The 57671-nt window shown below is 62.3% G+C and carries 47 protein-coding genes and 2 pseudogenes (2 of these 49 running past the window's edge); 17 read left to right on the top strand and 32 right to left on the bottom strand.

Annotation, left to right across the window (positions count from 1 at the left end):
• Positions 1-613, bottom strand: the 5' portion of a protein-coding gene (locus tag NKH70_RS10140) for a BMP family ABC transporter substrate-binding protein (RefSeq protein WP_353025190.1). It extends 515 nt beyond the left edge of the window; the window shows 613 of its 1128 coding nt (coding positions 1-613); it begins with the start codon at positions 611-613; its stop codon lies beyond the left edge, outside the window.
• A gap of 322 nt (positions 614-935) precedes the next feature.
• Here NKH70_RS10140 and NKH70_RS10135 point away from each other — a divergent pair, with 322 nt between their 5' ends.
• Positions 936-1595, top strand: coding sequence for a GntR family transcriptional regulator (locus tag NKH70_RS10135; protein ID WP_352977362.1), 660 nt, complete (start codon positions 936-938; stop codon positions 1593-1595).
• 3 nt (positions 1596-1598) lie between these two features.
• On the opposite strand, the gene doeB is transcribed toward NKH70_RS10135, so the two are convergent.
• The 10 genes from doeB to ehuR all read right to left on the bottom strand — a co-directional run bounded on the left by doeB (position 1599) and on the right by ehuR (position 11318).
• A complete protein-coding gene (doeB, locus tag NKH70_RS10130; protein ID WP_352977315.1) occupies positions 1599-2600 on the bottom strand; it encodes a N(2)-acetyl-L-2,4-diaminobutanoate deacetylase DoeB in 1002 nt (333 codons plus the stop codon).
• Positions 2601-2605: 5 nt separating this feature from the next.
• A complete protein-coding gene (gene doeA, locus NKH70_RS10125; protein ID WP_352977314.1) occupies positions 2606-3784 on the bottom strand; it encodes an ectoine hydrolase DoeA in 1179 nt (392 codons plus the stop codon).
• Positions 3785-3822: 38 nt separating this feature from the next.
• Positions 3823-4815, bottom strand: coding sequence for a cyclodeaminase (locus tag NKH70_RS10120; RefSeq protein WP_352913835.1), 993 nt, complete (start codon positions 4813-4815; stop codon positions 3823-3825).
• Positions 4812-5804 carry a hydroxyectoine utilization dehydratase EutB gene (gene eutB, locus NKH70_RS10115; RefSeq protein WP_352977313.1) on the bottom strand — a complete coding sequence of 331 codons (993 nt, stop codon included), beginning with the start codon at positions 5802-5804 and terminating at the stop codon, positions 4812-4814. The genes NKH70_RS10120 and eutB overlap by 4 nt, the downstream gene beginning before the upstream one ends.
• Before the next feature lie 10 nt (positions 5805-5814).
• A complete protein-coding gene (gene eutA / locus NKH70_RS10110; RefSeq protein WP_352977312.1) occupies positions 5815-6588 on the bottom strand; it encodes an ectoine utilization protein EutA in 774 nt (257 codons plus the stop codon).
• The gene (gene ehuD, locus NKH70_RS10105) at positions 6585-7244 is read right to left on the bottom strand and encodes an ectoine/hydroxyectoine ABC transporter permease subunit EhuD (protein WP_352467665.1); all 660 of its coding nucleotides are present in this window, start codon (positions 7242-7244) and stop codon (positions 6585-6587) included. Before ehuD ends, eutA begins: the two co-directional genes overlap by 4 nt.
• A gap of 16 nt (positions 7245-7260) precedes the next feature.
• Complete coding sequence (gene ehuC, locus NKH70_RS10100) at positions 7261-7920, bottom strand: ectoine/hydroxyectoine ABC transporter permease subunit EhuC (protein ID WP_292659914.1); 660 nt, start codon at positions 7918-7920, stop codon at positions 7261-7263.
• A 187-nt stretch (positions 7921-8107) separates the two neighbouring features.
• On the bottom strand, positions 8108-8959 hold the full coding sequence (gene ehuB / locus NKH70_RS10095) for an ectoine/hydroxyectoine ABC transporter substrate-binding protein EhuB (protein ID WP_352587308.1): 852 nt from the start codon (positions 8957-8959) through the stop codon (positions 8108-8110).
• A gap of 65 nt (positions 8960-9024) precedes the next feature.
• Complete coding sequence (gene ehuA, locus NKH70_RS10090) at positions 9025-9810, bottom strand: ectoine/hydroxyectoine ABC transporter ATP-binding protein EhuA (protein WP_023677199.1); 786 nt, start codon at positions 9808-9810, stop codon at positions 9025-9027.
• A 122-nt stretch (positions 9811-9932) separates the two neighbouring features.
• Positions 9933-11318, bottom strand: coding sequence for a MocR-like ectoine utilization transcription factor EhuR (gene ehuR, locus NKH70_RS10085; RefSeq protein ID WP_352977311.1), 1386 nt, complete (start codon positions 11316-11318; stop codon positions 9933-9935).
• An 82-nt stretch (positions 11319-11400) separates the two neighbouring features.
• Between ehuR and NKH70_RS10080 the strand changes: the two genes are divergently transcribed.
• From NKH70_RS10080 to NKH70_RS10065, 4 genes are all read left to right on the top strand, one after another.
• Positions 11401-11892, top strand: coding sequence for an Lrp/AsnC family transcriptional regulator (locus tag NKH70_RS10080; protein ID WP_352467670.1), 492 nt, complete (start codon positions 11401-11403; stop codon positions 11890-11892).
• A gap of 127 nt (positions 11893-12019) precedes the next feature.
• A complete protein-coding gene (locus NKH70_RS10075; protein WP_352977361.1) occupies positions 12020-13513 on the top strand; it encodes an NAD-dependent succinate-semialdehyde dehydrogenase in 1494 nt (497 codons plus the stop codon).
• Positions 13514-13547: 34 nt separating this feature from the next.
• The gene (locus NKH70_RS10070) at positions 13548-14927 is read left to right on the top strand and encodes an aspartate aminotransferase family protein (protein ID WP_353025187.1); all 1380 of its coding nucleotides are present in this window, start codon (positions 13548-13550) and stop codon (positions 14925-14927) included.
• A 9-nt stretch (positions 14928-14936) separates the two neighbouring features.
• On the top strand, positions 14937-16037 hold the full coding sequence (locus tag NKH70_RS10065; RefSeq protein WP_352913818.1) for an alcohol dehydrogenase family protein: 1101 nt from the start codon (positions 14937-14939) through the stop codon (positions 16035-16037).
• Positions 16038-16042: 5 nt separating this feature from the next.
• Here the strand turns inward: NKH70_RS10065 and NKH70_RS10060 are convergent, their stop codons facing one another.
• Positions 16043-17419 (bottom strand): aspartate aminotransferase family protein, encoded by a 1377-nt coding sequence (locus NKH70_RS10060; protein ID WP_352913816.1) that lies wholly within the window; start codon positions 17417-17419, stop codon positions 16043-16045.
• A gap of 167 nt (positions 17420-17586) precedes the next feature.
• On the opposite strand from NKH70_RS10060, the gene NKH70_RS10055 reads away from it, so the two are divergent.
• Positions 17587-18705, top strand: a complete 1119-nt coding sequence (locus NKH70_RS10055) for an NAD(P)/FAD-dependent oxidoreductase (protein WP_352977309.1) — start codon at positions 17587-17589, stop codon at positions 18703-18705.
• 220 nt (positions 18706-18925) lie between these two features.
• Positions 18926-19933 carry a cell division protein FtsZ gene (gene ftsZ, locus NKH70_RS10050; protein WP_352977308.1) on the top strand — a complete coding sequence of 336 codons (1008 nt, stop codon included), beginning with the start codon at positions 18926-18928 and terminating at the stop codon, positions 19931-19933.
• 44 nt (positions 19934-19977) lie between these two features.
• Here ftsZ and NKH70_RS10045 read toward each other — a convergent pair whose 3' ends face one another.
• From NKH70_RS10045 to NKH70_RS10015, 7 genes and pseudogenes are all read right to left on the bottom strand, one after another.
• Entirely contained in the window at positions 19978-20994 is a 1017-nt protein-coding gene (locus tag NKH70_RS10045; protein WP_352977307.1) for a phosphotransferase family protein, read from the bottom strand.
• Between the two features lie 7 nt (positions 20995-21001).
• Positions 21002-22243 (bottom strand): acyl-CoA dehydrogenase family protein, encoded by a 1242-nt coding sequence (locus NKH70_RS10040; protein WP_352977360.1) that lies wholly within the window; start codon positions 22241-22243, stop codon positions 21002-21004.
• Positions 22244-22466: 223 nt separating this feature from the next.
• Positions 22467-24608, bottom strand: coding sequence for a beta-galactosidase (locus NKH70_RS10035; RefSeq protein WP_352977306.1), 2142 nt, complete (start codon positions 24606-24608; stop codon positions 22467-22469).
• 18 nt (positions 24609-24626) lie between these two features.
• A pseudogene (locus NKH70_RS10030) lies at positions 24627-25765 on the bottom strand (ABC transporter ATP-binding protein).
• Between the two features lie 61 nt (positions 25766-25826).
• A complete protein-coding gene (locus NKH70_RS10025; protein WP_353025186.1) occupies positions 25827-26678 on the bottom strand; it encodes a carbohydrate ABC transporter permease in 852 nt (283 codons plus the stop codon).
• Positions 26678-27493, bottom strand: coding sequence for a carbohydrate ABC transporter permease (locus NKH70_RS10020; protein WP_353025250.1), 816 nt, complete (start codon positions 27491-27493; stop codon positions 26678-26680). Before NKH70_RS10020 ends, NKH70_RS10025 begins: the two co-directional genes overlap by 1 nt.
• A gap of 139 nt (positions 27494-27632) precedes the next feature.
• On the bottom strand, positions 27633-28904 hold the full coding sequence (locus tag NKH70_RS10015; protein WP_353025185.1) for an ABC transporter substrate-binding protein: 1272 nt from the start codon (positions 28902-28904) through the stop codon (positions 27633-27635).
• Positions 28905-29155: 251 nt separating this feature from the next.
• On the opposite strand from NKH70_RS10015, the gene NKH70_RS10010 reads away from it, so the two are divergent.
• On the top strand, positions 29156-30358 hold the full coding sequence (locus NKH70_RS10010; protein ID WP_353025183.1) for an ROK family transcriptional regulator: 1203 nt from the start codon (positions 29156-29158) through the stop codon (positions 30356-30358).
• Positions 30359-30384: 26 nt separating this feature from the next.
• Here the strand turns inward: NKH70_RS10010 and NKH70_RS10005 are convergent, their stop codons facing one another.
• From NKH70_RS10005 to NKH70_RS09980, 6 genes are all read right to left on the bottom strand, one after another.
• Positions 30385-31755: an alpha-glucosidase/alpha-galactosidase gene (locus NKH70_RS10005; RefSeq protein WP_352977301.1), complete on the bottom strand. Its 1371-nt coding sequence runs from the start codon at positions 31753-31755 to the stop codon at positions 30385-30387.
• 21 nt (positions 31756-31776) lie between these two features.
• Entirely contained in the window at positions 31777-33444 is a 1668-nt protein-coding gene (locus NKH70_RS10000; protein WP_352977359.1) for an ABC transporter ATP-binding protein, read from the bottom strand.
• 9 nt (positions 33445-33453) lie between these two features.
• Complete coding sequence (locus NKH70_RS09995; RefSeq protein WP_352718088.1) at positions 33454-34587, bottom strand: ABC transporter permease; 1134 nt, start codon at positions 34585-34587, stop codon at positions 33454-33456.
• Position 34588: 1 nt separating this feature from the next.
• Positions 34589-35596, bottom strand: a complete 1008-nt coding sequence (locus NKH70_RS09990; protein ID WP_352661884.1) for an ABC transporter permease — start codon at positions 35594-35596, stop codon at positions 34589-34591.
• A 105-nt stretch (positions 35597-35701) separates the two neighbouring features.
• Positions 35702-37786: an ABC transporter substrate-binding protein gene (locus NKH70_RS09985; protein WP_352913801.1), complete on the bottom strand. Its 2085-nt coding sequence runs from the start codon at positions 37784-37786 to the stop codon at positions 35702-35704.
• Positions 37787-37908: 122 nt separating this feature from the next.
• On the bottom strand, positions 37909-39375 hold the full coding sequence (locus tag NKH70_RS09980; protein ID WP_352718085.1) for an alpha-glucosidase/alpha-galactosidase: 1467 nt from the start codon (positions 39373-39375) through the stop codon (positions 37909-37911).
• 199 nt (positions 39376-39574) lie between these two features.
• On the opposite strand from NKH70_RS09980, the gene NKH70_RS09975 reads away from it, so the two are divergent.
• The 6 genes and pseudogenes from NKH70_RS09975 to NKH70_RS09950 all read left to right on the top strand — a co-directional run bounded on the left by NKH70_RS09975 (position 39575) and on the right by NKH70_RS09950 (position 44793).
• Entirely contained in the window at positions 39575-40456 is an 882-nt protein-coding gene (locus NKH70_RS09975) for an AraC family ligand binding domain-containing protein (protein WP_502908339.1), read from the top strand.
• Positions 40457-40823: 367 nt separating this feature from the next.
• Positions 40824-40958 (top strand): hypothetical protein, encoded by a 135-nt coding sequence (locus NKH70_RS09970; RefSeq protein WP_352718083.1) that lies wholly within the window; start codon positions 40824-40826, stop codon positions 40956-40958.
• The gene (locus NKH70_RS09965; RefSeq protein ID WP_353025182.1) at positions 40955-41392 is read left to right on the top strand and encodes a CBS domain-containing protein; all 438 of its coding nucleotides are present in this window, start codon (positions 40955-40957) and stop codon (positions 41390-41392) included. The genes NKH70_RS09970 and NKH70_RS09965 overlap by 4 nt, the downstream gene beginning before the upstream one ends.
• 114 nt (positions 41393-41506) lie before the next feature.
• A complete protein-coding gene (locus tag NKH70_RS09960; protein WP_352977300.1) occupies positions 41507-42433 on the top strand; it encodes an NADP-dependent oxidoreductase in 927 nt (308 codons plus the stop codon).
• A gap of 361 nt (positions 42434-42794) precedes the next feature.
• A pseudogene (locus NKH70_RS09955) lies at positions 42795-44485 on the top strand (FAD-dependent oxidoreductase).
• Positions 44482-44793 carry a UBP-type zinc finger domain-containing protein gene (locus NKH70_RS09950; protein WP_036238601.1) on the top strand — a complete coding sequence of 104 codons (312 nt, stop codon included), beginning with the start codon at positions 44482-44484 and terminating at the stop codon, positions 44791-44793. Before NKH70_RS09955 ends, NKH70_RS09950 begins: the two are co-directional and overlap by 4 nt.
• A gap of 219 nt (positions 44794-45012) precedes the next feature.
• Here NKH70_RS09950 and NKH70_RS09945 read toward each other — a convergent pair whose 3' ends face one another.
• From NKH70_RS09945 to NKH70_RS09935, 3 genes are all read right to left on the bottom strand, one after another.
• Positions 45013-45846 carry a GNAT family N-acetyltransferase gene (locus NKH70_RS09945; RefSeq protein ID WP_353025180.1) on the bottom strand — a complete coding sequence of 278 codons (834 nt, stop codon included), beginning with the start codon at positions 45844-45846 and terminating at the stop codon, positions 45013-45015.
• 332 nt (positions 45847-46178) lie between these two features.
• A complete protein-coding gene (locus tag NKH70_RS09940) occupies positions 46179-47174 on the bottom strand; it encodes a sterol desaturase family protein (RefSeq protein ID WP_353025178.1) in 996 nt (331 codons plus the stop codon).
• Between the two features lie 237 nt (positions 47175-47411).
• Positions 47412-49340, bottom strand: a complete 1929-nt coding sequence (locus NKH70_RS09935; protein WP_352718075.1) for a heparinase II/III family protein — start codon at positions 49338-49340, stop codon at positions 47412-47414.
• 116 nt (positions 49341-49456) lie between these two features.
• On the opposite strand from NKH70_RS09935, the gene NKH70_RS09930 reads away from it, so the two are divergent.
• Both NKH70_RS09930 and asnB read left to right on the top strand, forming a co-directional pair.
• The gene (locus NKH70_RS09930; protein WP_352977296.1) at positions 49457-50698 is read left to right on the top strand and encodes a glycoside hydrolase family 5 protein; all 1242 of its coding nucleotides are present in this window, start codon (positions 49457-49459) and stop codon (positions 50696-50698) included.
• Positions 50699-50866: 168 nt separating this feature from the next.
• On the top strand, positions 50867-52792 hold the full coding sequence (gene asnB / locus NKH70_RS09925) for an asparagine synthase (glutamine-hydrolyzing) (protein WP_353025176.1): 1926 nt from the start codon (positions 50867-50869) through the stop codon (positions 52790-52792).
• Here the strand turns inward: asnB and NKH70_RS09920 are convergent.
• Complete coding sequence (locus tag NKH70_RS09920) at positions 52766-53884, bottom strand: glycosyltransferase family 4 protein (protein WP_352913784.1); 1119 nt, start codon at positions 53882-53884, stop codon at positions 52766-52768. The two genes, asnB and NKH70_RS09920, sit on opposite strands and share 27 nt — an antisense overlap.
• 169 nt (positions 53885-54053) lie before the next feature.
• Here NKH70_RS09920 and NKH70_RS09915 point away from each other — a divergent pair, with 169 nt between their 5' ends.
• Positions 54054-55493, top strand: coding sequence for a lipopolysaccharide biosynthesis protein (locus tag NKH70_RS09915; RefSeq protein WP_352913781.1), 1440 nt, complete (start codon positions 54054-54056; stop codon positions 55491-55493).
• 44 nt (positions 55494-55537) lie between these two features.
• Here NKH70_RS09915 and NKH70_RS09910 read toward each other — a convergent pair whose 3' ends face one another.
• The 3 genes in view from NKH70_RS09910 to wecB are tightly spaced (each overlapping or abutting the next) and all read right to left on the bottom strand, a layout consistent with a single transcriptional unit that may run on beyond the window.
• Positions 55538-56341, bottom strand: a complete 804-nt coding sequence (locus NKH70_RS09910; RefSeq protein WP_352913778.1) for a WecB/TagA/CpsF family glycosyltransferase — start codon at positions 56339-56341, stop codon at positions 55538-55540.
• A complete protein-coding gene (gene wecC, locus NKH70_RS09905; protein WP_292653783.1) occupies positions 56338-57669 on the bottom strand; it encodes a UDP-N-acetyl-D-mannosamine dehydrogenase in 1332 nt (443 codons plus the stop codon). The genes NKH70_RS09910 and wecC overlap by 4 nt, the downstream gene beginning before the upstream one ends.
• On the bottom strand, positions 57662-57671 hold the end of the coding sequence (gene wecB, locus NKH70_RS09900) for a non-hydrolyzing UDP-N-acetylglucosamine 2-epimerase (RefSeq protein WP_353025174.1). 1145 nt of this gene lie beyond the right edge of the window; only the last 10 of its 1155 coding nucleotides appear in the window; the start codon falls outside the window, past its right edge; it ends in the stop codon at positions 57662-57664. Before wecB ends, wecC begins: the two co-directional genes overlap by 8 nt.

The raw sequence follows: 57671 nt of genomic DNA, 5'->3' as shown, positions 1-57671 counted from the left end.
CGGTGAAGATCACCTGGCAGGTGATGGTCGGGTCTACCGAGCGCGCGCCGAGCAGGAAGGAATTGATGTTGAGCAACACCTGCGGGATCGGCTTTGCCGCGACGAAGCCAAGCTTCTTGGTCTTGCTGGTGTGGCCGGCGACGACGCCGTTCAGATACTGGCCCATGCCGATATAGCCGAAATAGGAACCGGCATTCATCGGATGCTTGTCCTTGTTCCACATGCCGCCGCAATGGCGGAACTGCACGTCGGGGAATTTCGCGCACATGGCCAGCATGTGCGGATCGAAATAGCCGAACGAGGTCGGGAAGATCAGCGACGCACCGTCGAGATTGATCATCGATTCCATCGTCTTTTGGACGTCGACCGTCTCCGGCACGTTCTCCTCCTCGACGACGGAGATGCCTTCCATGCCCTTCAGCGTGGCGGCGCCTTCGGCGTGCGCCTGGTTGTAGCCGTAATCGTCCTTTGGCCCGACATAGATGAAGCCGACGGTGGCCGTCGCGGCGAAGGCCCTGCTGATCGGAAACGATGCGGACGCAAGGCCGAGCGCCGCTCCGGCGGCGGAGGTCTTGAGCAGGTCGCGGCGGCTAAGCATGAATCTCTCGGACATTGAATGCTCCCTCTGTGGGGCCTTTGGGGCCGGTTAACACCTCAATGAAAGAAGTGTATGCAATCAGCGTGCCAGTTCTAGAAATGGAATTTATTCCGCAATATCAATGAATGTGCCGATGTGACCTGCACAAAGCCGGAGCAATTGCATACACTTTTTGCCTCCAAAATCGTCAATTTGACATTAAGGCTAAAACATAGGCATACAGAGCTGCGGAGGAATCGAGGCCGGTGCGTGGCTTACGGCTCTAGCGAAAAGACTGGACGGAGGAGACGTGTCGGGAAAGCGCAATTTGATCAGGTCGGGCACGACCGTCGATCAGATGGTGAGGGCGATCAGCGATCGGATCGTCACCGGCTTCCTGCGCCCAGGCGAAAAGCTCGACGAGGCCTCGCTCGCCGCCCGCTTCGACGTCTCACGCACGCCGATCAGGGAAGCGCTCAGCCGGCTCAGCGCCATGGGACTGGTCGAAAGACGGCCCAACCGCGGCGCCACCGTCGCCGTGGTGACGCAGGAGCACCTCGCCTCGATGTTCGAGAGCATGGCCGAGCTTGAAGCGATCTGCGCGCGCTTCTCGGCCGAGCGCATGACGGCCGGCGAGCGCCGCACGCTGGAGGCCGAGCATCAGGCATCGGCGCGCTTGGTGCAGCTCGGGGCCGAAGAAGAGTATGAGCTTTTCAACACCGAGTTCCACACCCGGCTCTATCGCGGCGCCCACAGCAAGCACATTTATGAGTTGACCGTCATGACCCGCGGCCGCCTCGCGCCGTTCCGGCGCGCGCAATTCATGCTGCCCGGGCGGCTGGCCCAGTCCTGGCAGGAGCATGACGCCATCGTCACCGCAATCATGCGCGGCGACAGTGCGGCGGCCGGAACAGCCGCCAAGGATCATGTCTCGATCGTCAGCGAGGCGAGCGCCGTCTTTGCCATCGGCGATCGCCCCAAAGGCAAGGCCGAGCCGTTCCCGACATCGGTTTCCTGACCCTCAATCGACCAACACGGCGACCACGGCGGCACAGTCGCCGGCCTTGACCAGCCCCGGAAAATGCCGCGCCGCCAACAGACCGGACATTTTGGCCCGTATCTCCTGCGGAGCGCCGCCGGTGCGGCCGACGGAATGGACGCGTGCCAGCACCTGGTTTTCTGCCACCGGCTCGCCGAGATCGATCATGGTTTCGATCATCCCGTCGTCCTCGGCGAACGAGAAGCAATCGCCCGATGGCATGTCGAGCCAGCGGGTCGGCTGCATCGCGACCGCGCCGGCGACGATGCCGGCATGGCGCAGCACGTTGAGCACGCCGCGACGCGCGATCCGCACCGTTTCCGCGCGCGAAGTCCCACCGCCGCCGAGCTCGGTGGTGATGAACAGCTTGCCCATCTCCTCAGCGGCGGTGTCGAACATGCCGACCGCGTCGATCTCCAGCATCTTCATCGACCATGGTGCGGAGAACGCTTCGACCGCAGCGAATCCTTTCTCCTCCAATACTTTGTCGGGCCGGATGTGGGCGGCGCAGAACGGCACGAAGTCGAGCGTCTTGCCGCCGGAGTGGAAATCGAGCGCGATGTCTGTACGGGGCAGAAGTTCGCGCTGGAAATAGTCGGCGATCTTCTCGGTCACCGTGCCGTCGGGCCGGCCGGGAAAGCTGCGGTTGAGATTGCCCTTGTCGATGGGCGAGGTGCGGGTGCCGGCGCGGAACGCCGGATAGTTCATCGCCGGCACGATGATGACCGTGCCGCTGACCTGCTTTGGATCGAGCGTGCGGGCGAGATCGTACAGCGCCAGTGGCCCCTCATATTCGTCGCCATGATTGCCGCCTGTGAGCAACGCGGTCGATCCCTTGCCGTTGCGGATCACGCAAATCGGGATCATCACCGATCCCCAGGCCGAATCATCACGGCTGTAAGGCAGCCGCAGGAAACCGTGCTGCACGCCGTCGCGCTCGAAATCGACGGTCGGCGTGATCGGTGATGGGCGAAGGCTGGACATCGGGCTCAACTCTTCACCACCAGCTTGCGCGGCACATTGGCCAGGCACTCGACGCCCGTCTCGGTGATCAGGATGGACTCCGTGATTTCGAGCCCCATCGTCTCCAGCCACAGGCCGGTCATGAAATGGAAGGTCATGCCGGGCTTCAGCTCGGTGCGGTCGCCGGGGCGCAGGCTCATCGTGCGTTCGCCCCAGTCCGGCGGATAGGAAAGCCCGATCGGATAGCCGGTGCGGTTGTCCTTGACGATGCCATATCTCTTCAGGACGGCGAAGAAGGCGTTGGCGATGTCCTCGCATGTGTTGCCGGGCTTGGCGGTGGCAAGTCCCGCCTCCATGCCTTCCAGCGTCGCCTTTTCGGCATCGAGGAATTCCTGCGTCGGCTTGCCGAGGAAAACGGTGCGCGACAGCGGGCAGTGATAGCGGTTGTAGCAGCCGGCGATCTCGAAGAAGGTGCCCTCGCCCGACTTCATCGGCCGGTCGTCCCAGGTCAGATGCGGCGCCGATGCGTCGGCGCCCGACGGCAGCAGCGGCACGATCGCCGGATAGTCGCCGCCGATGCCGTCGACGCCGCGCGTGCCGGCATCATAGATCTCGGCGACCAGGTCGCATTTGCGCATGCCGACTTCGATCTTGTCGACGACGCGCTGGTGCATTGCCTCGACGATGCGGGCGGCTTTGCGCATGTAATCGATTTCGGTCGGGCTCTTCACCGCGCGCTGCCAGTTGACCAGTGCGGTGGCATCGACGAAGCGGGCATTGGGCAGGTGTTTCTGCAGCGACGCGAAGGCAGCGGCCGAGAACCAGTAATTGTCCATCTCGACGCCGATGCTGAGCTTCCCCCAGCCGCGATCGGAGAGCACGCTGGACAGAAAATCCATCGGATGGCGCTCGGTCGACTGCACATAATGGTCGGCATAGCCGACGATGTTGTCGTGCGCGAGATAGGCGGTGCGCTTGGCGCCGTTGGCGTCCTGGCCGCGGCCGTACCACACCGGCTCGCCCGACGGCGGCACGATGACAGCCTGATGCACATAGAACGACCAGCCGTCATAGCCGGTCAGCCAGGCCATGTTGGACGGATCGCTGACGACGAGCAGATCGACGCCCTTGGCCTCCATCGCCTTCCGCGTCTTGGCGAGGCGCTCCGCAAATTCGCCGCGCGAGAATTTCAAATTGGGCTGCATTGTTCTTGGTCCTCGTATGTTGGGCCTTGCGGCCGGTATCAGCTTTCGAAAATCGTACCGGTCTTGGCTGCACGCGCGCGGTCGCGGGCGAGCGTGGCGATCGCCGTGTCCTGCACGCCGGTGCCGGTCAGATCGGCAATGGTGATGTCGCTGGCCGAACGCCGGCCATGCCTTTCGCCGGCGATGATGTGGCCAAGCTCGGTGATCTCGGCATCGGCCGCCATCACGCCCGCCGCGATGGCATGGTGCAGTTCGCCCAGCCGCCGCGTCTGCTTGGCGCTATCGGCGACGTAGAGATCGGCCATGCGCAGGATCGCCGGCGCGATCTCGTTCTTGTGCTCGGCATCCGAGCCCATCGCGGTGATGTGCTGGCCGGCGGAGACGAAGCCGGCCTTGATCAGCGGTTCGGTCGCGGGTGTCGTGGTGACGATAATGTCGGCATCGGCGGCTGCTTTTGCCGCGTCTGGCTCGGCGTGAACGGCGATGCCCAGTCTTTCGGACAATGCGTCCGCCGCGGCTTCGGCCTTGGCGGCATCCCTTGCCCAGATGCGGGCTTCTGTGATTGGCCGCACCAGCATCAGCGCCTCGAGCTGCAGTCCGGCCTGAACACCGGCGCCGAAGATCGCGGCAACGGAGGAGCCCGGACGCGACAGATGTTTGGCGGCGACCGCGCCGGCGGCGGCCGTGCGGATGTCGGTGAGATAGCCATTGTCGAGCAGCAGCGCCTCGACCAGCCCGGTTTTGGACGACAGCAGCACCATCATGCCGTTGACGCTGGGCAGGCCGAGCTTGGGATTGTCGAAGAAACCTGGGCTGATTTTGATCGCAAAACCGTCGATGCCCGGCACATAGGCGGTCTTGACGTCGACCTCGCCGCGATGCTCCGGGATATCGAGCCGCAGGATTGGCGGCATTGCCACCGGCAAGGTAGCGAGCGCGCGAAACGCGTTCTCGACGCAGGCGACGGCATCGAGATCGAGCTTCACGATCTTGCGCAATTCACTTTCGGTGAGGATCGTCATCCGGCTCATGCTGCGCTCTCCGCAATTGCTTCGCCGCAGATGATCTTGCGGTGCAGTGTCATTTCGATGTTGCGACCGGACAGAACGAGCACCGTCGGGCCATTCGCTTTGACCTTGCCGGCAAGCACGGCCGCGATGCCGACCGCGCCGGCGCCTTCGACGATCTCGCGCTCCTGCTCATAGGCATGGCGGATGCCGGTGGCGATCTCGTCCTCGCTGAGCAGGATCACATCGTCGAGCAGGTCGCGGCACATGGAAAAGGTCAGCCGGTTGTCGAGGCCTATGCCGCCGCCAAGCGAGTCGGCCAGCGTCGGCAGTTCCTCGACCAGCACCGGGTGCCCGGCATCAAGGCTTGCCTTCATCGCGGCACCGCGCGCCATCGAAACGCCCACCACCTTCGTCGCCGGGCTGACGCCCTTCACGGCAGCAGCGACGCCAGCCGCCAGCCCACCGCCGGAAAGCGGCACCAGCACAAGGGCGGCATCAGGAACCTGTTCGATGATCTCCAGCCCGAGCGTGCCTTGCCCGGCGACAATGGCGGGATGGTCGAAAGGCGGCAGCATGATCAGCCCGTCTTCGGCGACCAGCCGCTCGACCTCCTGCTGCGCATCGTCCTGGCTGTTGCCGACGATGCGGATCTCGGCGCCAAGCCGGCGGATCTCTTCGAGCTTGTTCTCAGGCACCAGCCGCGACATGCAGATCGTTGCGCGAATACCCTGTAGTTGTGCGGCATAGGCAAGCGCCCGGCCGTGGTTGCCGGTCGAGGCAGCGACGACGCCACGCGCCCTCTCCTCTTCTGTCAGCGAGGCGATGGCGTTCGAGGCACCACGCAGCTTGAAGGCGCCGGTGGTCTGCCGATGTTCGAGCTTGAGATAAACAGCAGCGCCCAAGTGCTGGGAAAGACTCCGGGACGTGACGGTCGGCGTACGCTCGACCTTGCCTGCGATGCGCTGGCGCGCGGCGCGGATATCGGCGAGGCTTATCCTGGACGTGGTCATGGCTCATTAATCAGTTCAGCGGCAGCGTCATGAGACGGCCGAATTCAGGGCGCGGCTCGTCGTCGTCGCAAAGCCGCAGGCAATTCCAGGCCGTCCCCTGGTTGCTGGTGACCACGGGACGGCCGATGGCTTCTTCCATACCGACAACTGCCGCCGCGGACCGCAGCGCCGTGCAGGAGACGAACAGCGCGTCGGCTTGCGGGGCTGTCATCTCGCGGGCCAGATCGACCAAGGATTTCGGCGCAATCCGTGCCATCTCGCGGTCGTCCTCGAAGCCGAGGCAAGTGAAGCTGGCGATCTCGAAGCCATGCTCGGTGAAATAGGCCGCCATCGGCCGGCTGGTCTCGACCGTATAGGGAGTGAGGATGCTGATCGCCCTGGCGCCTAGCGCCTTCAGGCCGCGCACCCCGGCCATCGGCGGCGTGACCACCGGCACGCCGGGCTTGGCGGCCTGCACCGCGGCCTCGATTTCGGCATCGCCGATCACGACGGAAGCCGAGGTGCAGGAATAGCAGATCGCATCGAGCGGCTCGTCGGGGAGGATCAGGGCCGCACCCGCCGTCAGTGACGGCTGCATCTTGCGCAAATTCTCCGGCGTCGTCGGGTTAGCGTAGGGAATACGCGCGACATAGATGCCGATACGATCGCTTGCCACCATGCGGTGAAAATCCGGTTCGCTCGTATGGTCGGTGGCAAGGATGATCAGGCCGACCCGCTTTTCCAGCGGACGCGCATCGAGCGGCGGCCGGGCCGAGTGCAGGCGGATATCGGGTGCAGCGCTCATCGTTCGATCCGCCCATAACGGTGTTCCAGCCAGCGCAGCAGCACCACCGAGAACAGGCTGATGGCGAGGAAGAAGGCGCCGACCAAGGTGATCGGTTCGATATACCGGTAATAGGTATTGGCGACGCTCTTGGCCTGGTTCATCAGTTCCAGCACGGTGATCGCCGACAGCAACGGCGTCTCTTTGAACATGGCGATGAAATAATTGGCAAGCGCCGGGATCATCGGCGGAATTGCCTGCGGAATGATGATGTGCGTCCAGGTCTGCGTGGCGTTCAGGTTGCAGGCCTTGGCCGCTTCCCATTGGCCGCGCGGCACATTGTCGATGCCGGCGCGGTAGACCTCGGCTGTGTAGGTGCCGTAGTGCAGCCCGAGACCGATGACGCCCGCCACCAGCGGCGGCAACAGGACGCCGAAATCCGGCAGCACGTAGAAGATGAAATAGAGCTGCACCAACAGTGGCGTGCCACGGATGAACTCTGCAAGAAAGCCGACCGTGCGCGACAACGCCCTGTTCGGTGACCGGCGCGCCAACGCGATGCCTAGCCCAACGATGGCCGCCAGCACCGAGCCGAGCAGCGTCGCCAGGATGGTGATCTTCACCCCCTCGATCAGCGTCGGCAGGATCTGCCGGACAAAATCCCAATCCCATTCCATTATCAGGCCCGATCCATCATACGCGCACCCCGTCCAGGCCACGCGCCATGCGGCGTTCCAGCGACCGCACGCCCCATGAGATGAGCAGCGCCAGTGCGAAATAGATGACGAGGATGGTGCTGAACGGCACCAGCGTGTTGCCGGTCTGCGAACGCACCACCTGCGCCTGGAAGGTCAGGTCGGCGAGCGAAATCAGCGAAACGACGGCGGTGGCCTTGAGCAGCTCGATGGCGTTGTTGCCGAAGGTCGGCAGCATCACCAGAAGCGCCTGCGGCAGGATGATGTGGCGCATGGCTTGCCAGCGGCCGAGATTGAGCGCGGTGCAGGCCTCATATTGTTCGCGGCCGATAGACTTGATGGCGCCGCGCACCACTTCCGCTGCATAGGCGCCGACATTGAGGCCCAGCGCCAGCACGCCGGCCTGCAGCGGCGTCAGAGAAATGCCGGCAAAAGGCAGCACGAAATAGGCCCAGAACAGCTGCACGAAGATCGAGGTGCCGCGGAAGAACTCGATATAGGCGGTGGCCAGCGCGCGTAGCACGAAAAACCGCGACAGCCGCCCCAGCCCGGCGAGAAAGGCCATGACCAAGGCCAGCACCGACCCCATCAACGTCAATTCGATGGTGACAAGCGCTCCTTGCAAAATCAAGCCGAAATAGCCGGACCATTGGGTCATTGGTCGAAAGGGCTCCGCATTGAATATTTGGCGAGGCGATCACTTCAGCGTCCTTCTCCCCGTTCACGGGGAGAAGATGCCGGCAGGCAGATGAGGGGCAGAGCCAATCTGTCAGAAGCTGGCGTCGCCCCTCATCCGGCCCTTTGGGCCACCTTCTCCCCATCAACGGGGAGAAGGAAGAACGCGCCTACTTCGCCGAGCAGAGCTTGTCGCGGCTCGTCGACATCGCCGCCGCCGCCGAGAAGCCGTAAGGCTCGATGATCTTGGCGAACTCGCCGGACTTCTTCAGTTTCGCCAATTCGACATCATAGGCGTCGCGCAGCGCTTCGTCGCCCTTCTTGAAGGCCGCGCCGTCGCAATAGACCGGCGCACCGACCACCGGCGCGATGACTTCGAGGTTCGGATCATTGGCCTTCTTGACCAGGTCGTTGATCGACAGCACGGGCAGCGAATAGGCATCGATGCGGCCGTCCTGCAGCATCTTCAGGCCGCTCTGGCCGTCCGGCACGACGATGACGCGCTCGCGCGGCACACCTGCGGTGAGCGCCAGCTTTTCCTCTGTGCCGCCACCCGGTGCGCCGATCGTCGCGCTGGTGTCCTTGGCGACATCCTCGTAGCTCTTGAAGCCCTTCGGGTTGCCCTTCTTCACCAGCATCGCCTCGGCGTCGCACAGCACCGGTTCCGAATAGGCGACCGCAGCACAACGTTCCGGCTTCATGAACAGGCCGGCGGTGACGACGTCGAAACGGCCGGCCTGCAAGCCGGGGATCATGGCGCCATATTCCGAGATCGAGGCGACGATATCGTTGACGCCAAGGCGCTTGAAGATCTCACGGGCAACGTCAGGCGCCGCACCCGAAACCTTGCCGTCGGCAGCGACCGCCGTATAGGGCGGCTCGTTGGCGATGGCGACGCGGGCAAAGCCTTGCGCCTTGAGCTCTTCGAGCTTGCTGTCATCGGCCGAGCCGGCCGTCGAGGCAGCCAGCACCGCCGTCAGGGCAATACCGGCGACGCCGGCCAAAATGGCAAATTTCTTCATTGTTCCCAACTCCTTGTTTGTCTGTCTTCTTGGCTTGCTTGAGGCGTCGCCGCCTCGCATGGCAGTCAGACCCGATGTCCGGCCGCAATGATCTTCTTCAGGAAACCTTGCGTGCGCTCCTGTTTGGGATGGCGGAAAATCTCGTCGGGCTTGCCCTCCTCGACTATTCTGCCGCGATCGAAGAACAGCACCCGGTCGGCGAAGTCATGGGCGAAACCCATCTCGTGGGTGACCAGCAGCATGGTCATGTCGGTCTCGGCGGCGAGCTTGCGCATGACGTTGAGCACCTCGTCGACGAGTTCCGGGTCGAGCGCCGAGGTGACCTCGTCGAACAGCATGATCTTCGGCGACAGCGCCAGCGCCCGGGCAATCGCGACGCGCTGCTTCTGTCCGCCGGAAAGCTGCGCCGGCATCGCTTTGGCCTTGTCGACCATGCCGACCATGTCGAGCAGCTCCATCGCCCGCTTCTCGGCGGCGGCCCGCGGCACGCCTTTGGTCAGCATCGGTGCCAGCGTCACATTGTCGATGACGCATTTGTGCGGAAACAGATTGAACAATTGGAAGACCATGCCGATCTTCTGGCGCATTTTTGCCAAGTGCCGTTCATCGGCCGTCAGCAGCCGGCCGTTACGCTCCATGTGGTACAGCTGTTCGCCGTCGACTTGGATGTGGCCGCTGTCGATGCGCTCTAGCGTCATCAGGATGCGCAGGATCGTCGTCTTGCCCGAACCCGATGGGCCGATCAGCGCCAGCTTCTCGCCGGGCATGACCTGCATCGAGAGGCCATCCAGCACCTTGAAGGTGCCGAAGCTTTTCGAAATGCCGTCGATCTTGATGATGGGCGCCGACAATGAATTTCCCGTGCTGGAGAAGCTGTGCCTTTAACGATGCGGATCGCGGCAAATCATGTCAATCAAGAAAATAATATCATGACAATATTTCGGACTCCGCACAATTCCCCGCCAATTGTTGCCTAGATCGCAAGCAGGAGATGCTCGGGATCGCCGAGCAGAAGCTTGGTGACAACGCCGAGACCGGCACGCAGTTCCCCCTCCGTGGTCGAGCCAAGCGAAATCCGCACAGCTGGATGCCAAGGCGTCTGCGAAATGCGAAACGACGTGCCGGGCGCGATCGCCACGCCCTGCAGGCGGGCCTGGGAAACAAAGCTTTCCTCGCCGCGATCATCGGGCAGCCGCAGCCAGACATGCAGCCCGTCGCGATGAGCCCGATAGTCCACTCCGGCGAGCACCTCGGCGGCGATGTCCAGACGCCGCCGCAAAGCCACGCGCTGCCATCGAACGAGTTCCATCGCGGTGCCGTCGGTCACCCATTTGGTGGCGATCTCGGCCACCAGCGGCGTCGCCATCCAGTTCGAGACGAGGTGGCGGTTGGCAACCGCGGCGACATAACGATCGGGCGCCGCGAGATAGCCGATGCGCAGGCCCGGCACCACGATCTTGGTGAAGGAGGTGACGTAGAGCGTGCGCTCGGGTGCAAGCGCCGCGACCGGCGGCGGCCGGTCCTCGACCAACGGGCCGAGGACGTCGTTTTCGATAATGGCGATATCATGCCTGCGCGCAACGGCGGCAATCTGTTCGCGCCGGGCGGCGTCCATCAGCGTCGCCGTAGGGTTGATCACCGAGGGCTGCACGAACACGGCGCGGATGTCCGACAGCCGGCAGGCCTCGTCCAGCGCTTCCGGGATCAGCCCATTGTCGTCGATCGGCAAACCCTCGAGGTTGAAACCGAGATAACGCGCCAGCGGGATCAGTGTGTGATGGCCGATCGCCTCGGTGGCGACGGTCGAACCGGGCGGCGCCACGCTCATCAGCGCCACTGTCATCCCTGCGGTGGCGCCGTTGGTCAGGCTGATGTTCTGCGGCGACGCGTCGAGGCCGCAGAGGCGTAGCCACTCGACACCCACCGCGCGGTGGCGCGGGAACACCATGTTCGGCCTGAACGACAGCGCCGAGCTCGACGGCAGGTTTTCGGCGAGCCAGCCCAGCGCCTGCCTCAGCCGCTCCAGATGCATCGGTTCGCAGACCGGCTTCAGGATGGAGAGGTCGATGACCTCGCCCAGCCGCTCCGGCAGATAGGGCGGCTCCGGCTCGCGGCGCTGTGTCTGCACGAAGCTGCCGCGGCCGACCTCGCCGGACACCAGCCCGCGGCGGATCAGCTCCTCATAGGCGCGGCTGACCGTCTGCACTGAAAGTTTCAGATCGTCGGCCAGTTGCCGGTGCGTCGGCAACCGAGCGCCATTCGCCAGGCGCCCGTCATGGATGGCGCGCGCGAACTGGTCGGCGAGCGATTGATAGGCCGGCCGCCGGATAAGAGCGGGATCTGGTCGCCAAAATGTCATGACTTATTAGAGATCGAAATCAGTGCAATTGACAATCGAAATAATGCGCCATCATGGTGTCCGGCACTGGAAGTGGACGATCATGGCTGCAGCGAAACTCGATCCGATCGACCTGAAAATCCTCGACGCCATCCAGCGCGACGGGCGCATCACCAAGCTGGCGCTGGCCGAGAAGGTCGGCCTGTCGCCGACGCCTTGCTGGATGCGGCTGCGCAAGCTGGAAAAGGCCGGCATCGTCTCGGGCTACCATGCCAGGATCGCCATGCGCGCCATCGCGCCGGTCGCCACCGTGCTGATGGAGGTGACGCTTGCCAGCCACCGCCAGGCCGATTTCGACCGTTTCGAGCGCGTCATCCGCGACATCCGCGAGATCGTCGCCTGCTGGTCTGTCGGCGGCGGCGTCGATTACCTGCTGAAAGTCATGGCGCGCGACATCGACGCCTATCAGCGGCTGGTCGACACTCTGCTCGAGCGCGAGATCGGCATCGACCGCTATTTCACCTATATCGTCACCAAGACGGTGAAGGAGGAGAGTGTGCTGCCAGTGGCGGATCTGTTGCCGGCATCTTCCTGATACCGGAGAGATCGTCTGGCTGGGCAGGGCAATAGAGACAATCTCTCTACGTGCAGGCACGCAAACAGCCTCTCTGTTTGCGCGGCAGAGATAGTCTTGCGGCATCACCCGAACCGGGAGCCCGATGATGTCCGCACATTTTGCCCGCTCGCACCGCCATGAAGCGCTTGATCGCCTTGCCGACCGACGGCTGCTGCGCGAGCTCGCCTATGTCGACGGCCACTGGACGGCAAGCGAGACCGCGGAGAGTTTCGAGGTGACCGATCCGGCCACCGGATCCACCGTCGCTTTTGTTGCCGCGCTCGATGCCCGGCAGACGACATTGGCGATCGATGCGGCATCGCGCGCCTTTCCTGCCTGGCGCGCATTGCTGCCGCAGGAACGGTCGAAAATCTTGCGCAAATGGTTCGATCTGATCGTCGCCGCCAAAAATGACCTGGCTCTGCTGATGACGCTCGAACAAGGCAAGCCGCTGAAGGAATCGCTCGGCGAGATCGACTATGCCGCCTCTTTTGTCGAATGGTATGCCGAGGAGGCCAAACGCCTCAACGCCGAAAGCGTCACCAGTCATCTGCCAAACGCTGAGATGATGGTGCGGCGCGAACCGCTTGGTGTCGTCGGCGTCGTCACGCCGTGGAATTTTCCAGCTGCGATGCTGACCCGCAAGGCGGCGGCCGCCCTCGCCGCCGGCTGCACCATCGTCGCGCACCCCTCGTCGGAAACGCCGCTGTCGGCACTGGCCCTAGCCGAGCTTGGCGAGCGCGCTGGCGTGCCGGCTGGCGTCTTCAACGTTCTCACCGGCAAGGCTTCGACCATCGTTGGGCGGATGTGCGAAGATCCGCGCGTCCGCGCCATGAGCTTCACCGGCTCGACCGAGATCGGCAGGTTGATCGCCGCGCAGAGTGCGCCGACGATGAAGCGTCTGGTGATGGAACTCGGCGGTCATGCGCCGCTGATCGTCTTCGCCGACGCAGATCTCGACAAGGCTGTGGCCATTGCGGTCGACGCCAAATTCGCCACCTCCGGCCAGGACTGCCTCGCCGCCAACCGCATCTATGTCCAGCGTCCGATATACGATCGGTTCTGCGCTGCTTTCGCCAGACGCGTCGAGGCATTGCGGGCCGGCAATGGCCTCGCTGACGGCACTGAAATCGGACCCTTGATGCACGAACGCGCGGTCAAGAAGGTCGAGGAGCAGGTGGCCGATGCGCTCGCCAAAGGCGCGCGTTGCCTGACCGGCGGCAAGCGTCATCCGGCCGGGCCGCTGTTTTACCAGCCGACCCTGCTCGCCGATGTTGGAGACGACGCTTTGATCATGCGCGAGGAGACCTTCGGTCCGGTTGCGGCAGTGACGCCTTTCGACCGCGAAGAGGAAGTCGTCGCCCGCGCCAATGCGACAGAATACGGCCTGGTTGCCTATGTCGTGACTGAGAATGGCGGTAGGCAATTGCGCATCGGCCGCGCACTCGACTATGGCATGGTCGCCATCAACCGCGTCAAGATCACCGGCGCGCCGGTCCCGTTCGGCGGCGTCAAGCAGTCCGGCATCGGCCGGGAGGGCTCGCGTCACGGGCTCGAAGCCTTTACCGATCTCAAATATCTCTGCCTCGACGTAGCGTGAGCCGCGCCGACACATTTTCCTCAGGAGTAGAAAAATGCTCGACCAGTCAAACGAACTCGCCGCCTGGGATCGCGATCACTTCTTCCATCCCTCGACCCATATGGGCACCCACGCGCGTGGCGAGAGCCCGACGCGTGTGATCGCCGGTGGCGAAGGCGTCACCATCTGGGACAACAACGGGCGCAAGAGCATCGATGCCTTCGCCGGGCTCTATTGCGTCAATGTCGGCTATGGACGCCAGAAGATCGCCGACGCGATCGCCGCACAGGCCAAGAACCTCGCCTATTATCATGCCTATGTCGGGCACGGCACCGAGGCGTCGATCACGCTTTCCAAGATGATCATCGACCGCGCGCCGCAAGGCATGTCGAGGGTCTATTTCGGCCTCTCCGGTTCCGACGCCAACGAAACCAACATCAAGCTGATCTGGTACTACAACAACGTGCTCGGCCGGCCGGAGAAGAAGAAGATCATCTCGCGCTGGCGCGGCTATCACGGCTCCGGCATCATGACCGGATCGCTGACCGGCCTCGACCTGTTCCACAACGCCTTCGACCTGCCGCGTGCGCCGGTCCTGCACACCGAGGCGCCCTACTATTTCCGCCGCGCCGACCGCTCGCTGAGCGAGGAGCAGTTTTCGCAATACTGCGCCGACAAGCTCGAGGAGATGATCCTCGCCGAAGGGCCGGAAACGGTCGCCGCTTTCATCGGCGAGCCGATCCTCGGCACCGGCGGCATCGTGCCGCCGCCGGCCGGCTACTGGGAGAAGATCCAGGCGGTGCTGAAGAAGTACGACGTGCTTTTGATCGCCGATGAAGTGGTCACCGGCTTCGGCCGATTGGGTACCATGTTCGGCTCCGACCACTACGGCATCAAGCCCGACCTGATCACCATCGCCAAGGGCTTGACCTCGGCCTATGCGCCGCTCTCCGGCGTCATCGTCTCAGACAAGGTCTGGCAGGTGCTGGTGCAGGGTTCCGACAAGCTCGGCTCGCTCGGCCATGGCTGGACCTATTCGGCGCATCCGATCTGCGTGGCCGCCGGCGTCGCCAACCTGGAACTGATCGACGAGATGGACCTGGTGCGGAACGCTGGCGAGACCGGCGCCTATTTCCGCGCCGAGCTGACGAAAGCCGTCGGTGGCCACAAAAACGTCGGCGAGGTACGCGGCGACGGCATGCTGGCGGCAATCGAGTTCGTCGCCGACCGGGACGACCGCGTCTTCTTCGACGCGTCGCAAAAGATCGGACCGCAGATCGCGACCGCGCTTGCGGCAAGCGGCGTCATCGGCCGCGCCATGCCGCAGGGCGACATTCTCGGTTTCGCGCCGCCGCTCTGCCTGACGCGGGAAGAGGCCGACATCGTCGTCTCCAAGACGGCCGATGCGGTGAAGAGCGTGTTTGCCAACATCTGAAGAACCGACATGAATGCCATGACCAAGACCATCCCCGCCACCATGGCCGCCGTGCAGTTGATCGGTCACGGCGGACCGGAAAAGCTCGTCTACCGCACCGACGTCAAAGTACCTTCGCCCGCTCTGGGCGAGGTGCTGGTCAAGGTCACCGCTTGCGGCATGAACAACACCGATGTCTGGGTGCGCCAGGGCGCCTATGGCACTGAGGAGGATGCCGCGGCCGTGTCGACCTGGCGCCGCCAAGGCAACACGCTGACCTTCCCGCGCATCCAGGGCACCGACACGGTCGGCAACATCGTTGCCGTCGGCGACGGCGTGTCGCCGGCCCGCATCGGCGAGCGGGTGATGGTCGATTTCTCCATCTATAATCGTGACGACGATTCATTGGCCGACATCGACTATATGGGCCATGGCCGCGACGGCGGCTATGCCGAATACCAGACAGTGCCTGCCGAGAACGCCCGTATCGTCGACACCGACCTGACCGACGTCGAACTTGCCACATTCTGCTGCGCCTATCTCACCGGCGAGCAGATGTTGGAACGCGCCGCATTGAAGGCCGGCGAGCGCGTGCTGGTCACCGGCGCGTCGGGCGGCGTCGGCTCCGGCATCGTGCAGTTGGCGCGGGCGCGCGGAGCCATCCCCTATGCCGTCGTCGGCAAGGGCAAGGAACAGGCGGTGCTCGACGTCGGCGCCGAAGCGGTTATCACCCGTGGCGTGGCTGACCTGCCGGCTGCGGTAAACGAGGCGACTGGCGGCCAGCCGATCGACGTGGTTGCCGACCTCGTCGGCGGCGCGATCTTCAATGACCTCTTGCGCATCCTCAGGCCCGAAGGCCGCTACACCACCGCCGGCGCGATTGCCGGGCCGGTCGTGCAGCTCGATCTGCGCACCATGTATCTGAAGCAGCTGCAATTGCATGGCTCCAGCCAGGGCACGCGACACGATTTCCGCCGCATCGTCCGCTACATCGAGGAGAAGAAGATCCGGCCGCTGGTCGGCGGCGTCTACAAGCTATCCGATTTCCACCGCGCCCAGGCGGATTTCATCGCCAAGGATTTCGTCGGCAAGCTGGTGGTCGTGCCGGATGCGGTCGGCGTCGCTAAATAGCGCGATCAGCTCTGCGATCGGACCTGCTTGGCGGCAGCCTCGAGCGACCGTTCAAACGCGTCGATCACCTGGTCGACCTGCGGCTCGGTGATGATCAGCGGCGGGCAGAAAGCCAGCGCATCGCCCATATTGCGCGAGATGACGCCGTTCTGTTGCATGAAGCCGTTGACGAGCCCGCCCAAGGCACCAACCGTGCCCCACGGCGCCCTGTTCGCCTTGTCGCCGACCAGCTCGACCGCTGCGATCAGGCCGATGCCGCGCACCTCGCCGACAAGCGGATGCGAAGCGAGCGTGCGCAGCCGCTTCTGCATATGCGCGCCGACCGCACGCGCATTGCCGACAAGGTCGCGCTCCTCGATCAGCTTCAGGTTCTCGATCGCGACCGCAGCTGCAACGGGATGGCCGCCGCCGGTGAAGCCGTGGCCGAACGTGCCGATACGATTGCTTTCGTCGGCGATCGGCGCGAATACCTTGTCGTTGATCAGCAAGGCCGAGATCGGCAAATAGGACGAAGAGATCTGTTTCGACAGCACCATGATGTCGGGCCTGATGCCGAAGATCTGCGAGCCGAACATCTCGCCTGTTCTGCCGAAGCCGCAGATCACCTCGTCGGCGACGAGCAGGATGTCGTATCTCGACAGCACCGCCTGTATCTTCTCCCAGTAGCCGGCCGGCGGAACGATGACGCCGCCGGCACCCATGATCGGTTCGCCGAAGAAGGCGGCGATCGTTTCCGGTCCTTCGGCGAGGATCAGCTTTTCCAGCTCGTCGGCGAGCCGTGTCGAAAACTGCTCTTCGTGTTCACCCGGCAGCGCCTCGCGCCAATGGTGTGGCGTCGAGGTGTGCAGTACATTGGCGATCGGCAGATCGAACGAAATGTGGTTGTTGGGCAGTCCGGTCAGGCTCGCCGAGGCGATGGTGACGCCGTGATAACCCTTCTTGCGGCTGATGATCTTCTTGCGTGCCGGCTGGCCGAGCGCATTCGATCGGTACCAGATCATCTTCATGGCCGTATCGTTGGCCTCGGAGCCGGAATTGGTGAAATACGCCTTGCTCATCGGCACCGGCGCCATCTGCACCAGTCTCTCGGCGAGATCGATCAGCGGCGAATGCGATTTGGAGCCGAAATCGTGATAGTAAGGCAGCTTCGACATTTGCCGTACCGCCGCATCGACCAGCCGCTTCTCCGAAAAACCGACCGCGACGCTCCAAAGCCCGGCCATCGCCTCGATATAGCGGTTGCCGGCAAGGTCCTCGACATAGATGCCGTCGCCCTTCTCGATGACGAGCGGCCCCGACTCCTGATGCTTGCGCGCATTCGTATAGCCATGCATGTGAAAGCTTATGTCGCGGGCTTCGGGAGAATTCGGTCGTGCGTCCATGATGGCTCCTGTGCTGCACGCGGAAACAGTCCTGCCGCCGGTCCGGCTCGGCAGGTCCCCGCGCATTATGCCGTTTGATGCATCTTTCTCGAACGGTATAGTGTCAAGCGCTTTCGACAGGGCCAGCGGATGGATGGACGCATGCAGAACTTCGGCTTGACCTGACCGTGGACCATGTCGACTGCATTGTCGCCGGCGCCGGCGTTGTTGGCCTGGCGATCGCGCGAGAGATGGCGCAGCGCGGCATCGATACGCTGGTCCTGGAAGCCGAGAGCGCTATCGGCACCGGGACAAGTTCGCGCAATTCCGAGGTCATCCATGCCGGCCTCCACTATCCGGTTGGATCGGTGAAGGCCCGGCTCTGCGTGGCGGGCCGGGAAAGACTCTATCGCTATTGCGAGGAGCGGGCGATCCCACACGCGCGCTGCGGCAAGCTCATCGTCGCCACGAATGCCGAACAGGAGCCGGTGCTCGCCTCAATCCGGGCCAATGCACGCGCTTGCGGCGCCGGCGACCTGGTGCCCTTGAGCGAAGCCGAGGCGCATGCGCTGGAGCCCGGCCTTAAGTGTACGGCGGCGTTGCTGTCGCCCGCCACCGGTATCATCGACAGCCATGCCCTGATGCTTGCCTTGCTGGCTGATGCCGAGGCGCACGGGGCGGCACTCAGCCTCAACACCCGCGTCGCTTCCGGCCGCATCGAAGCGGGCCGCGTCGTGCTCGAGACGGTGGACGCTACCGGCGGCGAGCGCTTCGAGATCGCCACTCCGCGCTTCGTCAATGCCGCCGGGCTTGGCGCCGCAGCGCTTGCCGGTTCGCTTGAAGGGCTCGATCAGCAATTCGTGCCAAAGCTCCATTATGCCAAGGGCAACTATTTTTCGGTGGCCGGCCGGGCGCCCTTCTCGCGATTGGTCTATCCAGTGCCCGAACCCGGCGGGCTCGGTGTTCATCTGACGCTCGATCTCGACGGCGTCACCCGCTTCGGGCCGGACGTCGAATGGACCGATCAACTCGACTATCGCGTCGACCCAGCTCGTGGCGAGCGCTTCTACAGCGAGATCCGCAAATACTGGCCGGACCTGGCCGATGGCAGCCTGCAACCCGCTTACAGCGGCATCCGGCCAAAACTGTCCGGTCCCGGTGAGGCCAATGCCGACTTCGTCATCCAGGACGTGGCGGTGCACTGCGTGGATAGCCTGGTCAACCTGTTCGGCATCGAAAGCCCCGGCCTGACCTCCTGCCTGGCGATTGCCGACCATGTCGCGCAGCGCCTCGCTCAGAAGTTGTAGTGTGCGGCGCCCCGCGCTCGATGTGCACTGTATCAGGGCGCATTGCGAGAACTTTCAGACGCAAGTCGCTCATGAGGCACATCGCGCACTTGCAGCCCGCTTCGCGCTCTGATTCCCTGCGTGGTGGGCTGTCCTGATTCGCACTGCCCGGTTCAAAGTTTTCGCAGTGCGCCCGGGACAAGCTTCCAGCGACCACTCGGCGTATCCAGGGAGAACGGCAATGAACACCGCGACGAGGCCGGTAATCTCGGAGATGAGGCCCAAGATCACCGTCGTCGGGGTCGGCGGCGGCGGCGGCAACGCCGTCAACAACATGATCGCCGAAGGCCTGCAGGGCGCGGAATTCATCGTCGCCAACACCGACGCCCAGGCCCTTGCCATGTCGAAGGCAACGAGGCTGATCCAGTTGGGCGCTCATATCACCGAAGGTCTCGGCGCCGGGTCCCTGCCCGAGGTCGGCCGTGCCGCGGCCGTGGAATCCATCGACGAGATCATGGATCACCTTGCCGGAACGCATATGTGCTTCGTGACCGCCGGTATGGGAGGCGGAACCGGCACCGGTGCCGCGCCTGTTATAGCGCAGGCAGCGCGGGCAGCCGGAATACTGACCGTCGCCGTCGTTACCAAGCCATTTGTCTTCGAAGGCAGGCGCCGCATGTACGCTGCCGATGAGGGCATCGAGCGCCTGCGCGAAAGCGCCGATACCGTCATCGTCATCCCCAACCAGAACCTGTTCAGGATCGCCGACGCCAGAACCACGTTCGCCGACGCGTTCGCCATGGCCGACCGGGTTCTCTATGCGGGCGTCGGCTGCATCACCGATCTGATCGTCAAGGAAGGCCTGATCAATCTCGACTTCGCCGATGTAAAGTCGGTGATGCGCGACATGGGCCGCGCCATGATGGGTACAGGCGAGGCTGCCGGAGAAGGCCGCGCCAAGAAGGCGGCGGAAGCGGCAATCGCCAACCCGCTGCTCGACGAAGCTTCGATGATGGGCGCCAAGGGCGTCCTTGTCTCGATATCGGGCGGCATGGACATGACGCTGTTCGAGGTCGATGAAGCGGCTACCCGCATCCGCGAGGAGGTCGACAACGATGCCGACATCATCGTCGGCGCCATCTTCGACAAGGCACTCGCCGGAAAATTCAGGGTATCGGTCGTGGCGACCGGCCTGCGGCGTGGCCTGGACATTCCACTGCTGGCCGAACCGGAAGTTCGCATGAACTGAACGCGTATCGCGTGCGGCTCGCTCAACTGATTGCCAGCCTCGCGTCACCAGGGCCGCGCGCCGTCGATGACTTCCATGGCGCGTGCAGCAAAACGGCCGGCCAGCGGTGCCACATCCGCCGCATCGGCCGCAACCGCGCTGCCGGCCAGCACGCGGTCGGCGATGCCGACGAAGATCACTGCAAAGCGGAACATGGCAAACACCAGATGGAACCGCCGCAGCGGCGCCGTCGGCATGGCGTGGGCGAAGTAATGGTCGAGGAATTCGCGTTGTGTCGGAATCCCGAGGGCTGCCTGATCGAAGCCGAGGATGCCGCCATATTCGTCTGATGAGGAATGCCAGGGCATCGAGCAAAAGCCGAGATCGGCAAGCGGATGGCCGAGCGTCGATAACTCCCAGTCGAGTATGCCGATCACCTCGGGCCGCTCAGGATGGAAGATGAGATTGCCGAGACGGAAGTCGCCATGCGCGATCGAGACGCGGCCGTCGTCTGGCGGAAGATGTCGCGGCAGCCATTCGGCTACGGCTTCGAGCGCGGCGATGCGGTCGCTCGGCGATTCCCGCAACTGTCTGGTCCAGCGCGCAATCTGTCGTTCGAAGTAATTTCCTGGCCGGCCGTAGTCGCCGAGCCCGATCTCTTCCGGCCGGACGGCGTGCAGCTTCGCCAGCGCCTCGGCCATGCCGAAATAGACGCCGCGCCGCTCGTCCCGCGCCAGTCCCGGCAACGCGCCATCGTGGAACACCCGGCCGTCGAGCCGCTGCATCAGATAGAACGGCGTGCCGAGCGGCTCGTCGCCGTCGTGAAAGAGCAGCGGCCGCGGCACCGGCACGTTTGTCGACGCTAGCGCCGCGATCACCCGGTACTCGCGATCGACGGCATGAGCGCCGCGCAGGATCGGTCCCGGGGGTTTCTTGCGCAGCACCATGCGGCGGCCGCCATAGTCGACGAAATAGGTCGGATTGGATTGGCCGCCGACGATCCGCTCAAGCGACATTTGGCCATCGCCAAAACGCGCTCTCAGAAAATCCTCCAGGCGTGCTGGATCGAAATCCATCCTCATTGCCGGCTCAGCGGTTCCCGCCGCGACGTGTTTCGTCTTGCATGCCGGTTTCGACATGCCAGTGCCAGAAGCCTGTACCTTCCTCGTTGAGGAAGCGATTGAGCACCATCTTGTGGACCTCGTCGGCGCCGTCGACCAGGCGAGCCTGGCGGGCATAGCGGTAGATCCATTCGAGCACAGTGTCTTTCGAATAGCCGCGGGCGCCGTTGATCTGGATCGCCACGTCGGCGGCGTCATGCAGCACATTGGCGACCTGGATCTTGGCCATGGAAACCTCCTTGCGGGCAAAGCCACCGCGATCGAGCTCCCAGGCCGCCTTCATCACCAGCAGCCGCCCGATCTCGATGCGCATGGCAAGGTCGCCGAGCATCAGCTGGATACTCTCGCGGTCGGCCAAAAGCTGCCCGAAACCGCTACGCTCGGCGGCATAGGCGCGTGCGATTTCAATGCAGCGCTTGGCAAGGCCAAGCCAGCGCATGCAATGGGTGAGCCGCGCCGGACCGAGCCGGACCTGGGTAACCATGAGGCCGCGGCCTTCGCCGGCAAGCACATCCTCGACCGGGACTTCAAGTCCGTCGAATTCCAGCTCGCAATGGCCCCCATGCTCTTCCGGTCCCATGATCTCGATGCGCCGCAGGATCCGCCAGCCCGGCTGGTCCTTGTGGAACAGCAAGGCCGAAAGGCCGTGACGCGGATCGTTCGACGTGCGCGCTATGAGAATGAAGTGGCTCGCCTCTTGCGCCCCGGTGATGAACCATTTGCGGCCTTTGACGACATATCTGTCGCCACGCCGTTCGGCTCTGGTCATGATCATCGACGGGTCGGAGCCGCCGCCCGGATGCGGTTCCGTCATTGCGAAAGCCGAACGCACCTTGCCCTCGACGATCGGTTTCAGCCATCTTTGCTTCTGCTCCGGCGTCCCCAGCCGTTCCAGCACCATCATGTTGCCGTCGTCGGGGGCCGCGGAATTGAACACGACTGGACCGAAGATCGAGCGGTTCATCTCTTCATAGCAGACGGCCATATCCACCTTCGAGAGGCCGGCCCCGCCGGTCTCGGGTTTCAGCTGCAGGCACCACAGGCCGGCTGCTTTCGCCTTGCCCCGCAGCGTTTCGAGCAGCGGCAGTGCGATATTGCCATGGCCGTCATAGGAAGCCTTGTCTGCCTCGAGCGACAGGATTTCGCGCTCGACGAAGTCGGCGATCCGGCTGCGGAAGGCCTCGGTGTGGACGGAAATGTCGAAATTCATGGCGCTCACAAGGATGAAACGAGATGCCGCCATCGGCTCCGATGGTCGCGCCGGTAGTGTAACTGCCGTCGTTGACTGGGAGCAACAGCAGTGCGCCGGCCGTTCCTTGCGCACGTCAAAGCGCCGGTTCGATATGGATCGATGCCGGCGTGCTGCCGATGCCGGTCGAATTCCAGGATCAAAGAGTACTCAGGTTTCGTATGGCTAACGTCCGCGACAATGCTCAGATCAATTCGATGACAGCGCAGCCATAGCCGTCCAGCGTCAATACTCCGGAGACAGGCACTTCGCTATCGAGCAGGTTGCTGCCGGAGGGAATGCCGGTTACCGCAACGGGCGTGTCTTTGATGTTTTGCACGAACAACAGCCGGCGTTCGTCATTCTCGCGCATCGTGACCTCGACGCCGTCCGGCAGATCCGGAACCAGAGGCTCCACATTCGCATCCACGAAAGTGCGCGTAGCGAGTTGAGCTGTCAGCTCCGGGGTTAGATAAGTGCCGACATAGAGCACACGGCCCTTGCCGACGGCGCGGGAGGTAATTGCAGGCGTTCCTGCCGCGTAGCGGTTCGACCAAACCCCTACAATTTCGACTTCCGGTTCGACTGCGAGGCTCTCATAGAAATAACCGGCATCGAACTCGTGGTTTCCGACGGTGAAACGACGGATACGGCGGCTGGATTCGGCCGGTCTGTCGGGAGGAATGACGAGCCCGCCGGAGCGCGACATGGTATTGAACAGGCCATTGGCCCCAGGTGCCGCCAGCCGCCCGAAATCCTCGACGCGAACGCCGGTCAACTTCGACAGCGACCGGCCCGGCGCTGTCTCGCGGATGACGTGGTTGTTTTCGTCGCGGGTTCCCGTGCGCGCGCCGATGATGACGGTACCGCCATTTTCGGCAAAGACTTGCAGCCGCTCGGTCCAGCTGTCCTTCCAGATCACCCAATGCGGCACGTAGAACACCTTGAGCTTCGACAGATCGTCTTCCGGATGGATGAAGCCGCAGGCGATGCCGCGGTCATAGCAATACTGATGCAGCAAGGTTGCGTCGTCCTGCGGACTTGGCAGGCCGATGGGGAAGGTCTTGTGGGCTTCCTGATTGTCGAAGTCCGAGCCGGCGATGCCGACATCCATCCGCACATAGGTGCCGAGGATCTTGTCTTTCAGTGCCGTCATCTCGGTGGCGAACTGCCTGGCTTCGTCATAGCGGCGGCGAGCGACATCATCGTGGTCGATGATGCCCATCCAGTATATCTCCGCACCGAAATGCGCGGGGCGCCAGCGGAAGAACATGATACCATCGGCGCCACGTGCAACCGACGACATCGCCATGCGTCGCATTTCGCCCGGCTCCGGCGTCAGCGTGCAGAAGCCCGGCTGGGCGCCAAAGCCCGACTGTTGTTCCGGCACTATGTAGTTGCCGGAAAATCCCCTGCAGATGTCGAGATGCAGCGCCTGGATCTTGGCGTGGTTGCCTAGGCGAAAGAACTCGTCATAGAGGAACGGATAGATGTCGTAGCCGACGAAGTCGAGATCGGTGGAGAATTGGCCGCGAAAGTCGATGTCACGCAATCCGCCGAGATTGTGGAAGATGAACCAACTGGCGTTCGCTTCTCTCAGGATCTCGACCTGGTCGTGCTGGAACCGTGCTGTCGAAAAGGCGAGAAAGCGGTGGTAGTCCTGGAGGTGACCGGGACCGGGAAAGGACGGGGAAAAATCCAGCGGGAAGACAATTTCGCTGAAATCGCTGTAAGCCGTCGCCCAGAAGTCGCCACCCCAGGCGAAATTCAGCCTATCTATCGTCTGGTAGGTTTCCTGGAGATAAGCCTGGAATTCCTTCAATGCCGACGGCGAATAGGATTCCGGCATGCTGGTGTTGAGCTCGTTGTCGGTCTGCCAGCCAATGACATTTGCGTTGTCGCGGTAGTGGTCCGCCATCGCCTTGGTGATCTTGCGGCTATAGTCGCGAAACACCGGGCTGCTTGTGTCGGCATACTGGCGTGAGCCGTGGCTCATCGACCGGCCATTTCCATCACGCCGCAGGATTTCCGGATGTTTTGCCGTCAGCCAGCGCGGCGGGGTGGCGGTCGGCGTGCACAAGATCGTGTTGACGCCGTGACGCGCGAGGCCCTCGATTGCCCGGTCGAACAGATCGAAATCGAAGGTGCCTTCACGCGGTTCGAAAATGTGCCAGGCGAATTCGCCGAGGCGGGCGACGTTGAAGCCGGCCTCAGCCATGCGCCGGGCGTCGTTGTCCCAGTAACTCTCGTCCACATGTTCGGGGTAGTGCGGCGCGCCGACCAGAAAGCGGTCGGTCTGGATCGTGCGCCAGACCGACAGGGCGCGGCCTTTTGAAGTCTTGTTCACGAAGGATACTCCTGCAGATCAGTCGGTGATGGTGGATTTGCGGGCACTGATCGTCCGCTCATCGACAGAGGAAAAGAGATAGACGTCACGCGGCTCGACCTTGAAGCCGACGGTCGCATCCGCAGCGACGGCACTTGCATGGCCGATCTGGACGGTGACGTTGCCGCTGCCGCTTTCGGAACTGACGCATTGCAGCGGGCCGGCGTCGGCATAGAGGATGGTCTCGCGGCCGAGATGCTCGACCAGCCGTGCCCGTCCGGCAAAACTCGCCGTCTCTTCCGCGGCCAAGCTGATGCTCTCCGGCCGGATCCCCATCGTCACCCTATCCCCGACCTGCACGGATGCAGCTTCCGTCAATTCGACAGTCAAGGGAGAAAGACCGGCGGTCGACAGCGTGGCGGCGCCGCCGGAGACAGCGGCGACCGTCACTTCTAAAAATTTCATCCGGGGTGCGCCGAGGAAGCCGGCGACGAAGAGATTGGCCGGATTACGATAGAGTTCGAGCGGAGCGCCCACCTGCTCGACCGAGCCGCGATTGAGCACGACGATACGGCTTGCCATTGTCATCGCCTCGGTCTGGTCGTGCGTGACATAGACCATGGTGGCGCCGAGCCTGGCATGCAGATCGGAAAGCTCGACGCGCATCTGCGTGCGCAAAGCTGCGTCGAGGTTGGACAATGGTTCGTCGAACAGGAACACGTCGGGCGAGCGGGTTATCGCACGGCCGATGGCCACACGCTGACGCTGGCCGCCGGAAAGCTGTTTCGGCCGCTTGTCGAGCTGGTCGGCAATGCGAAGGATCTTGGCGGCTCGCAGCACGGCGGCGTCGATCTCGGCCTTGGGGCGATGCGCCATGCGCAGGCCGAAACCCATGTTCTCGGCGACCGTCATATGCGGGTAAAGCGCATAGGACTGGAAGACCATGGCAATGCCGCGCTCACCCGGCTCGTGGTGGTGACATCACGGCCGTTGATGAGAATCTTACCGGTCGAGACGGTTTCAAGCCCGGCGATGATCTTCAACAGCGTTGACTTGCCACAGCCGGACGGCCCGACGGTGACAATGAACTCGCCCTGTTCGACGCTGAGATCGATGCCGCGCAGCGCATGGTAGCTGCCATAATTCTTTTGTATCTGCCGGAGTTCAAGACTGGTCATGGAGCCCTGCTTGCGAAATCAGTTTCGGATCGGGTGGGCGACGCCTTGAAGCCATGGTCGCTCATCCCTTGACCGCTCCCATGGTGAGGCCGGTGATGAAGTGCTTCTGCATTAGGAAGAACATGGCAACCGGCGGCAAAGCCACGACGATGGTGCCAGCCGAGATCAGGTTCCAGGCCGAGACCCATTCGCCGCGCAGATTGGCGAGGCCGGCGGTGACCGGTTTGACAGTATCGCTGATGGTGAGCACGACCGCCCAGAAATAATCGTTCCAGATAAAGGTGAAGAGCAGGATGGCCAGCGCCGCGAGAGCCGGCCGCCCCAATGGGACCACGACATGTACCAATGTCTGAAACGGCGTCGCGCCCTCGGCCCTGGCGGCCTGAAACAGTTCTCCCGGCAAGGCGGCGATGAAGTTGCGCATGAACAGTGTCGCAAACCCGGTCTGGAAGGCGACGTGGAAGATGATCAGGGCCGCCATCGTGTCGTAGAGGTTGAGCCGCACCATGAGATCGCGCACCGGGATCATCATGATCTGGTGCGGCAGGAAGTTTCCGCCGACGAACAGGGCGAAGACGAGCATGTTGCCGCGAAACCGATAACGGGCGAGCACGAACCCGGCGAGCGTGCTCAAGATGAGAACGCCCATCACCGAGGGGATGGTGATGGTCAGGCTGTTGAGGAAGTAGCGGGCCATTGGCGTCTGGGTGAAGACCGCCGTGTAGTTGTCGACCAGGCCGAATTGCGTCGGCCAGCCCCACAGATTGCCGCCCATGACATCCTGCGTAGAGCGGAACGAGGTGAGAATGATGGCAAAGAGCGGTGCCAGCCAGACAATCAGGATGCCGGTCACCAGCACGACATAGAGGCGACGCCGCCAAATAGCCGTTTCGGGAAACGGGCGAGGAAACATCAGCCGCCCCTTTCATCGGCGCGGATCATCCGCGTCAGGTACCAGGCGATGAAGACCGCCATGATCACGAACAGCACCGAAGCAATGGCCGCGCCATAGCCGAAGCGGTAGGAAAAGATGGACTGCTCGAACATCTGATAGGCAAGCACCTCGGACGAACCGAAGGGGCCGCCGCTGGTCATCACCGAGACCATGTCGAAGGAACGCAGTGCGCCGACGACGGTGACGGCGATGGCGATAAAGGTGACCTGTGTCAGCTGCGGCAATACGATGTGGCGCAGCATGTTCCAGCCGCTGGCGCCGTCGACCCGCCCGGCGCCGATCAGGTCCTCGCTGAGATTGTTGAGGCCGGCGAGATAGAGCACCATGCAGAAGGCGATCTGCGGCCACAAAGCTGCGATCACGACGGCGAAAGTGACGAAGTTTTCATCCGACAGCACTGCCGGGGCGGTCGCGCCGAAGGTGCGGAAGACCAGGGCGAGAAGCCCGAATTCCGGCGTATAGACCCAGGTGAAGACAACGCCGACGGCAACCGAAGCCAGCACCAGCGGAATGAAGAACAGCGATTTGAGCAGGCGCATGCCGCGGATTTTCTGGTTGACGAGCAGCGCGATGACGAGGCCGAGCGGCGGCGCCAGCATGAACATCACCAGCCAGATCAGATTGTTCTTCAGCGAAACATAGAACTGCGGATCGGCAAACAATTCGCGGTAGTTGCCAAGGCCGATCCAGACCATCGGGCTGAAGCCGTCCCATTCGTGCAGGCTGATCCATAGGCTCTCGACCGCAGAGGCCAGAATGACGTCGGAAAACAGCTAAGCGGCGGGCAGGATCAGAAGTGTCGGTGTCAGCCACCAGCGATGGCGGCGCCAAAGCTTCGTCATTTTGGGAGACCTCATTCACCGGAACGCATCGGGGAGCGGGCAAGACCCCGCTCCCCTCCGCTGGGAGGCGCTAGACCTTGAAGATCCGGCGACGGGTTCCCTCGAGACGCTGAAGAATGGCATCCCGGCGCTCCGGCTTGGCCATGAATTCCTGGAAGCCGACCAGACCCGCCTGGGCCATGTCGGGATCGGTGTCACGGTCGTAATATTGCGACGTGCCGGCCACCGTCTTGAGGCTTTCCACAGCTGCGTTGACCAGCGGGTCCTTGCTGGCCGGAAGGTCGTTGCGCGGCGGAACGTTGCCGCCAGGTTCCAGATAAGGGCCGAAATTTTCCGGCTGATAGAAGAAGGCGAGGAACTCGCGGGCACCCGCCTTGTTCTTGGCGTTGGCCGGGATGTGGACCGAATTGACCGAGAATTCTTCGTAGCGGTCGAGGGCGCCGTCAATCTTCGGGAAAGGCGCGAATGTCAGCTGCTCGAGATCCTGCTCAGGGAAAGTAGCCTTCACGAAGGCGCCGAGGTTCATCATGCCGGCCTTCTTCTGGGCGAGGAAGGCGCCGGCCTCCTGCCAGCCGAACGACGTCTGATCCGGCGTGAAGAAACCCTGCTTGATCAGGTCTTCCCAGTGGTCGAAAACAGCCTTCAGCGCCGGGTCGGTATAAGCCATCTTGCCGTTCATCAAGGCAAAGTGCTTGTCGAGACCGTTGATCCGCAGGTTCATCTGGTCGAACCATCCGGCCGCCGGCCAGAGTTCCTTGGTGCCGATGCTGACCGGAATAACGCCGGCAGCCTTGGATTTCTGGCCGTAAGCCAGGAATTCGTCCCAGGTCGCCGGTACCGTCAGTCCGTGCTCGGCAAAGAGGTCCTTGCGATAGAACATGCCCCACATCGTGCCGCCGGTCGGCAGGCCATACTGCTTGCCGTCGACCGTGACCGCACCGGTCGTGGCACCCAGCACGTCCTTATATTTCTGCTTCTCGAACAGATCCGAAATGTCGTCGAACAGGCCGCGGGTGACGAAAGCGCGCATGCGGTTTCCGGAGAACCAGAAGCAGATATCCGGCGCGCCGGCCACAAGGTAGTTGCGGATCGCGGTCTTGTGGGCCTCGTGATCCATGTTGTTGATTACAACTTTGGTGCCTGACTGCTTCTCGAAATCGGCCGCGATGCGCCGCAAAATCTGCAGGGCATCTGCATTGTTTTCGTCTGAAATGATGGTGACTTCGCTCGACTGGCTGAGTGCCGGCATCGGGAAGCCCGCGAGCGCTGCGGCGGAAATGCCGCCCGCTCCCTTCAGGAAATTGCGCCGCGTAGACGGCTTTCCAATCCACTTGAACGTCATTGTTACTCCTCCCGTGTTGTCAATTCTCTACTGGCACTCCGGCCGGCGCGGTTGTTCTTCTTCAACGGCGCGGATCGGCAGCTCACCTCCCGGGCAAGAGAATATGCTTGCCCGCCCCTTCAGAGCGCGGTGACATTGCTAACCGGATTAATTTCGCTGACCCCGGTTCGGGTGTTGAACAGTCGGACAAACTTACGCATATGTTTTCTCGAGAGGCAATAATTAATTTACAAAATTAAGAAAGCGGATCCGTGAAACTCAAGGGTGACCCGAGTACGACTCGGGCGATGAACCGCAGACTGATCCTCAATCTCTTGCGGCAGAAAGGAGCGCGCAGCCGGGCCGACATAGCGTCAGTTACCGGCCTCAGTCCGGCAGCGGTCACCTTCGTCGTGGCCGGCCTCATCGAGGAGGGCCTGCTGATCGAAGGCAAGACAGTCGTGGGCTCGGCTGGGCGCCGCCCTATCCCGGTGGATATCAACTATGCCAACGGCCTTGCCATAGGTTTCAAGCTGATGGTCGGATCGGTCGAATGCGTGGTCACCGATCTTGCGACCAATCCGCTGGGCTCTCTGCGCGTCAAGCTCTCGGACAGCGATCCCGACCATATCATAGCGACCTTGGCCAAGGCGGTACCGGAGCTGATTTCGATTGTCGATCGGCCCGCTGCCAAGCTTGCCGGGATCGGCGTTTCAATGCCTGGCGTCATAGACAACCAGAAGGCTGTGTGTATCCGCAGCAATCGCTATAACTGGGACAACGTTCCCCTTGGCCCGATGCTGGCCGAACTGGTAGACGTCCCCGTGTGGCTTGAGGACGACACCAATGCCTATGCCATTGCCCAGCAACTCTTCGGCCTGGGACGCCAGCACCGCAATATGGCTGTGCTGGCGATCGGCGTCGGAATCGGCTGCGCGCTCGTCTTCGATGGCAAACTCTATCGCGGCGCGAACGGTGCCGCCGGCAAGTTCGGCCACAGCTCTTATGAGGAGAACGGCCGCCTTTGCGAGTGCGGAAAACGCGGCTGCTTGATGGCCTATTATGCCGAGCCGGCGATCCTGCGCACCTGGCGCGAAGCCACCGGGCACGACGAAGCGGATAGCAAAGTCAGCCTTATGGCAGCCTTGGCAGACCGCGAACCGCGAGCCGTCGCCATTCTCGAAGAAGCCGGACATGGCATCGGCCGGCATCTCGCCAATCTTGTCAACATCACCGACCCGGAGGTCATTGTCGTCGGCGGTGAAGCCGTGTCGTTTGGCGATGCGCTGTTTGGCCCAATGCGGCTGACCCTTGGGAAAAATACCTTTCGCGCGGCACCACCAATGCTGCTGGACTGGGAGGACAATTCCTGGGCAAGGGGAGCGGCTGCTCTCGTAACGCAGAAGCTCTTTGATTTCGAAACATCTGCCGGCAACGCCGCTCCGCTTTCAAAGCCGGCCCTATGGTCGGCATAGGCGAGTGAAATAGACAGCCCTGCGCCTCAGGCCGCCCGAACGCTGCGCGCTCCGCGCGCCCAGGCCGGCAGCCAATCGCCATGCGCAACCAGCAAATCATCGACCAGCGACCATATCTGGTCGAGGTCGAGCTCGGCCGCCGTATGCGGGTCCATCATCGCTGCGTGATAGATGTGCTCGCGGTTCTCGGTCATCAGCGCCTGGACCGTCAGTTCCTGCACGTTGATATTGGTGCGGATCAACGCGGTAAGCTGCACAGGCAGCTCACCGATGAAGGTGGGTTGAATGCCCGAGGCATCGACGAGGCATGGCACCTCGGCGGCGCAATTATATGGCAATGACGTGATGCAGCCATTGTTGCGGACGTTGCCGTAGATCACCGACGGCTCGCCGGTCCAGACCGAGTTCATGATCGAGGACGCATATTCCTTCGACTGCTCCACTTCGATCTTGTCAGCCGAGCGATAGGCTTCCGCTTGCCCCTTCCAGCGTTCGATCTGCTCGATGCAGCGCTTCGGGTATTCGTCGAGCGGGATACCGAATTTCTCGATCAGATCTTCGCGCCCGTCCTTGATGAAATAGGGCGTGTATTCCGCGAAATGTTCGGAGCTCTCGGTGACGAAGTAACCGAGGCGCTTCAGCATCTCGTAGCGCACTCTGTTCGGGCAGCGCGGGTTCCACCCCGGCTTCGGCGCCCGCCCTTCGCTGTAGGCGCGCAGCAGATCCGGATAGAGGTTGCGGTAGGAGCCGTCCGGCTGGCGATGCTCGAACTTCAGGTAGAAGGCCATGTGATTGATGCCGGCCGAGCGGTAGCGAATTTCCTCGTAGGGAATGTCGAGGTCATGCGCCAGCTCCATCGCCGTGCCTTGCACCGAATGGCAAAGGCCGACCTGCTTGATGTCCGGGTATTTTTCCGCGATCGCCCAGGTGTTGATCGCCATCGGGTTGACATATTGCAGCATGATCGCCTGCGGGCAGATGGCGCGCATGTCCTCGCAGATCTTCCAGAGATGCGGCACGGTTCTCAAGCCTCGCATGATGCCGCCGACACCGAGCGTATCGGCGATGGTCTGGCGCAGCCCGTATTTCTTCGGAACTTCGAAATCAGTTACCGTGCAGGGCTCGTAGCCGCCGATCTGGAAGGCGACGACGACGAAATCGGCGCCCGCCAGCGCCTTGCGCTGGTCCGAGTAGGTTTCGGCTTTGGCCTTTACGCCAAGCGTCGAGATCAGCTTGCCGACGACGATTGCGCTTTCCTCGAGCCGTTGCGGATTGATGTCCATCAGCGCGATCGTCGCGCCGGATAAAGCCGGACGCTGCAATATGTCGCCGACGATGTTCCTCATGAACACCGTCGAGCCAGCTCCGATGAAAGCGACCTTGGGATTTCTTGCCACAACGACCTCCGGCATAAGCAATCAGGCTACCTCGAAAGCGGCTTTGACCAGCCGTTCGGTGTAAGCGGTTTTGGGATGGGACAGGACTTCGTCGACCGGCCCCTCTTCGACGATCCGGCCGTGCTGCATGACGATGACGCGATGGCACAGCGCCCGCACGACCTTGAGGTCGTGCGAGATGAAGATGTAGCTCAGGCCCCGTTCGCGCTGCAGCTTGCGCAGCAGTTCGATGATCTGCGCCTGGACCGAGAGATCCAGCGCCGATGTCGGCTCGTCGAGCACGATGAATTCGGGTTCGAGCGCGACGGCGCGGGCAATCGCAATACGCTGGCGCTGGCCGCCGGAAAACTCGTGCGGGAAGCGCGACAGGATATCGCCGGGCATGCCGGCGCTGATCAGCGCCTCGCGCACCCGCTCGATCCGATCGTTCCTGGTGGTGCCGATGCGGTTGACGACCAGCCCTTCCTCGATGATCTGGCCGATCGTCATGCGCGGGTTGAGCGACGAGAACGGATCCTGGAAGACGACCTGCATGCGCGACCGCAACGGCCGCATCTGCCCCCGCGAACAGCCATGGATCGGCTGGCCATCGAAATAGATCTCGCCGCTGTCCGTGGTGTTGAGCCTGAGCAACGCCTCGCCGAAGGTGGTTTTGCCCGATCCGGATTCGCCGACGAGACCCAGCGTCTCGTGCCGCCGAAGTGTCAGGCTGAGGCTGTCGACGGCGACGAGTTCGCGCAGGTCCGGCCTCATGAACGTGCCATGCCGCAGCATGAAGGAGACGCGCACATCCTTGGCTTCAAGAATGACGTCGGCGCCTTCCGGCAACGGATTTGCCTGGCCGCGCGGCTCGGAGGCAAGCAGGTGACAGGTGTAGGGATGCTGCGGATTGGCAAACAGCTTCTCCGTCACATTGTGCTCGCGCATCTCCCCATGCTGCATGACGTAGACATAGTCGGAGAACTGCCGCACCACCGTCAGGTCGTGCGTGATCAGGATCACCGCCATGCGCAGTTTCTTCTGCAGGTTTCGGATGAGATTGAGGATCTGCGCCTGAACCGTGACGTCGAGCGCCGTCGTCGGCTCATCGGCGATCAGCACATCCGGATCGTTGGCCAGTGCCATGGCGATCATCACACGCTGGCGTTGGCCGCCGGAAAGCTGGTGCGGGTATTGCTTCAGCCGCGCCTGGGGTTCAGGAATCTGCACCTGCTGCAGCAGCTCGAGCGCTCTTGCTTCGGCCTGCCTGCGGCTCATCTTGCGATGCACCCGTATCGCCTCGACGATCTGGCTGCCGATCGTGTAGATCGGGTTGAGCGAACTCATCGGCTCCTGGAAGATCATCGAGATGCGGTCGCCGCGCAGTTTGCGCCGGGCACGCTCGGAAAATTTCAGGATGTTCGCGCCGTTGTATTCGACGGTCGATTTCGGCGACACCACCGCGCGCTTCGACAACAGCCCCATGACGGTGCGCGCCGTCACCGACTTGCCCGATCCGGACTCGCCGACAATGGCGATCGTCTCGCCGCGATAGAGCTGGAACGAGATGTCCTTGACGGCTTCGACCATGCCGTGTTCGACCTTGAAATCGACGGCGATGTTGCGGGCATCGATGACCGGGTTTTCCGAACGGCCGTCATGGTCGAGCCGGACAGGCGGTGCGAAGGATTTGACGAGCGCGTGTTGCATCATGTCACGTCAATACGGATCGACCGCATCGCGCAGTCCATCGCCAAGCGCGTTGAACGCGAAGACGGTGACAAGCACGAAGCCGACCGGCGAGAGGATCCAGGGATAAGTGCCGATGACCGAATAGGTCGCGGTGTCTTGCAGCATCAGGCCCCAGGAGATCAGCGGCGGCTTCACCGCGAAGCCGAGAAAACCAAGGAAGGATTCGAGCAGGACCACGCTGGGGATTGCCAACGTGACCGCAACGATGACGTGGCTCATCACGTTTGGAAAAATATGTTGCATGATGATGCGGCCGTCCGTGGCGCCGACCGCCATCGCCGCACGAACGTAGTCGATCCGCGCCAGTGCCAGGGTCTTGCCGCGCACCTCGCGCGACATCTGCGCCCAGCCGAGTGCCGACATGACAACGATCACGAAGGCCAGAAAGACATTCGTCGGCGCCGTCACCGGAACGAGTGACGTCAGCGCCAGATAAAGCGGCAATTGCGGAAATGCGAGCACCAGTTCGACGAAGCGCTGGACCCAGACATCGAATGTGCCGCCGAAATAGCCCGACACCATGCCGACCGTCGTGCCGATCACGGTGACGATGAAGACCACGGTCAATGCGATCATCAACGAGATGCGCGAACCATAGATCGCACGAGCCAGCACATCGCGGCCGAATTTGTCGGTGCCAAGGAAATGCACCGGCTGGCCGTCGGTCGAGCCGAAGAAGTGCCGGTTCGCGGGAAGCAGGCCGAGCAGTCTGTACTCCGCTCCCTTGACGAAGAAGCCGAGCAGCCGCGGATGGTCGTAGTCCGGCCCGACGACGGGTTGGAAGGTAACCGGGTCGAGGTCTTCCGAATCCGCCAGGGCATAGACGCGTGGCTGGAAGACGAAGTTGCCGTCTCTGTCATGGAAGCTCATCATCTGCGGCGGGGCAAAGCCGACATCGGTCACCTTGGGATCCATCGGTGCGAAGAAGTCGGCAAACACCGCCAGCAGCACCAGAAACGCGACCAGGATGAGCCCGGCCATGCCGGTCCAGGACCGTTTCAGGCGGCGCCAGACGAGCGCGATGTAGCTCTCATTGCCGCGCGGCTTGACCTTGGCCGGTTGCTCGGCAAGTGGCGGCAGCGAGGGCTCGAAAGCAAGCATCTCAGGACCCTGCATATTGGCGCACACGCGGGTCGAGCATAACGAGCAGCATGTCGGCGATGATGTTGCCGACGATCAGCGTCGCCGACAGCACCATCATGAAGGTCGCCGTGACATAGACGTCACCGACCGCCATCGAACCAACGATCGCCGGGCCGACGGTCGGCAGGGCAAAGATGATCGCCGTCTCGATCTCGCCGGTCAGCATATAGGGCAGCACCACGCCCTGATACATGACCAGCGGATGCAGCGCATTGGGCACCGCATGGCGCATGACGACCGCACCGCCGCTAAGGCCCTTGGCGCGAGCGGTTTCGACATATTGCGCATTCAGCGTGTCGAGCAGATTGCCGCGCATCACCCGCATGTTGTAGGCGAGCCCGCCGAAGGTGGCGATGGCGACAACCGGCCAGACATGCCGGACCAGATCGACGAACTTCGCCCAGGACCACGGCGCCCCGCCAAATTGCGGCGAAAAGAAGCTGCCGATCTCGGAGACGTTGAACTGGAAGACCAGCAGATAGACGATGATCAGCGCCATCAGGAAGCGCGGTACCGTCATTCCGAGGAAGGAAATCGCTGACAGCGTACTGTCGATCCAGCTGTACTGCCTGGTCGCCGCCCAGATACCAAAGCCGATGCCCAGCACCGAAGCCAAGAGGTGGCAGACAAGCGCAAGCAGCAGCGTGCGCGGCAGCCGCTCGCCTACCACGTCGGCGACGGGCTTGTTGTAATACAGGCTGTGGCCGAAATCGCCCCGGGTGACGATGCCGGCGATCCAGTTCAGGTATTGGAGCGGAACCGGCTTATCGAGGCCATGCTCCACGCTGTAAGCCTTCGCCTGGGCATCGGCCTCGGCAAAGGAGGCTCCACCCTGGTTGATGAGCTGCAAGCGAATGTAATCGGCATAGTTACCCGGCGGTGCCTGGATGATCGCGAAGGTAACCACGCTCAAAATGGCGAGAACCGGTATTGCGGATGCTATGCGCATAAGCAGAAATCGCAGCATCGACCGTTTTTCTCCTCGCTCAGGTTCTCAGTTATCCCTCACCGCTGGCTTTGTCCCGGCCGCGCCAGCAGCGCGGCCGGGAATTTTCAAGTCAGGGGAGGAAACTCAGTTCGTCGGACCCTTGTCCCCGGGCTTTCCGGGAAGCTGCTCGGGAAACAGTTCATATTTCTGCTGCTTGTCGGCGGCCACCCAGACCCGCTCGCGGACGATCGAATCCTCGGCCCAGTTGAACATGAAGATCGGCGTTCCCTGCGGGATATTGGAGAAACGTTTGTTGATGATCAGCGCGCCGGGATATTCGGTGAGCCCGACGGTATAGACGTGTTCCGTCGAGATCTTCTGGAACTGCTTCATCAGGCTGGCGCGCTGGTCATTGTCCTGCGCCGAGACGAACTTGTTGACGATGTCGACAAGGTCCTTCTCGAACGGCATCAGATCAACCTGGCCGTTTTCCGGAGCGCGGTGGTTCCAGCTGGTGCGTGGACCGACCGGCGCCAGTTGCTCGGTGTTCTGCACTACCGAGGTGAGCTCCGTTTCGTTGCGCCTTACCAGCCAGTCGAAGCGACCGGAGTAATTAGCCTGATCGCGCTGGGTACCGTTCAACCCGTTCAGGACAACGCGAAGACCTAGCTTCTCCATCTGGCCGACGATGCCCTCCGCGAGGCTCTTGTCGGTGGTGTAATCGTTGTTGACGAGCATCACGATCTCGACATTCTTGCCGCCGGCGGTGCCGGCAGGAAAATTGACGAACCCGTCGCCGTCGGTGTCCTTCAGGCCTGCCTTGGCGAGTTCCGCCTTGGCGCCTTCGAGATCGAAGGGGTAGTAGACCGTCGACTTCCGGTCGTAGAAGCTCGTACCCGAGGAGAAGCCGCCCGGATAGATGGCAGTGAACGGACCCTTGACCAGCGAATCGCCGAGCGCCTTGCGGTCGAGCGCCATGGTGACGCCCTTGCGGAAATCCTCGTTGCGGTTCAGCTCGCGTACCGCCTGTCCGCGCTCGTCGGGGTTGCCCCAGCCATTGGCTGAGAAATTCATGCGCAGATTATAGCCGATCAGCCGCGGGCCGAAGGCAAGCCGTGCCGGCGCGTCCTTTTGCGCCGCTCGCTTCAGCGAGGCGACGAAGTTCTCCGGCTGCTCCAGATTGGAGAAGTCGCCCGCCCCCGACACCGCCTGAACGTCGCGGTCGGCCCAGGTCGACAGCTTGTAATGCAGCTCGTTGAGATACGGCAGCTGGTTGCCCTTCTCGTCGACCTTCCAATAGTACGGATTGCGGCGCATGACGATGATGTCGTCGGGGCGGTATGCCACCGGCACCCAGGCACCCATCACCGGCATGTTCATATATTCCGGCGGGAAGGCGTTCTTGAACTGCTCGTAGGTGTTCTTCGAATATTTCGGATGCTGCGGCTTGAGGATATGCGACGGGCCCGGACAGAAGGTGCCGTAAGCCATGGCGTAGAGATATTGCTTCGGAAAGGCGTCCTTGAAGGTCCACTCGACGGTATAGTCGTCGATTTTCTTCAACGTCGTGCCGACGCCGAAGGTCTCCTGCGTCGCGCCGTTCAGCGGCGACACATTAGGGTCGATCACCTCGTCGTCCCAGTAGAACATCACATCGTCGGCGTTGAACGGAACGCCGTCCGACCATTTCGCGCCCGCGACCAGATGCATCGTCAGCGTGTGGCCGTCCTTCGACCAGTCCCAACTCCTGGCGAGGTTAGGCAGCGGCTCCGTGTCCTTGGCCTCGACCTGGAAAAGCGGTGCGGTGCGCGTCAGGCATTCGGAAAGGCCGATGTCGATGCCGCCCCAGCCCTGCGTCTGGCCGGCGCCATAGTTCCAGCCCTCCGGCCGGCCGCCGATGACATGGCGCATGGTGTCACCGTAGACACCGACGCCGTCCGGCATATTGCCGGTCTTGAAGACCAGCGGCTCCTTAGGCAGCCGGTCCTTGACCGGCGGCAGCTTGCCTGCCTTGACGTATTTGTCGGTGACCCAATCGGGTTCGTGGTATTCTGGAAGTGCCTTGAACTCCAGGATCGAGTCGCGCGCGACGTGTTTGATCTTTCCCTCGGCGGGAAATTGCGCGGGCACCGGCGGCACCGTCGGCTCGGATGCATATGCGCTCAGCGCCGAGGCCGAGACGCTAAGCGCCAGCCCGGCGAGAATGCCAATGTTTCGAAAGTTCCTCATCGTCTCTCCTCCCTGTTGTTCAGGAGCGCGTTGACGCCGCTCCATTTCTCCTCGAACGATATGCAGACGGTGCGGCGCCGAAAATCCCTCCGAAACTTTACCGCAATCCGTCCTGATGAAATTCAGACGGCCTGCTTGAGAGCCGATTTTTCCGCACGCAATTCCTCGATCGAACGGACGTCGCGTCGCGCCGCACCGGCCCATTCGCGGGTCTTGACCCTGGATTTCGAAAGCCGCTCCTTCGCGGCCGGCACCGCATCGGCATATTGCGGCAGCCAGCGGGACTGGGCGACGACCATCTCGTCCACCATTTGCCAAACCTCTTCCGGCGTCGAAACCGCGCCGACCAGCGGGTCGTGCAGGACCGCGAGCTTCAGCAGGTCGATATCGCCGGAGATTGCCGCATGAACCGACATGCGCTGGACGTTGATCGAGGAAATGCAAGTGGCAGCGCAGGCCTCCGGCAGCGTGATGCCTGCCGCCATGTTGATACCGAAGCGGTCGACGAAGCCGGGCGACTCGACAATCGCGTCCTGCGGCAGGGTGGTGATGATGCCGTTGTTCTTGACGTTGAAGTGGCCGCGATAAACGCGGTTCGTCTCCAGCGCTTCGAGAATGTGGCTGGCATGCTCGTTGGAGCGTTTGGCGGGGTCTATCGGCCTGGCGGCGGATTCGAGAAATTGTGGGAATTCGGTTTCGAACCAGTTGCGCGTTTCGGTCGAATAACGAAGGTAGCCGCCGGTCTCGCCGTGGATCCAGTCGGACATGTCGATCCAGCGGGTGATTTCGTCCGGCCGCTTGCGATACCATGGCAGGTATTCGGAAAGATGGCCGTTGCTTTCGGTCGAATAGACGCCGAAGCGCTTCAGGACGTCGATGCGCAGCTTTTCCTGCTGCGAATAGACCGGATGCGCCTCGAAGGCGGCAACCAGCTCGTCCTTGCCGATCTTGCGGCCGTTGAGACGCAGGTCGATGAACCAGGTCTGGTGATTGATGCCGGAGCAGATGTAGTCGAGCTCGGTGCGCGACTTGGCGCCGAGCACTTCGGCGATCTGGTCGGCGCCATGCTGGACGCCGTGGCAGAGGCCGACAGTATCGACCTTGCCATATTCGATCGCCGCCCAGGTGTTCATGGCCATTGGGTTGGCGTAGTTCAGGAATTTCGCCCCAGGCTCGGCGACTTCGAGGATGTCCTTGCAGAAATCGAGGATTACCGGAATGTTGCGCTGGCCGTAGAGGATGCCGCCGGCGCAGATCGTGTCGCCGACGCATTGGTCGATGCCATACTTCAGCGGAATGCGGATGTCGTCGGCATAGGCTTCGAGACCGCCGACGCGAACGCAGCTGATGACGTAGCGGGCACCCTCGAGGGCAGCACGGCGGTCGGTCGTTGCCGTAACCTTGGTCGGCAGCCTGTTGAATTCGACGACCCTGTCGAGGATCGACTTGATCATCTGAAGGTTGCGCTCGCTGAGATCGGTCAGCGCGAATTCGACATCCCTGAATTCAGGAACGCACAAAATGTCGGTAAAGAGCTTCTTGGTGAAGCCGACGCTTCCGGCACCGATGATAGCGATCTTGAAACTCATCAGTCTCACCTCGACCTGATCGAATGCTAGGGCAAAGGCGGCGAAAAGAGGCCCGGCCCGCCTGCCGTGGCATGCAGGCTGGAATCCGGCACTTCCTCCCGTCCGCTCTTTGACCGCGGTTTCTTTTGCTTTTCTCGAGGGATTATGCGCCTAATTCAGCACGCGACCAGAGAAGGATTATGCTTTTAGGGGTAATTTTGTGCTGCGGAACTTGATCGACGCCGGGCCGGCGGGCAGGACGGTATCGCTGCCGCGCGGCCGCCAGCGCCTGCACACCATGCCGACAAGCACCGGCTATGAAGTTCGCGAGAACGAGGTCTACGACTGGGATGGGCGCAGGCGCGGCCAGACGCCGTTTACCGTGCTCCAGCACACGATCAGCGGCACCGGCCGATTGCGCTACGAGAACCGGAACTACCGCCTGCAAAAGGGCGATACGTTGCTGGTTCTCGTGCCGCACAACCACCGTTACTGGCTGGCCAGGGGCGAACGCTGGGAATTCTTCTGGATATCGATGAACGGCGAGGAGGCACTGCGCATCCACAAGTCGATCCTTGCCGCCGTCGGTCCCGTGCTACGGCTGAAGCCCTCGACGATCGATCATCTGGCCGATTGCAGCGTGCGCCTGATCACGGGCGCGGTCTCGCCCGGAGCCGCCTCGGCCGTCGCCTATGAAGCAGCCATGGCGCTCTACGACGATGTCTTCGGCTCGCATGCCGTCACCGACGACAAGAGCGCCATGCAGCCGGTCATCGATCACATCAAGGCCAACCTCGACAGGCCGCTCCGCGTTGCCGATCTCGCCGAGATCAGCGGCCTGAGCCGTGCGCATTTCTCGCGCTGCTTCGCCGAGAGCGAGGGACTTCCACCCGCCGAATTCGTACTGCAGCAGCGACTGCAGCGCGCGGCGAAGTTGCTGACGAAGGCCGATTTCCTGCCGGTCAAGGAGGTCGCCATCATGTGCGGCTTCGAGGATGCCAATTATTTTTATTTTTCGAAGGTCTTCCGCCGCCTCTACGGCGTCAACCCGACGCAATTCCGCACCAACGGAATGTATGCCAGCCTGGGAACCGCCCGATAGGTTGGCATCGCTTGGCATCGGATGTGGGAACGCTTTTGCTTCCCCTTGGTTTAGGACAGGAGAGCCTGCTCGCCGCTGCCGCAACCCGGTCTTGGCGGAGATCAGGCCACAGATGTCACGGGAGTGATCGATGAACAATCCCGATCCGAACAACCCGAATCCACTGCCGGACAATCCCAATCCGGAGCCGGCCCGGCCGCCTGCCCCGCCGGAGACTCCGCCGGCAGAACCTCCAGGCGTACCCCCGCCCTCGCCGGATCCAATTCCAACGCCGGACCAGGAGCCAATCGGAATTCCTCCTGGCACGCCTTCCGAAATTCCTTCGGAACCGACCTTTCCCGGGCCGACCGCCTGAAGGGCGGTCGGTATGGAGGATGGCAAGGGTGATTTTGGCGAAGCGCTCGAAACGGGTCTTGCCATGGAACGTTTTGCGCTGGCGCTCATTCACCCTTCCATCATGGAAACCGGCGGCGGGCCCTGCAACCAATGGAGGTTAAAATGAAAGTCGGCAACTGCATGGCAAAGGACGTCGAGATCGCCAGTCCGCAGCAAACCCTGCGCGATGCGGCAGAAATGATGGGTCGCCTCGATGCCGGCGCAATGCCGGTGGGCGAGAACGACCGGCTTGTCGGCATGGTAACCGATCGCGACATCGCAATCCGCGGCGTCGCCCAAGGCAAGACACCTGACGCCAAGGTACGGGAAGTGATGAGCACCGAGGTCAGGTATTGCTTCGAAGACGAAGACGCGGAGGATGTTCTGCGCAACATGGCTGACCTGAAAGTGCGCCGGTTGCCGGTGCTAAACCGCGACAAGCGCCTGGTCGGCATCGTTTCGCTGGGCGACCTCGCCACCAACAGCGAGACGGCGACAGCAGGTGAAGCGCTAAGCGGCATCTCGCAACCCGGCGGCGAGCATTCGCAAACGATACACTGACCCCGCACGACCGGCCGGCCTTTGCTACGACCGAACCGCCGGGTGGATAGACGCCGGCCTGCCGGCGAAACTGTTCAGAGGCGAACTGGACTGCAACCCGATGAGGAGCAAGCCATGATTACTATGAAGGCCGTCCGTATCCACGATTTTGGTGGACCGGAGGTTCTTTCGCTGGACGACGTTCCCTTGCCTCAACCGCGCGACGATGAGGTCACGCTCAAGGTCTGCGCGGCAAGCGTCAATCCAGTCGACTACAAGGTTCGCGAAGGCTCGTCAGGCGCAGATCTGCCCGTCACGCTCGGCCGCGACGTATCCGGCGTGGTGGAACTGTGCGGCACGCGGGCCCATACGCTGAAGAAGGGCGATCCGCTATATGCCATGCTCGGCAACGACCGCGGCGGCAACGCCGAATATGTCGTCGTCAAGGCAACGGAGGCGGCGGCGAAGCCGCAACGCTTAAGCCACGCCGAAGCCGCCGCCGTGCCACTTGCGGGCCTTACCGCGTGGCAAGGCCTTTTCGATCACGGCGGTCTCAAATCCGGGCAGCGGGTCCTCATCCATGGTGGCGCCGGCGGCGTCGGTCATCTGGCGGTGCAGTTTGCAAAGGCTGCGGGCGCCTTCGTCGCGACGACCGTTTCCGCGCAGGATTTCAATTTCGTCCGCGCGCTTGGCGCCGACCAGGCGGTCGATTACAAGAACCAGCGCTTCGAGGAGGTTGTCGAGGACGTCGACCTCGTCTTCGACCTGGTAGCGGGTGAAACACAGGACCGCTCGTGGGACGTGCTCAAGCCCGGCGGGACGCTCGTCTCAACGCTTTCCGAACCGTCGGCGGAAAAGGCCCGCCAGCATCGGGCTCGCGGCGTTTCCTATTTGACCAAGCCGAACGCGGCACAGCTTGCCGAGATCAGCCGCCTCATCGACGCCGGGAAGGTCAGGCCATTCGTGCAGGCAATCTATCCTCTTGAGGAAGTCGCCAAGGCAGAGGAACAGCTCGAGAAGCAGCACACGCGCGGCAAGATTGTGCTTCAGGTAGCCGCCTGAGCACTCGCCGAACAACAGGCCGCAGGCCCGTTTGCGGAGTGCTCGGACACAGGCCGTTTTCTGCTGTCCAGAAGCCCGGCGGCCGAGAGTTTGACACAGGACGGCGCGCCGGGCCTGGCCGGCTTAGACAGGTGCCGGCTGAAGCAGCATGCGCCGGGTTTGCCGGGATGCGCAAATCAAACAAATCAAGGAGATGCAACGGATTGTGAGGCACGTCGCGACGACACCGTCGCACGGGCCGCCGTCAGTTAACTGCGAAGCGAAGGGCACAGCGTTTACCGACAGGCGGGCTAGGTTCCTACCGGCCGAAAGCCGCAAAAAACCGCTTCAAACTGTCGAACACCGGCGATAGGTTCGAAGCATGTATCAATCCGTCAATCCGACCTCCATTGCCCGTCGCGATCAGATGTTTCCAGCGCTGACTGAGGCGGACCTGGACCGCATGGGCCGTTTCGGCGAAGCCGTGTCCTATGCCACAGGCGAACAGATCGTCAAAGCCGGCGAGCTGGCGCCCGGTCTGATCGTGGTCCTGTCCGGCAAGGTGGATATCATCCAGGGCGGCAGCTTCGGCCGGCGCGAAACAATCGTCACGCACGGTGCAGGCAATTTCGTCGGCGAGTTGGCGCAGCTTTCAGCCCGACCCTCACTGGTGGATGTGGAGGCGGTCGAGCCGGTCGAGGCGCTCGTCATCCCCTCGCAAAGGCTGCGGGACCTGATGGTGCAGGAAGCAAACCTCGGCGAGCGCATCATGCGGGCGCTGATCCTGCGTCGTGTCGGCCTGCTCGAGAGCGGCACAGCCGGACCGATCATTGTCGGACCGGTCGACAGCGGCGACGTGTTGCGGCTGCAAGGTTTTCTGGCCCGCAGCGGTCAGCCGCATCGGGTTCTCGATTCGGCTACCGATTCTTGCGCCAAGACGCTGATCGAACGCTTCCAGTCGATATCCACCATTTGCCGATCGTGCTCTGTCCGAACGGCAAGCTGCTGCTCAATCCCGGAGAGAACGAGCTTGCCCGCTGCATCGGCCTGGTGAGGCCGATCGACGCCGGCAAGCTGTACGACGTGGCCATTGTCGGCGCCGGACCGGCCGGCCTCGCGGCGGCCGTCTACGCGGCTTCCGAAGGGTTGTCGACGATCGTGCTCGATTGCCGTGCCTTTGGTGGACAGGCGGGCGCCTCCTCGCGCATCGAGAACTATCTCGGTTTCCCGACCGGCATTTCGGGGATGGCTCTGATGGCGCGCGCCTACAATCAGGCGCAGAAATTCGGCGTCGAGATGGTGATACCGGACGAGGCGAAGCGGCTGGGCAGTGCAAGCGACACGTCCGGCGCCCACTACACGCTCGCTGTCGGCAGCGGGGAGACCGTGCGGGCACGGTCGGTGGTGATCGCCAGCGGAGCGCGCTATAGCCGCCTCGACATGGCAAACCTGGCGCAATTCGAGGGAACCTCCGTGCATTACTGGGCTTCGCCAATCGAAGCGCGGCTTTGTGCCGGGCAAGAGGTAGCCCTGGTCGGCGCCGGCAATTCGGCTGGTCAGGCTGCTGTCTATCTGGCGGCGCATGTGAAGAAGGTATGGCTGCTGGCGCGCGGCAGCAGCCTCGATGCGAGCATGTCGCGCTATCTGGTGGAGCGGGTCAGGGCACAGCCGAACATCAAAGTGCTGGCTGAGACGCAGATTGCGGCCCTGGAAGGCAACGACGGCAATCTTGGCAAAGTGCGCTGGCGCAACCGCGACACCGAGACAGCACGTCCGATCCGCCACCTCTTCCTGTTCATCGGCGCCGATCCGAACACCGACTGGCTGGCGCAATGCGGCGTGGCGTTGGACGCGAAGGGCTTCGTTCGCACCGGGCCTGACATTGGCCAGGAACGTGGTGCACTGGAGACGAACCGCGGCGGGGTGTTCGCCATCGGCGACGTGCGCTCCGGCTCGATCAAGCGCGTCGCCGCTGCCGTCGGCGAAGGCGCCCAGGTGGTTGCAGCGCTGCATGCATATCTCGCGCGAAACGGCAGTCTCGCCGTGGCGCCACAACTGGTCAGGAGCGTATGATGGCAGACGAATGCAGGCACGCCGGGGATATTCGCGACGTGACGCCGAGCGCGCTCGGTTGCGAGGAATGCCTGAAGAGCGGTTCGCAGTGGGTGCATCTGCGGCTCTGCCGCACATGCGGCCATGTCGGCTGCTGCGACGACTCGCCCAACCGTCATGCGACCAAGCATTTTCGGGCAACCGGCCATCCTGTCATCGAAGGCTACGATCCGCCGGAAGGTTGGGGATGGTGCTACATCGACGAAATCTTCCTCGACCTCGGCGACCGCACCACGCCGCAAAACGGTCCGATACCGCGCTTCATTTGAGCTTTTTGCGAGCGGACCGCTACAGCAACTCCAGGAAAAGTGTGAACGGTTTTCGTCCGGAATTGCGTCAAAACAGAAGATAGAGCTGTTCGGCGTTTCCGTGAAACGAAGCGTTCTAATGCACGTCGCGCAAAAGTGTGCAGCGGTTTAGCGATAACGACATGGATAAAAACAAGAATCTAAAGCGCGTCGCATGAGGCCGATCGAACGCGACGCGCTTTAGTCCAGGGCTGCTTCGGCTTGAGCGGGCGTATCGCGTCCCTCTGGTGGTGCCGATGAACGCTCGCGCATATGCCTGACGGTCTGAAGGACACGATCGGCAAGAGATGCAAGCGCACCCTGTGCCGTGCGCGTCCCGATGACGGATTCCAGCGTAACCGCCTGCGTTGAGAATTTGTGTTTGAACGACTCTGCGCCACAGAGGAAATCGACCGTGCTCAAGCCGTGATCGATCGACCACTGTACATAGTCCATCAACAGGATCACACCTGGCGACGCCCGGCCGAAATCCGGATCGAACGTCGTCACGAAGGCCATCATCACGTCGTGCTGGACGAAGTTGATCGACACCGCGACCATCACGCCATTGCATTCGAGGACGAAGATATGCAGCACGCCGGCGCGCGCCAGCGCATCGACGAGCGCGGCGAGTACCGGCACGCCCTCTTCGAAGAGGTCTGACTCACGCATGCGCTCGGTCAGCCATTTCCGCTTCAAGGCCGCGAGGCGCTCCAGTACCGGTTGCAGCGGCTCGTCGGGCGCAAGCAGGCGAAATCTCACCTCTCCGGCTTCTTCCAGCGCTTTGATGCCGCGCCGATAGTTCTGGCGCGTCTTTTTCGACTGGTCCGCAAACCATGCCGCTCCGCTTTCCCATTGTCCGGCAACGCGATAGCTGACTTCCGTTCGGTGAAAGTGACGAAGCCTGATGCCGCCGGAAGCTCCCGGCGTGAAAATTTTGCGGGCCGCCGCATCCGGCGAGAGACGACTGATCAAGGCAAGATCGAAGCCACCTGCATCGCAGAGTTGGGTCCATAGCTCCTGCAGCGCCGACAACGAGCATTCCGGAGCGACGAGAATATCCCCATAGTCGGTATAGCTGCCGGCCGCCCATTCGAGAAACCGCAGCCTCCTGCGCCTGCCGATCGCCAGCGGAACGACAGCAACGAGTCTCTCGCCCTTCCACACCAGGCCGATCCGCAACGCGCACTGGTCGCGGCGTTGTACGGTACTCCACCATGCCGAAATCCAGGCATGGCTTTGAAAGATCAGCCCGTCGGTGCGATGCCAAAGCTCCATCCAAGCGGCTTCGACCGCAGCCAGGCGATCCGCCGAACGGACGATTTCCAGGCGCTCCGCGCCTAGGACGTCGATGGAAACGGCGGTGTTCATGAAGGAGAACTGTCCTGTGGCTGCGCGACCACATTGGGCCGTCTGTGAAACAGTCGCATGACATGCCTTGCCATCTTCTTGAGCGGCAGGATGTAGAGCCCAAAGAGCGACTGGTAATCGCGCACATCGCGATCGACCAGGCCAAATTTCAGGTCTTCATCCGGCTCCGGGACAAATTGCGTTCCGAACAGACGATCCCAGAACGAAAAAAGCAGGCCGAAATTCTTATCATAGTGACGCGGGTCGATGCTGTGATGCACCTGGTGCCAGTGCGGACACAGGATGATGTTGTTCAACGGGCCGAACGATATCTTGAGATGCGTATGGCGAACAAAGTCCATCATCAGGATGTTGCGGATGACGTAGACGTTGATGCCGAAGATAGCGACCTCTACCGGATCGAGTGCGATCAGGCTCCAGATACCGAAGCAGATGCCCGGGATGACGCCATCCCACATACGGTTCATCAGATCGTCCAGCGGATGAACCCGGTCCTTGGTGATCCCCACCATCACCTCGGCCGAATGATGCACCTTGTGCAATTCCCACAGGAACGGGAAGCGGTGCTGGGCGACGTGGTACAGGTAGTATGAAATGTCATAGGCGACCAGCATGGTTGCGGTGAAGATGACGATCGTCACCGGTCCCGCCGGGCCGGCGAGAAGCGGCGCGTGGATGTTGAAGAGCCAGCCGATTGCCTCGCGTGTGCCATAGCCCACCGCGACGACGAAGGTGACGCCGGCAGGAATGAGCAGGAAAGGCATCATCGCCCGTTTCGTAATCCAGAACAGGGCGTCGGCTCGCGCCGACGGGTGCAGGATGACTTCCGGCGGGAAGGCGAAGTCGAAAAAGTCCCTGAGGGATTTATGTTCGACAGTTCGCCAGTAGGCGATCACCGCGCTGCCCAGTGCGGTGAGGAGAAGCAGGCCGAGCGTGGTCAGATTGACGTTCGAAAGCTTTTCCACAATCGCTCTGGCAAATTCGGAAAACATCGTTGCAGCGGCTCCTGGTCGTAAGAAGGCAGTCTGGGGTCGTAAGAAGGCGATCTGGCGAATAGCAAAGCACAAAATTCCCGCCAAACTCGCTACGCCGCCTGCAACCAGTGGCTGTTGCGGGCACGGCGGGCAAAGCAGGCTGGATGGTGCGAGACTAGCAGATCAACGGTAACGAAACCGCTAAATGTCCAAACGTAATTAATGTCGAATACGGCTGGAACTCGCCCGGCAACTCTACGTTGGCGCCGGTTTTTTCCGTTGCGGCGGGTGAATTGGGGCAAGATGGATATCGATCCCGGTTTCGCCCACTTCGCCGTGCCAAGCGAGCCGTTCGGCTTGCTGCCTGGTGCCAAAACGCAGTGAAACCCAACCGCCTCGGCCCGGCATGTCACCGCCGGCGCCGATATCGAGCGCAGCATCAGGAAAGCGGATGGCCAACAGCGCCTCGTCGCCGCGCAACACCGTGACCGTGTTTTCGTGCCGGTCGGCATGGAGACCGGCCGCCAGCTGGAAGACGATCTCGGACTGGCGCCTGCCGCCGAGCAGTTGGTCGGTGATGAGGATGCCATCGGCCTGGCGCGCCAAAGTGCGCTGATGCACGACGCCGAAGCGGCTTCTATAGCCGTCATGCCGGGCGCTCAGCCTCCAGTGCGTTCCCGGCTCGCTCTCCACCAGCGCTGCGACTGCCTTGTGCGACCAGTTGAAATTTCCAGCGATGGTGCTTTGGCTTTTACCCTCGATGTTCAGCGTGTTGTGCGCCGGTGTGGAGCGGAACCAGTCGCGCCATGCGCCTCCCGAACCGTAGAGCCAGGTGCCGGGATCGACCAGCACCGGCTCACCGTCGATGCACAGGGTAAGCGACAGCGCGTCGGCATGGCCGTGCGCCGCTATCGAGAGATAGCCAAGCGGTCCATGATCGAACGTCAGTTCGACATTGCGGCCATTCATTGCTCCGCGCCAGACTGAGAGCCCGCCTTGCGCGAATGTCTGCAAGCCATGCACCGCGGGCGCCGGGCCCGACGGCGCACCAAAGAAAAGCGAACGAAAATCGTCAGGCTCCGGCGTGTTGCCCGGCGTCCCCAGTAAGCCGTGGATGGCGGCCGCGACGGATCGGATATAGTTCGGCTCGTCGCCCAGCTTCAGCACATGGCCCTCATCGTCGTCGCCGAAGCGGGCGGCTTTCTGTGGCAGCCAGCCGACGAAATTGGCGAAGGCGCCCAGACGCGCTTCGACAGCCGAGGGAAACGGCGTTCCCGCCTGGCGTGCCGCGGCGGCGCACAGCAAGATGAGTTCGGCGCTGAAGGCTGCATAGGTCGGCGTTTGCTCGGCACCGGCGCCGTCGGCAAGAATCTGCTTGTGCGTCTCATTCAGGAGGGCGCTGCGGGCAATTTCGGTTTCGGCTCCGAGCGCCAGGCCGACCAGATATTCGCCAGCCAATTCCGCGACGAGATGGTTGTTGGCGGAGGAATATCGCGATGGAAACCGCGGCAGCCAATAGGCGCTTGCCGCGAGTATTTCACCGGCTTTCCGCAGTGTCGCCGGGTCAAGCCGGTCGCGGACGAGGTCCAGGGTGACGATCAGGCTGATGGCTCGCAGCGCTACTTCGATGCCGGAAGCCCAGCCAATGCCTCGGAACGGCGGATTGGCGGAATACCAACTGCCGATCGCCAACTCAATGGCACTCCGGGACCGATTATCCTCGCTGAGGAGCAGGTGTGCAGCCAGTGGCGGCAATTGCTGCAGCCGGTTGATCTCCCAGACATATTTTATATCGCCAAGGTCGCCGCCATGGCGAAAATCGATGTCGAAAGTATGAGCCTCGGGGCCAGGCCAAAGCCTGCCGGTCACCGGATCAAGACGCCAAAGCTCAGCAGGAAACAAAAGATCGGGCTCACGCTTTGGCCATGTCCGCCCGAGTGCCGAAAAACGGCCCTGAAGCATCTCTTGCGCGGCCGCCGCTAGGGCTTGCCGTTGAGCGTCGGTCGCTGCCAGCGCAGCATGACGAAATCCGGGCAGCACCGGGTGCAACTGCGGCGATGGATAGCGCTCCCACCCATCATCGCGGCGGCGCGACGCGATCCTTCGACGTTGCTCCACCAGCCGGTGCAACACCTCGGCCGGTCCCATGCTGCGCAATCGGTTGATGTACCAGCCGATTCTCATGCACGCCCCGTCAACGTTTCGGTCCTTGTATACCATGCCGTCGAAAAGCTGCGGGCCGGCAATCTTCTTTCCCGTTCGTTGCGGTTAATATCTCCCGCGAGCATGCGGAGGTAGCGATGGGAAAAGCCGTGTATGTTGTTGCCTGGGTGCTCGCCTTGCTTGTGGCGGCCGACGCAGCGCCCATCCCTCTCAAGCGCGGCGTTGGCGTGCATCAGTGGCTCAACTGGTCGCCGGTGGAGAAAGACGGAACCTACGTTTGGCCGCCCTATCGCAGCGAAAAGGAGTGGCTTGCGGAAAGCAGGCCGCCCACCGACTGGCCGTCCGGGGAGGTGTTTGCCCACATCCGATCGATGGGCTTCGACTTCGTCCGGCTGAGCGTCGATCCCGGCCCGCTGCTTGCCAGCGAGGGCGCCAAGCGGCAGCAGGCGCTGGACATACTTGCCGCCGCCGTCGAGCGGATCACGTCGACCGGCCTCAAGGTGGTTTTCGACCTGCATGGCGTCACTCAGGTTCCCGACTACAGCATGGAGATGATCTATGGCGGCGCCGACAGCGAGGGCGTTGCCCGCTATCGTCAAATGGTTGTGGCGGTCGCCGCCATGCTGGTCAAGATAGGCACCGACAGAGTCGCCCTCGAACCTTACAACGAACCCGCATACTACCCATGCGATGCGAGCGGCAGCGATGACTGGCAGCGGATCATGGCAGGGACCGTCCACGACATTCGAGCGGTCAGCAGCGAACTTACCATCGTTGCAACCGGCGCCTGCGGCGGCAGCATTGCCGGATTGGTCAACCTCAGCCCCGGCTTTGATGACCCAAACCTCTATTACAGCTTCCATATGTATGAGCCGCACAGCTTCACCCACCAGCGGCCCGATGACACAATCAGCTTTGCTTCGGGACTTCCCTGGCCGGCCGACAGCAGTACACCCGAAGTGGTGACCGAAACCCTTAGAGCGCGGATGGAAGCTGCCGGCTTGAGCAGGGTCGAGCAGATGATGAACATGGCCACCGCGCGCCAAGCAATCGCGAAATATTTCGAGCAGAACTGGGGCCAGAGCCAACTGGAGGCGAGCTTTCGCCAGGCTGTCGACTGGGCTGAAGGCCATGGCATTCCCAGCCGGCGGCTCTTCATGGGCGAATTCGGCGCTATCCTCATGTCAGCGGACGGCCGCATGGGCGCCTTTGAGGCCGACCGTTCGCGCTATCTCAAGGTAGTGCGCCGAGAGGCCGAACGCTTTGCGATCCCATGGTCTGTCTGGGAGTTCTCCAATCCCTATGGGATGAGCCTCATCCGGCCCGATGGCCCCCCGGTACCCGACCCGGAGATGCTGCAGGCATTGGGCCTGCCATAGGTGCCGTCACTCCCCCTCACCAGCGAACAACCGGTGGCAACCCCTGACCGCCAGGCTTGATCGAGGAACGGCCCGTAGCAGCTTTTCTCCCGGTTGGGTTGTATTGGCACGAAGTGTTTAACACATTTGTTGTACTGAAGTGAGGAATGCGCGCGCCTAGGGGGGACAATGTGTGGAATTGCCGGATGGATCGGTCGAAGGGCCGAAAATCCACAAGAGCGGGCCGCCAGAATGTCAAATGCATTGCGGCATCGCGGTCCCGATGCCGAAGGCACCGAGATATTGGACCTGAACACCGGCGAGGAACAATTGGCATTGGTCCATCGCCGCCTGGCGATCATTGACTTGGCGCCCGAGTCGAATCAGCCGATGCAGATTGAGAACGGCCGTCTCAAAATAATTTTCAACGGTGAGATATATAACTACATCGAGCTGCGCCAGGAACTGATCGGCCTTGGCCATCATTTTCGAACGCGCTCCGACACCGAGGTGCTGCTCCGAGCCTACGATCAGTGGCACTTGTCCATGTTCGACCGGCTGAGCGGCATGTTCGCCTTTGCCCTCTGGGATGCTCAGAGGCAGGAATTGATCCTCGGCCGGGATCCCTTCGGGGAAAAGCCGCTTTACCTCATGCAAAGCGAAAAATTGCTGCTGTTTGCCTCGGAGATCAACGCATTATTGTCGTCGCAGCAAGATGCGCAGCAACTCGATCTGGATGCCGTGCACGAGTATCTGAACTGGCGTTATGTGCCGGGACCACGCACGCTTTTTAAACAGATCCGCAAGCTCAATCCCGGCAGCTATGCTGTCTGGTCGCAAGGGGTAGTCAAGGAAACGCGCTACTATACGCCTCCGGACCAGGCGACCCTGACCGAGCGGATCGACGGAAAAGCCGCCAAGCGGCGATTTCTGGAACTGCTCGACCATTCCGTCGAGATCAGGATGCGCAGCGATGCACCTTTTGGGGCCTTTCTCTCCGGAGGACTCGACTCCTCGGCTATCGTCGCGCTGATGGCCAGGCATAGCGCCACGCCCATTCGCACGTTTTCTGTCGGGTTCGACGACGCAGCCTATAGCGAACTTGCATTCGCCCGGCGCGTTGCCGATCATTTCAGGACCGATCATTGCGAACTTGTCATCCAGCCAGGCGATCTGATGGATCACCTGCCAGCGATGGTTCGCCAACGCGGGGCACCTGTTTCGCAAAGCAGCGATATTCCAATTTACCTGATGTCGGAGCGAGCCTCCCAGGACGTCAAGATGGTGCTCACCGGAGAAGGAGCCGACGAGATTCTCGGCGGCTACCCCAAGCATCGCGCGGAATCACTGGCCGGTATCTACCAGTCGCTTGTTCCAGCCTCGCTGCACGATAACGTCCTTTCCCCTTTGGTACGCGCCATGCCGGGCGCGTCGGCCAAGGTCGATACGTTTGCCCGCACCGCGGGCGAAAGGGACTTTGCCGCTCGGATGGTCTCCTGGTTTGGAGCCGTTTCGGCGCGGCAGCGCGCTTGCCTGATCGGTGAGTCCGTAGATCGCCGTTATGAGCGCAACGACTTTCCGTTCTCGTCAAGCGCTGCAGCCTCCCATCTTCGCCGCGTGCTGTTTTTCGATCAGACATCGTGGCTGCCCGACAATCTCCTGGAACGAGGCGACCACATGATGATGGCCGGTTCAATCGAAGGAAGAATGCCGTTCCTCGATCGCGATCTGGTTTCGTTCGTCAGCAAATTGCCCGATCGCTACAGGCTGGGTTGGTTGCACAGCAAGCAGATCCTGCGCGACATCATGGCCAATATCCTTCCCGAGGAAATTCTCAGCCGCCGCAAGGTCGGGTTCAAGGTACCGGTCGCCGAATGGTTTCGCGGATCGATGAGGAACTACGTGCATGACCATCTTTGCTCGCCTCACTCCGTTATTCGCAGCTATCTGAGTCCGAAACAGCTCGATCAAATCGTCTCGGAACACACCACGCGTGCCGCCGACCACGAAAAACTGATATGGGCGCTGTTGAATTTGGAGATATTCCACCGCGAATTCAGGCTCGAAGCGCCGCCGCGATCGTCGGCCTCAGCGCTTGACCGGTTGACGGCTTGACGCGGCCGACCGCCAGACATCGCAGATTGCGCCGACAAATGGGGCGAGCTCAAGCCGTTCCCGATGCACGGCCATGGCACCGGCACCAAGCCTTGCCCTTAGTGCTGGGTTCTCCACGAGGCGGCTCAACGCGTCGGTCAACGCTGTAATATCGCCTGGCGGCACCAGCAGCCCGGATTGCCCGTCGGTGATTATGTCTTCGACCGCGCCAACCGGGGTCGCCACCACCGCCAAACCGGCTGCCATGCCTTCGATAACCGACATCGGCAGATTTTCGGCGAACGAGGGAAGAACCAGAATATCGGCCGAAGAGATCAGCGATGCGACATCGTCAGGTCCCACCCAGCCCGGAAAGGCGATCCGGTCTGCAATCCCCAGCGCGGCTGACTTTGTCCGTGCCGCCTCGACTTCGCCATCGCCGGCAATCGTCGCGCGCCAATTCTTGACAGGGCTCATGCGGTGCAGCGCCTCCAGCAATTGCGGTACGCCCTTGCGGTCGCCGATGCGACCGAGGAACAGGATATGCACATGGTCGCCGCCGCCGACATGCGCCAGCAACGGGACTTCGGTCGCATTGGGCACGATCACGATATTGCCGGCAGCGCCCGGCGCCCGGTCGGCGACGAAATCGCGCCAAAGCCTGCCCAAAACGATCACCCGATCGGCATGCTCGAACAGAGCTTTGATACGGCGGCTTATGAAACCACGGTCGGCTTTCCAGAATGTCTGATACTGCGCCCCGTGCAAATGCAGGACATAGGGTATCGACAGCAGCCGTGCGCAGGCGGCGATCACCATCTTGCGGTAGGTGCTACCGGAAACTGAGATGTTGATATGAATGACATCGGCGCGTCCAGCCAGACGCGCTTTAAGCATCCGTAAGCAAAAGCCGAGCATATAGAAGACCGAAAGTCCGACATGGCCCGGGCCACGGCTGGCAAGGAAGCACACATCGATGTCCGCAATTTCTTGCCGTTCGAACTCTTGTTTCAGCGCCCCCATGATGCGGTCGATGCCGCCCTGCCCCGAAACGCCCGACGGCGTCGCGACCAGGACATGTATTTTTCGATCGGATATGAGGCGCTGCAACATGATGGTACTCTAAATAACACAGACCGGGTAACTGCAAAGCAAACGTTCCCGATAAGGTTTACGGCAAATCTTTTAGTTCAAACTGAATCTGTTCACCCTTCGCCGTCATCGCGCTGGATTTTCCGCCAGTCGGCGGCTAGTCGGAGGTGAGTTTTCCAGGGACACGCCCTTGCTGCTCCGTTCCACCCTCATTTATGCTCCGGCGATCCTGCTGACGCGAATTTCGGCGCTGCTCCTGCTGGTCGTAGTGACGCGTTTGATCGACCAGACCGAGTATGGCCTGCTCACCCTAGTGGTGACCGTCGGTGAAATGACCGACATTGCCGTCACCAACTGGCTGCGCATCGCCTTGCTCAGGCTGGGCGGCAAGGGCGAGGTCAGCCGCGGCAGCCTGATGCTGGCAGGGCAGGTGTTGCTTGCGACCACGACCCTGGCGCTGGTCATATCGGTAGGCGCGTCGGCAGTGGTCGTGCCGGAACGCTGGGTCGAGTTCGCGATCGCGGTCTGCGGCTATCTGGTCGCCGGATCCATCAGCCGCTTCGCGTTGACGGTGCTGCAGATGCAGCAGCGCCATTCGGTCTATTCGATCCTAGAAGCCCTGCGTGCCCTGCTGCAACTCGCGCTGCCGATCGGCGCCATTCTTGTCTTCCAGGATAGCTTTCTGACGGTTTCGCTCGGCTCGAGCCTCGGCGCCTTGATTGCCGGCATCGTGGCGGGGATCATGGCATACCGACGGGTCGTTGCCGGTCCGCCGCGCTTCACCCACAGGGACTTCTTTGCGCTCGGTGTGCCGCTGGTCATCATGGCGCTGGTGGGCTTCGGGCTCAACAGCGCGGAGCGTCTGTTCCTCAAGATCTATTACGATGCCAGCGCTGTAGCGATCTTCGCCGCAGCCTATGCCCTGGCCCGCCAGCCGATCGACATGGTCGCCAACGCCATCAACATGGGCGCCTTTCCCGAGGTGGTCAGCCGGTTCGACGAGGATGGGCCCGCGGCGTCGGGCCGGCTGCTGTCGCAACTGATGGCGCTGATGATGCGGCTTTGCCTGCCGATTGCAGCGATGCTGGTCGCGCTCAGCAGCGATATCACCGAGCTCATGCTGCCCTCGCAATATCACGGCCGCTTCGGCCTGCTGTTTCCGATCATTGCCTTTAGCGTGCTGTGTGCCAACCTCACCAGCTTCGTTTATGGCGTCGTGGTGCACGCGCACAAGCGGCCGTGGCTGCTGATCATCGCCAATCTCTTCGGCTCGGTGGCAACAATCACATTGTCCCTGCTGTTGATCCCCCCGATGGCCGAGATCGGCGCCGCTTTGGCGCTAGCGGGCGGCTCGGTGGTGGGCTCCATAACCTGCATTATCATCAGCGAGCGGCTCACGCCGGTGCCGGTGCCGTGGCGCGACATCGGTGTTTCGGTGATCATCTCGCTCAGCACGGGGGTGGCCGCCAAGCTTGCCAGCATGGTGGCCGGCGACGTGCCTGCGATCTTCTCGCTTGTCGCTGGCGGCACCGCCGGCGCTGCGGTTTTCTTCGGGCTGACCTCGTTGTTCCACCCTGTGGAAGCGACGCAATTCGTCGCCCAGCTGCGGGCGCGGCTACGGATCGCGTAAAGCGAAGTCCAGGCCAACGCCTCTATTGTTGGGAAAACGCGAACCTATAAACCGGCGTTTCGGCGCCAGCGACGCTCCCAGAACTCCCGGCACAGCAGCCCGGCGTAGGCAGTGTTGGTGTCGTAGTAGCGGCGCCACAAGCGTTGCGGCTCCTGGACCACGCGGAACAGCCACTCCAGGCCCGCCGCTTGTATCAGCTTCGGCGCACGGGCAACCTTGCCGCCATAGACGTCGAAACTGCCGCCCACGCCCATCACGAAGCTTGAGGCGAGTTCATCGCGGTAGCGTTTGAGAAAGCGTTCCTTGCGCGGTGTCGGCATGGCCACCAGCAGGCAGTCGGCGTCCGAGGCGTTGATCGCCGCGACGATCCCGGCCTCGTCCTCCGGCTTGAAATAACCGTTGCGCATTCCCGCTATGCTGAGGCTCGGATGGTCTTTGGCAAGTCTCGCTGCAACCGCGTCGAGAACGTGCTGTTCGGCCCCCAGCAGATACGGCCTGAACCCACGCTTCGCGCAGAGGCTCAGCAGATTGATCATGATGTCGACGCCCGCCACCCGCTCGGGCAGCGCGACGCCGCACAGACGTGCGCCCCAAAGCACGCCGATGCCGTCGACGTTGACCACGTCCGCCCCTGCCACGTCCTCGCGCAGTTCGGCATTCTGGCGCATGGTCACCAGCTTGGCGACGTTCACGACCACATGATGCAGCGGCCGCCGCAGGGTCATCGCCTCGTCGGCGATGGCCAGCGTCTCTGCCATGGTCAGCGCATGGATAGGTGCGCCAAGGAACTCCCGGCGCCGTGACGCCAACAGGGAATGCTGCGCCCATGCCGGGGCGTGCGCGTTCATGCGGCCTGCTCCCTTGCAAGCGTCACTTGTGCGACCTCTGGTTTCTTGCCTTCGATGCGGGCGTCCGGCTTGCGTGCCTTGCGCCAGGTCCACAGCCCCCTCGTATCGACGAGCTTCTTGTCCTTGAGCGCTTCGGGGTCGACCAGATTGAATTGTCGATGGTCGACCAGGAGGACGACGATGTCGGATTTGTCGATGGCCGAAAGCGCGTCGGTGAACACGATGCCCCTGCCCTCGAGCTCATGCGGCAGCGAATTTGTGTTGGGTTCAGCCGCAATGATCTTCACATTGGGGATATCGGACAGGAGTTTCACCACCTCGACGGCCGGGCTCTCACGCAAATCGTCGATGTTGGCTTTGAAGCTGAGGCCAAGACAGGCGATCGTCTGTTTGCGGGAGGGGTCGAGCAAGGCCTCGATATCCCTGACCACCGACATGGGCCGCTCGGAATTGATCCGGCGTGCCGAAGCCATCAGCCGCGTGCTGTTGGGTGCGGCGTCGATGATAAAATATGGATCGACCGCAATGCAGTGACCGCCAACGCCCGGGCTCGGCTGGAGGATGTTCACGCGAGGGTGTCGATTGGCGAGATCGATCACTTCCCATACATTGAGCGACAGGTCCTGACACACTGCGGCAAGCTCGTTGGCAAAGGCGATGTTGACGTCGCGGAACGCGTTCTCGGTCAGTTTCACCAACTCAGCACTTTCGGCCGTTGTCATGAACAGGTCGCCGGTGACGAAGGTCGAATAGAGTGCCGCGGTCCGCTCCGACGATTTGCGGGACAATCCGCCGATCGAGCGATCGTTGTTGATCAGCTCGGTCAGCACCTTTCCCGGCAGCACGCGCTCGGGCGAATAGGCAACCAGCACATCGGCGTCTTCGCCATGCTGGACCGGAAATTTGAGATCGGGCCGCAGCTCGGCAAGCAGCCCGGTCATGATACGCGTGGTTCCGACCGGCGATGTCGATTCCAACACCACAAGGTCTCCCCGCTTCAGCACTGGGGCGATGCTTCGTGCCGCCGCGAGCACGTAGGTCACGTCCGGCTTATGGTCGTGGGTCATCGGGGTCGGCACGGCGATGATATAGGCGTCCGCCGGCTGCGGCGTGCTGTAGGCCATGAGCTTGCCGTTAGCCACGACCTTCTGGATCAGGCCGTCAAGGTCCGGCTCGACGATGTGGATTTCGCCGCGGTTGACCTTCTCGACCACCGCTCCGTTGACATCGACGCCAATGACGTTGAGCCCGCGGCTGGCGAAAATGGCGCAGGTCGGCAGGCCGATATAGCCCATACCGATTACGGAAACGGTTTTGATTTCAGCCATGA

It is taken from the genome of Mesorhizobium sp. M0991, assembly GCF_040318915.1.
Taxonomy (GTDB): domain Bacteria; phylum Pseudomonadota; class Alphaproteobacteria; order Rhizobiales; family Rhizobiaceae; genus Mesorhizobium.
This window is presented reverse-complemented; position numbering and strand designations above follow the sequence as displayed.

Bases quoted from the DNA above. Each gene is read 5' to 3' on its own strand.
- NKH70_RS10135 (WP_352977362.1), top strand. From the start codon at position 936: ATGGTGAGGGCGATCAGCGATCGGATCGTCACCGGCTTCCTGCGCCCA.
- doeB (WP_352977315.1), bottom strand. From the start codon at position 2,600: ATGTCCAGCCTTCGCCCATCACCGATCACGCCGACCGTCGATTTCGAG.
- doeA (WP_352977314.1), bottom strand. From the start codon at position 3,784: ATGCAGCCCAATTTGAAATTCTCGCGCGGCGAATTTGCGGAGCGCCTC.
- NKH70_RS10120 (WP_352913835.1), bottom strand. From the start codon at position 4,815: ATGAGCCGGATGACGATCCTCACCGAAAGTGAATTGCGCAAGATCGTG.
- eutB (WP_352977313.1), bottom strand. From the start codon at position 5,804: ATGACCACGTCCAGGATAAGCCTCGCCGATATCCGCGCCGCGCGCCAG.
- eutA (WP_352977312.1), bottom strand. From the start codon at position 6,588: ATGAGCGCTGCACCCGATATCCGCCTGCACTCGGCCCGGCCGCCGCTC.
- ehuD (WP_352467665.1), bottom strand. From the start codon at position 7,244: ATGGAATGGGATTGGGATTTTGTCCGGCAGATCCTGCCGACGCTGATC.
- ehuC (WP_292659914.1), bottom strand. From the start codon at position 7,920: ATGACCCAATGGTCCGGCTATTTCGGCTTGATTTTGCAAGGAGCGCTT.
- ehuB (WP_352587308.1), bottom strand. From the start codon at position 8,959: ATGAAGAAATTTGCCATTTTGGCCGGCGTCGCCGGTATTGCCCTGACG.
- ehuR (WP_352977311.1), bottom strand. From the start codon at position 11,318: ATGACATTTTGGCGACCAGATCCCGCTCTTATCCGGCGGCCGGCCTAT.
- NKH70_RS10080 (WP_352467670.1), top strand. From the start codon at position 11,401: ATGGCTGCAGCGAAACTCGATCCGATCGACCTGAAAATCCTCGACGCC.
- NKH70_RS10075 (WP_352977361.1), top strand. From the start codon at position 12,020: ATGTCCGCACATTTTGCCCGCTCGCACCGCCATGAAGCGCTTGATCGC.
- NKH70_RS10070 (WP_353025187.1), top strand. From the start codon at position 13,548: ATGCTCGACCAGTCAAACGAACTCGCCGCCTGGGATCGCGATCACTTC.
- NKH70_RS10065 (WP_352913818.1), top strand. From the start codon at position 14,937: ATGAATGCCATGACCAAGACCATCCCCGCCACCATGGCCGCCGTGCAG.
- NKH70_RS10060 (WP_352913816.1), bottom strand. From the start codon at position 17,419: ATGGACGCACGACCGAATTCTCCCGAAGCCCGCGACATAAGCTTTCAC.
- ftsZ (WP_352977308.1), top strand. From the start codon at position 18,926: ATGAACACCGCGACGAGGCCGGTAATCTCGGAGATGAGGCCCAAGATC.
- NKH70_RS10045 (WP_352977307.1), bottom strand. From the start codon at position 20,994: ATGAGGATGGATTTCGATCCAGCACGCCTGGAGGATTTTCTGAGAGCG.
- NKH70_RS10040 (WP_352977360.1), bottom strand. From the start codon at position 22,243: ATGAATTTCGACATTTCCGTCCACACCGAGGCCTTCCGCAGCCGGATC.
- NKH70_RS10025 (WP_353025186.1), bottom strand. From the start codon at position 26,678: ATGTTTCCTCGCCCGTTTCCCGAAACGGCTATTTGGCGGCGTCGCCTC.
- NKH70_RS10015 (WP_353025185.1), bottom strand. From the start codon at position 28,904: ATGACGTTCAAGTGGATTGGAAAGCCGTCTACGCGGCGCAATTTCCTG.
- NKH70_RS10000 (WP_352977359.1), bottom strand. From the start codon at position 33,444: ATGCAACACGCGCTCGTCAAATCCTTCGCACCGCCTGTCCGGCTCGAC.
- NKH70_RS09995 (WP_352718088.1), bottom strand. From the start codon at position 34,587: ATGCTTGCTTTCGAGCCCTCGCTGCCGCCACTTGCCGAGCAACCGGCC.
- NKH70_RS09990 (WP_352661884.1), bottom strand. From the start codon at position 35,596: ATGCTGCGATTTCTGCTTATGCGCATAGCATCCGCAATACCGGTTCTC.
- NKH70_RS09985 (WP_352913801.1), bottom strand. From the start codon at position 37,786: ATGAGGAACTTTCGAAACATTGGCATTCTCGCCGGGCTGGCGCTTAGC.
- NKH70_RS09980 (WP_352718085.1), bottom strand. From the start codon at position 39,375: ATGAGTTTCAAGATCGCTATCATCGGTGCCGGAAGCGTCGGCTTCACC.
- NKH70_RS09970 (WP_352718083.1), top strand. From the start codon at position 40,824: ATGGAGGATGGCAAGGGTGATTTTGGCGAAGCGCTCGAAACGGGTCTT.
- NKH70_RS09965 (WP_353025182.1), top strand. From the start codon at position 40,955: ATGAAAGTCGGCAACTGCATGGCAAAGGACGTCGAGATCGCCAGTCCG.
- NKH70_RS09960 (WP_352977300.1), top strand. From the start codon at position 41,507: ATGATTACTATGAAGGCCGTCCGTATCCACGATTTTGGTGGACCGGAG.
- NKH70_RS09950 (WP_036238601.1), top strand. From the start codon at position 44,482: ATGATGGCAGACGAATGCAGGCACGCCGGGGATATTCGCGACGTGACG.
- NKH70_RS09940 (WP_353025178.1), bottom strand. From the start codon at position 47,174: ATGTTTTCCGAATTTGCCAGAGCGATTGTGGAAAAGCTTTCGAACGTC.
- NKH70_RS09935 (WP_352718075.1), bottom strand. From the start codon at position 49,340: ATGAGAATCGGCTGGTACATCAACCGATTGCGCAGCATGGGACCGGCC.
- NKH70_RS09930 (WP_352977296.1), top strand. From the start codon at position 49,457: ATGGGAAAAGCCGTGTATGTTGTTGCCTGGGTGCTCGCCTTGCTTGTG.
- asnB (WP_353025176.1), top strand. From the start codon at position 50,867: ATGTGTGGAATTGCCGGATGGATCGGTCGAAGGGCCGAAAATCCACAA.
- NKH70_RS09920 (WP_352913784.1), bottom strand. From the start codon at position 53,884: ATGTTGCAGCGCCTCATATCCGATCGAAAAATACATGTCCTGGTCGCG.
- NKH70_RS09910 (WP_352913778.1), bottom strand. From the start codon at position 56,341: ATGAACGCGCACGCCCCGGCATGGGCGCAGCATTCCCTGTTGGCGTCA.
- wecC (WP_292653783.1), bottom strand. From the start codon at position 57,669: ATGGCTGAAATCAAAACCGTTTCCGTAATCGGTATGGGCTATATCGGC.